This is a genomic window from Bradyrhizobium sp. 187 (genome assembly GCF_023101005.1).
Classification (GTDB): Bacteria; Pseudomonadota; Alphaproteobacteria; order Rhizobiales; family Xanthobacteraceae; genus Bradyrhizobium; species Bradyrhizobium canariense_D.
Window position 1 is genome coordinate 807,501 of record NZ_CP064693.1, and the last position, 55,984, is coordinate 863,484.

At 63.9% G+C, this 55,984-nt stretch carries 55 protein-coding genes and 3 pseudogenes (2 of these 58 only partly in view); 36 read left to right on the forward strand and 22 right to left on the reverse strand.

What is annotated here, in order from left to right:
* Window positions 1-503, forward strand: the 3' portion of a protein-coding gene (locus IVB19_RS03925) for a hypothetical protein (protein WP_018453274.1). Its footprint begins 100 nt before the window's first position; the window shows 503 of its 603 coding nt (coding positions 101-603); its start codon lies beyond the left edge, outside the window; it ends in the stop codon at window positions 501-503.
* A 564-nt stretch (window positions 504-1,067) separates the two neighbouring features.
* On the opposite strand, the gene IVB19_RS03930 is transcribed toward IVB19_RS03925, so the two are convergent.
* Window positions 1,068-2,156 (reverse strand): TRAP transporter substrate-binding protein, encoded by a 1,089-nt coding sequence (locus tag IVB19_RS03930; protein ID WP_018453275.1) that lies wholly within the window; start codon window positions 2,154-2,156, stop codon window positions 1,068-1,070.
* A 288-nt stretch (window positions 2,157-2,444) separates the two neighbouring features.
* Between IVB19_RS03930 and IVB19_RS03935 the strand changes: the two genes are divergently transcribed.
* Window positions 2,445-3,530 carry an NAD-dependent epimerase/dehydratase family protein gene (locus IVB19_RS03935; RefSeq protein WP_247490894.1) on the forward strand — a complete coding sequence of 362 codons (1,086 nt, stop codon included), beginning with the start codon at window positions 2,445-2,447 and terminating at the stop codon, window positions 3,528-3,530.
* Between the two features lie 100 nt (window positions 3,531-3,630).
* On the opposite strand, the pseudogene IVB19_RS03940 reads toward IVB19_RS03935, so the two are convergent.
* From IVB19_RS03940 to IVB19_RS03970, 7 genes and pseudogenes are all read right to left on the reverse strand, one after another.
* Window positions 3,631-3,970 (reverse strand): annotated as a pseudogene (locus tag IVB19_RS03940) (DUF6984 family protein).
* Window positions 3,971-4,034: 64 nt separating this feature from the next.
* Window positions 4,035-7,106, reverse strand: coding sequence for an ATP-binding protein (locus IVB19_RS03945; RefSeq protein WP_083926317.1), 3,072 nt, complete (start codon window positions 7,104-7,106; stop codon window positions 4,035-4,037).
* A gap of 44 nt (window positions 7,107-7,150) precedes the next feature.
* The gene (locus IVB19_RS03950; RefSeq protein WP_018453279.1) at window positions 7,151-8,464 is read right to left on the reverse strand and encodes an NAD(P)H-dependent oxidoreductase; all 1,314 of its coding nucleotides are present in this window, start codon (window positions 8,462-8,464) and stop codon (window positions 7,151-7,153) included.
* Between the two features lie 189 nt (window positions 8,465-8,653).
* Complete coding sequence (locus tag IVB19_RS03955) at window positions 8,654-9,454, reverse strand: phytanoyl-CoA dioxygenase family protein (protein ID WP_018453280.1); 801 nt, start codon at window positions 9,452-9,454, stop codon at window positions 8,654-8,656.
* A gap of 71 nt (window positions 9,455-9,525) precedes the next feature.
* On the reverse strand, window positions 9,526-10,200 hold the full coding sequence (locus IVB19_RS03960; protein ID WP_018453281.1) for a GntR family transcriptional regulator: 675 nt from the start codon (window positions 10,198-10,200) through the stop codon (window positions 9,526-9,528).
* Between the two features lie 190 nt (window positions 10,201-10,390).
* Window positions 10,391-11,203: an alpha/beta fold hydrolase gene (locus IVB19_RS03965; RefSeq protein WP_247299307.1), complete on the reverse strand. Its 813-nt coding sequence runs from the start codon at window positions 11,201-11,203 to the stop codon at window positions 10,391-10,393.
* Between the two features lie 2 nt (window positions 11,204-11,205).
* Window positions 11,206-12,024, reverse strand: coding sequence for an alpha/beta fold hydrolase (locus IVB19_RS03970; RefSeq protein WP_247299308.1), 819 nt, complete (start codon window positions 12,022-12,024; stop codon window positions 11,206-11,208).
* Window positions 12,025-12,163: 139 nt separating this feature from the next.
* Between IVB19_RS03970 and IVB19_RS03975 the strand changes: the two genes are divergently transcribed.
* Complete coding sequence (locus IVB19_RS03975; protein WP_018453282.1) at window positions 12,164-12,706, forward strand: methylated-DNA--[protein]-cysteine S-methyltransferase; 543 nt, start codon at window positions 12,164-12,166, stop codon at window positions 12,704-12,706.
* Between the two features lie 17 nt (window positions 12,707-12,723).
* Here the strand turns inward: IVB19_RS03975 and IVB19_RS03980 are convergent, their stop codons facing one another.
* Both IVB19_RS03980 and IVB19_RS03985 read right to left on the reverse strand, forming a co-directional pair.
* Window positions 12,724-14,268 (reverse strand): acyl-CoA synthetase, encoded by a 1,545-nt coding sequence (locus IVB19_RS03980; protein WP_026232503.1) that lies wholly within the window; start codon window positions 14,266-14,268, stop codon window positions 12,724-12,726.
* A 120-nt stretch (window positions 14,269-14,388) separates the two neighbouring features.
* Window positions 14,389-15,561: an acetyl-CoA C-acetyltransferase gene (locus tag IVB19_RS03985; RefSeq protein ID WP_018453284.1), complete on the reverse strand. Its 1,173-nt coding sequence runs from the start codon at window positions 15,559-15,561 to the stop codon at window positions 14,389-14,391.
* Window positions 15,562-15,771: 210 nt separating this feature from the next.
* On the opposite strand from IVB19_RS03985, the gene IVB19_RS03990 reads away from it, so the two are divergent.
* From IVB19_RS03990 to IVB19_RS04025, 8 genes are all read left to right on the forward strand, one after another.
* Window positions 15,772-16,374 carry a TetR family transcriptional regulator gene (locus IVB19_RS03990; RefSeq protein WP_018453285.1) on the forward strand — a complete coding sequence of 201 codons (603 nt, stop codon included), beginning with the start codon at window positions 15,772-15,774 and terminating at the stop codon, window positions 16,372-16,374.
* Between the two features lie 67 nt (window positions 16,375-16,441).
* Window positions 16,442-17,200: an SDR family NAD(P)-dependent oxidoreductase gene (locus tag IVB19_RS03995; RefSeq protein ID WP_018453286.1), complete on the forward strand. Its 759-nt coding sequence runs from the start codon at window positions 16,442-16,444 to the stop codon at window positions 17,198-17,200.
* Window positions 17,201-17,400: 200 nt separating this feature from the next.
* On the forward strand, window positions 17,401-18,207 hold the full coding sequence (locus IVB19_RS04000; protein ID WP_026232504.1) for an enoyl-CoA hydratase/isomerase family protein: 807 nt from the start codon (window positions 17,401-17,403) through the stop codon (window positions 18,205-18,207).
* A gap of 43 nt (window positions 18,208-18,250) precedes the next feature.
* A complete protein-coding gene (locus tag IVB19_RS04005) occupies window positions 18,251-20,122 on the forward strand; it encodes an AMP-binding protein (protein WP_018453288.1) in 1,872 nt (623 codons plus the stop codon).
* Between the two features lie 27 nt (window positions 20,123-20,149).
* A complete protein-coding gene (locus tag IVB19_RS04010) occupies window positions 20,150-21,277 on the forward strand; it encodes an acyl-CoA dehydrogenase family protein (protein WP_018453289.1) in 1,128 nt (375 codons plus the stop codon).
* Window positions 21,278-21,292: 15 nt separating this feature from the next.
* Window positions 21,293-22,540, forward strand: coding sequence for an acyl-CoA dehydrogenase (locus IVB19_RS04015; RefSeq protein ID WP_018453290.1), 1,248 nt, complete (start codon window positions 21,293-21,295; stop codon window positions 22,538-22,540).
* Between the two features lie 136 nt (window positions 22,541-22,676).
* Window positions 22,677-23,921: an acyl-CoA dehydrogenase gene (locus IVB19_RS04020; protein ID WP_018453291.1), complete on the forward strand. Its 1,245-nt coding sequence runs from the start codon at window positions 22,677-22,679 to the stop codon at window positions 23,919-23,921.
* A 134-nt stretch (window positions 23,922-24,055) separates the two neighbouring features.
* The gene (locus IVB19_RS04025) at window positions 24,056-24,754 is read left to right on the forward strand and encodes a nitroreductase (protein ID WP_018453292.1); all 699 of its coding nucleotides are present in this window, start codon (window positions 24,056-24,058) and stop codon (window positions 24,752-24,754) included.
* Between the two features lie 105 nt (window positions 24,755-24,859).
* On the opposite strand, the gene IVB19_RS04030 is transcribed toward IVB19_RS04025, so the two are convergent.
* Complete coding sequence (locus tag IVB19_RS04030; RefSeq protein ID WP_007597240.1) at window positions 24,860-25,408, reverse strand: sigma-70 family RNA polymerase sigma factor; 549 nt, start codon at window positions 25,406-25,408, stop codon at window positions 24,860-24,862.
* A complete protein-coding gene (locus IVB19_RS04035; protein WP_026232505.1) occupies window positions 25,408-25,638 on the reverse strand; it encodes a NepR family anti-sigma factor in 231 nt (76 codons plus the stop codon). Before IVB19_RS04035 ends, IVB19_RS04030 begins: the two co-directional genes overlap by 1 nt.
* A gap of 221 nt (window positions 25,639-25,859) precedes the next feature.
* Between IVB19_RS04035 and IVB19_RS04040 the strand changes: the two genes are divergently transcribed.
* The 6 genes from IVB19_RS04040 to IVB19_RS04065 all read left to right on the forward strand — a co-directional run bounded on the left by IVB19_RS04040 (window position 25,860) and on the right by IVB19_RS04065 (window position 30,824).
* The gene (locus IVB19_RS04040) at window positions 25,860-26,666 is read left to right on the forward strand and encodes a response regulator (RefSeq protein ID WP_007597237.1); all 807 of its coding nucleotides are present in this window, start codon (window positions 25,860-25,862) and stop codon (window positions 26,664-26,666) included.
* A 162-nt stretch (window positions 26,667-26,828) separates the two neighbouring features.
* Complete coding sequence (locus IVB19_RS04045) at window positions 26,829-27,428, forward strand: nuclear transport factor 2 family protein (protein ID WP_026232506.1); 600 nt, start codon at window positions 26,829-26,831, stop codon at window positions 27,426-27,428.
* A gap of 262 nt (window positions 27,429-27,690) precedes the next feature.
* Window positions 27,691-28,104: a hypothetical protein gene (locus IVB19_RS04050; RefSeq protein ID WP_018453296.1), complete on the forward strand. Its 414-nt coding sequence runs from the start codon at window positions 27,691-27,693 to the stop codon at window positions 28,102-28,104.
* A gap of 122 nt (window positions 28,105-28,226) precedes the next feature.
* Window positions 28,227-30,104 carry a molecular chaperone HtpG gene (htpG, locus tag IVB19_RS04055; protein WP_247299309.1) on the forward strand — a complete coding sequence of 626 codons (1,878 nt, stop codon included), beginning with the start codon at window positions 28,227-28,229 and terminating at the stop codon, window positions 30,102-30,104.
* 137 nt (window positions 30,105-30,241) lie between these two features.
* Complete coding sequence (locus tag IVB19_RS04060; RefSeq protein WP_018453298.1) at window positions 30,242-30,523, forward strand: DUF3551 domain-containing protein; 282 nt, start codon at window positions 30,242-30,244, stop codon at window positions 30,521-30,523.
* Window positions 30,524-30,554: 31 nt separating this feature from the next.
* Window positions 30,555-30,824, forward strand: coding sequence for a DUF3551 domain-containing protein (locus tag IVB19_RS04065; protein ID WP_007597230.1), 270 nt, complete (start codon window positions 30,555-30,557; stop codon window positions 30,822-30,824).
* Between the two features lie 44 nt (window positions 30,825-30,868).
* Here the strand turns inward: IVB19_RS04065 and IVB19_RS04070 are convergent, their stop codons facing one another.
* Window positions 30,869-31,582 (reverse strand): SGNH/GDSL hydrolase family protein, encoded by a 714-nt coding sequence (locus tag IVB19_RS04070; RefSeq protein WP_018453299.1) that lies wholly within the window; start codon window positions 31,580-31,582, stop codon window positions 30,869-30,871.
* A gap of 253 nt (window positions 31,583-31,835) precedes the next feature.
* Between IVB19_RS04070 and IVB19_RS04075 the strand changes: the two genes are divergently transcribed.
* From IVB19_RS04075 to IVB19_RS04095, 5 genes are all read left to right on the forward strand, one after another.
* On the forward strand, window positions 31,836-33,650 hold the full coding sequence (locus IVB19_RS04075; RefSeq protein ID WP_247821043.1) for a long-chain-acyl-CoA synthetase: 1,815 nt from the start codon (window positions 31,836-31,838) through the stop codon (window positions 33,648-33,650).
* 141 nt (window positions 33,651-33,791) lie between these two features.
* On the forward strand, window positions 33,792-34,037 hold the full coding sequence (locus IVB19_RS04080) for an acyl carrier protein (protein ID WP_018453301.1): 246 nt from the start codon (window positions 33,792-33,794) through the stop codon (window positions 34,035-34,037).
* Window positions 34,024-35,406 (forward strand): class I adenylate-forming enzyme family protein, encoded by a 1,383-nt coding sequence (locus IVB19_RS04085; protein WP_018453302.1) that lies wholly within the window; start codon window positions 34,024-34,026, stop codon window positions 35,404-35,406. The genes IVB19_RS04080 and IVB19_RS04085 overlap by 14 nt, the downstream gene beginning before the upstream one ends.
* Complete coding sequence (locus IVB19_RS04090; protein WP_247299310.1) at window positions 35,399-36,121, forward strand: SDR family NAD(P)-dependent oxidoreductase; 723 nt, start codon at window positions 35,399-35,401, stop codon at window positions 36,119-36,121. Before IVB19_RS04085 ends, IVB19_RS04090 begins: the two co-directional genes overlap by 8 nt.
* Before the next feature lie 124 nt (window positions 36,122-36,245).
* The gene (locus tag IVB19_RS04095; RefSeq protein WP_026232507.1) at window positions 36,246-36,461 is read left to right on the forward strand and encodes a hypothetical protein; all 216 of its coding nucleotides are present in this window, start codon (window positions 36,246-36,248) and stop codon (window positions 36,459-36,461) included.
* Between the two features lie 4 nt (window positions 36,462-36,465).
* On the opposite strand, the pseudogene IVB19_RS04100 reads toward IVB19_RS04095, so the two are convergent.
* Window positions 36,466-36,891: pseudogene (locus IVB19_RS04100) on the reverse strand (hypothetical protein).
* Between the two features lie 166 nt (window positions 36,892-37,057).
* On the opposite strand from IVB19_RS04100, the gene IVB19_RS04105 reads away from it, so the two are divergent.
* Window positions 37,058-38,197, forward strand: coding sequence for a DUF3095 domain-containing protein (locus IVB19_RS04105; protein ID WP_018453307.1), 1,140 nt, complete (start codon window positions 37,058-37,060; stop codon window positions 38,195-38,197).
* 4 nt (window positions 38,198-38,201) lie between these two features.
* Here IVB19_RS04105 and IVB19_RS04110 read toward each other — a convergent pair.
* The 3 genes and pseudogenes from IVB19_RS04110 to IVB19_RS04120 all read right to left on the reverse strand — a co-directional run.
* A pseudogene (locus tag IVB19_RS04110) lies at window positions 38,202-38,273 on the reverse strand (DUF2147 domain-containing protein); the annotation flags it as partial.
* Window positions 38,274-38,324: 51 nt separating this feature from the next.
* The gene (locus IVB19_RS04115; protein ID WP_018453308.1) at window positions 38,325-39,710 is read right to left on the reverse strand and encodes an MATE family efflux transporter; all 1,386 of its coding nucleotides are present in this window, start codon (window positions 39,708-39,710) and stop codon (window positions 38,325-38,327) included.
* Between the two features lie 82 nt (window positions 39,711-39,792).
* On the reverse strand, window positions 39,793-40,320 hold the full coding sequence (locus IVB19_RS04120; protein WP_018453309.1) for a GNAT family N-acetyltransferase: 528 nt from the start codon (window positions 40,318-40,320) through the stop codon (window positions 39,793-39,795).
* Window positions 40,321-40,558: 238 nt separating this feature from the next.
* On the opposite strand from IVB19_RS04120, the gene IVB19_RS04125 reads away from it, so the two are divergent.
* From IVB19_RS04125 to IVB19_RS04170, 10 genes are all read left to right on the forward strand, one after another.
* Complete coding sequence (locus IVB19_RS04125; RefSeq protein WP_007597204.1) at window positions 40,559-41,155, forward strand: superoxide dismutase; 597 nt, start codon at window positions 40,559-40,561, stop codon at window positions 41,153-41,155.
* A gap of 227 nt (window positions 41,156-41,382) precedes the next feature.
* Entirely contained in the window at window positions 41,383-41,994 is a 612-nt protein-coding gene (locus IVB19_RS04130; RefSeq protein ID WP_018453310.1) for a permease, read from the forward strand.
* Window positions 41,991-42,491: a hypothetical protein gene (locus tag IVB19_RS04135; protein ID WP_018453311.1), complete on the forward strand. Its 501-nt coding sequence runs from the start codon at window positions 41,991-41,993 to the stop codon at window positions 42,489-42,491. The genes IVB19_RS04130 and IVB19_RS04135 overlap by 4 nt, the downstream gene beginning before the upstream one ends.
* A 43-nt stretch (window positions 42,492-42,534) precedes the next feature.
* Window positions 42,535-42,771 (forward strand): hypothetical protein, encoded by a 237-nt coding sequence (locus tag IVB19_RS04140; protein ID WP_039798633.1) that lies wholly within the window; start codon window positions 42,535-42,537, stop codon window positions 42,769-42,771.
* A gap of 2 nt (window positions 42,772-42,773) precedes the next feature.
* Window positions 42,774-43,529, forward strand: coding sequence for a metal ABC transporter ATP-binding protein (locus IVB19_RS04145; protein WP_018453313.1), 756 nt, complete (start codon window positions 42,774-42,776; stop codon window positions 43,527-43,529).
* 6 nt (window positions 43,530-43,535) lie between these two features.
* Window positions 43,536-44,405, forward strand: coding sequence for a metal ABC transporter permease (locus tag IVB19_RS04150; protein ID WP_007597190.1), 870 nt, complete (start codon window positions 43,536-43,538; stop codon window positions 44,403-44,405).
* Window positions 44,406-44,410: 5 nt separating this feature from the next.
* Entirely contained in the window at window positions 44,411-45,274 is an 864-nt protein-coding gene (locus tag IVB19_RS04155; protein ID WP_018453314.1) for a metal ABC transporter substrate-binding protein, read from the forward strand.
* Window positions 45,275-45,328: 54 nt separating this feature from the next.
* Window positions 45,329-46,372 (forward strand): CobW family GTP-binding protein, encoded by a 1,044-nt coding sequence (locus IVB19_RS04160; RefSeq protein WP_026232508.1) that lies wholly within the window; start codon window positions 45,329-45,331, stop codon window positions 46,370-46,372.
* Entirely contained in the window at window positions 46,372-47,391 is a 1,020-nt protein-coding gene (locus IVB19_RS04165; protein ID WP_018453316.1) for a WD40 repeat domain-containing protein, read from the forward strand. The genes IVB19_RS04160 and IVB19_RS04165 overlap by 1 nt, the downstream gene beginning before the upstream one ends.
* A gap of 122 nt (window positions 47,392-47,513) precedes the next feature.
* Window positions 47,514-47,849, forward strand: a complete 336-nt coding sequence (locus IVB19_RS04170) for a hypothetical protein (protein ID WP_026232509.1) — start codon at window positions 47,514-47,516, stop codon at window positions 47,847-47,849.
* Between the two features lie 213 nt (window positions 47,850-48,062).
* Here IVB19_RS04170 and IVB19_RS04175 read toward each other — a convergent pair whose 3' ends face one another.
* The 5 genes from IVB19_RS04175 to IVB19_RS04195 form a co-directional block, all read right to left on the reverse strand.
* Window positions 48,063-49,505: a homospermidine synthase gene (locus tag IVB19_RS04175; protein ID WP_018453318.1), complete on the reverse strand. Its 1,443-nt coding sequence runs from the start codon at window positions 49,503-49,505 to the stop codon at window positions 48,063-48,065.
* Between the two features lie 48 nt (window positions 49,506-49,553).
* Entirely contained in the window at window positions 49,554-49,943 is a 390-nt protein-coding gene (locus tag IVB19_RS04180) for a RidA family protein (RefSeq protein ID WP_018453319.1), read from the reverse strand.
* A gap of 144 nt (window positions 49,944-50,087) precedes the next feature.
* The gene (locus IVB19_RS04185) at window positions 50,088-50,675 is read right to left on the reverse strand and encodes a GNAT family N-acetyltransferase (protein WP_026232510.1); all 588 of its coding nucleotides are present in this window, start codon (window positions 50,673-50,675) and stop codon (window positions 50,088-50,090) included.
* Between the two features lie 132 nt (window positions 50,676-50,807).
* On the reverse strand, window positions 50,808-51,950 hold the full coding sequence (locus tag IVB19_RS04190; protein ID WP_018453321.1) for a type III PLP-dependent enzyme: 1,143 nt from the start codon (window positions 51,948-51,950) through the stop codon (window positions 50,808-50,810).
* Window positions 51,951-52,622: 672 nt separating this feature from the next.
* Window positions 52,623-52,877, reverse strand: a complete 255-nt coding sequence (locus IVB19_RS04195) for a hypothetical protein (protein ID WP_018453322.1) — start codon at window positions 52,875-52,877, stop codon at window positions 52,623-52,625.
* A 135-nt stretch (window positions 52,878-53,012) separates the two neighbouring features.
* Between IVB19_RS04195 and IVB19_RS04200 the strand changes: the two genes are divergently transcribed.
* The 3 genes in view from IVB19_RS04200 to IVB19_RS04210 are tightly spaced (each overlapping or abutting the next) and all read left to right on the forward strand, a layout consistent with a single transcriptional unit that may run on beyond the window.
* A complete protein-coding gene (locus tag IVB19_RS04200; RefSeq protein WP_018453323.1) occupies window positions 53,013-55,094 on the forward strand; it encodes a M3 family metallopeptidase in 2,082 nt (693 codons plus the stop codon).
* Window positions 55,094-55,732, forward strand: a complete 639-nt coding sequence (locus IVB19_RS04205) for a DUF1007 family protein (protein WP_247299312.1) — start codon at window positions 55,094-55,096, stop codon at window positions 55,730-55,732. Before IVB19_RS04200 ends, IVB19_RS04205 begins: the two co-directional genes overlap by 1 nt.
* A protein-coding gene (locus tag IVB19_RS04210) for a nickel/cobalt transporter (RefSeq protein ID WP_018453325.1) crosses the window boundary here: on the forward strand, window positions 55,729-55,984 show its start. The gene runs 845 nt beyond the window's last position; the window shows 256 of its 1,101 coding nt (coding positions 1-256); the start codon lies at window positions 55,729-55,731; its stop codon lies beyond the right edge, outside the window. Before IVB19_RS04205 ends, IVB19_RS04210 begins: the two co-directional genes overlap by 4 nt.

Sequence of the window (55,984 nt, forward strand, 5' to 3'; positions counted from 1 at the left end):
AGCAGCAACCGGCGCCGGCACAGCAGGCGGCGCCCGCACAGGCCCAGGCACAGGAATCTGCGCTGAAGCAGATCGCGCTGACCGACAAGCAACTCGACGGCGTGCTCGCCGCGCAGAAGGACATGGATGCGATCACGGAAAAATTGCCCGAGAATACCGCGCCCGACCAGAAGGTGATCGGCCAGCTCGACGCCGTCGCCAAGAAGAACGGCTTTGCCAGCTACGATGATTACAACAACGTCGTCGACAACATCAGCCTGGTGCTCGGCGGCTTCGATCCCGCGACCAAGAAATATGTCGGCACCGAAGCCGTGATCAAGGCGCAGATCGCGCAGGTCCAGGCCGACAAGAAGATGCCGGCCAAGGACAAGAAGGAAGCGCTCGACGAGCTCAACGAAGCGCTGAAGACGCCGGCGCCGCAGATCGAGAACAAGGCCAACATCGACCTCGTCGGCAAGTACTATGACAAGCTGGTCGCCGCGCTGGGTGACGATCAGAACTGAACCTCTACTCTCACCGCTGTCATGCCTCGACTTGACCGGGGCATCCAGTACGCCGCGGCGGATGCGATGAGAGCGAGCTCTATAACGAGGGCCTCTGGATACTGGATCGCCGGGTCAAGCCGGGCGACGACACCTTTGGTGACGCGAGCTTTCGCTTAGCCCCGCAAACATCGCCGCAACAAAAAGCCCCGGAGACATCTCCGGGGCTTTCGCCGACGTCACGCCTCGCTCAGGCGTCTTACGTCCGTGTCCGCATCCGCATCATGAAACTGTCGAAGCTCAGCTCGGCAATCTGCATCCAGGCCAGCGATTCTCTACTAAACCTCTACTCTCACCGCTGTCATGCCCCGGCTTGACCGGGGCATCCAATACGCCGCGGCGGATGCGATGAGAGCGAACTCTATAACGCGGGTCTCTGGATACTGGATCGCCCGGTCAAGCCGGGCGATGACACCTTTGGTGACGCGATCTTTCGCTTAACCCCGCCATCCGCGCCCCAACAAAAAGCCCCGGAGCCATCTCCGGCGCTTTCGTCGTTTCTGACCCCACGCGTCGCTCAGCGCCTCACGTCCGTGTCCGCATCCGCATCATGAAGCTGTCGAAGCTCAGCTCGGCCACCTGCATCCAGGCCAGCGATTCGCTGCGGAAAGCCGTCAGGCTCGCATACATCTTGCCGAAATGCGGATTGGTTTTGGCGAGATCGGCGTAGATCTCGTTGGCCGCGCCATAACAGCTCTCCAGCACTTCCTGCGGGAACGGCTTCAGGATCGCGCCGGCCACCAGCAGACGCTTCAGCGCCGGCGGATTGACGTAGTCGTATTTGCCGGTCACCCAGGTGAAGGTATCGCGCGACGCGGCATCGACCGCGGCCTGGTAGTGCTTCGGCAGCGTGTTCCATTTGTCCAGATTGATGATGTTGTGACCCTGGCCGGTGCCTTCCCACCAACCCGGATAGTAATAGTACTTCGCGACCTTCACGAAGCCGAGCTTCTCGTCGTCATAGGGCCCGACCCATTCGGCGGCATCGAGCGTGCCCTTCTCCAGCGCCGGATAGATGTCGCCCGCCGCGATCTGCTGCGGTACGCCGCCGACCTTGGCGATGATCGTGCCGGCAAAGCCGCCGACCCGGAATTTCAGCCCTTTGAGATCGTCGATCGACTTGATCTCCTTCCGGAACCAGCCACCCATCTGCGCGCCGGTGGATCCGGTCGGAATGCCGATGGCGTTGTATTCCTTCAGCAGGTTGTTGATCAGGTCCTGGCCGCCGCCCCACTGCAGCCATGAAATATGCTGGCGCGTGTTCAAGCCGAACGGCAGCGACGTGCCGAACGTGAAGGCGGGGTTCTTGCCCCAGTAATAATACAGCGCGGTGTTGCCCATCTCCACCGTTCCGTTGGCGACGGCGTCGAGCACCTGCAGGCCCGGCACGATCTCGCCGGCGGCGAATGGCTGGATCTGGAAACGATTGTCGGTGATCTCGGCAACGCGCTTGGCGAAATACTCGCAGCCGCCGTAGAGCGTATCCAGCGCCTTCGGCCAGCTCGCGGCGTATCGCCATTTGATCTCGGGCATCGACTGCGCGATCGCCGGCGCAGCGACGGCACTGGCGGCGAGGCCCAATCCGCCTGCCGTCAGGAATTTACGACGTTCCATGCGCTTCCCTCCGTTAAGTCGATGCTTCGACCAGGGACCGATCTTGGTGTCGTCTTGTCTTCGTCGACGCTCGACGTTGTCTGTTGAGACGTTGTGGCGTTTCCGAACGGCCCTTGCGGGCACTCGAAGATGGAATTCCGATCGTTGCGGTTCCGCGGCGAGGATGACCGGGCGCTTCGCCGGAATCAAGTCTCATGGGCGCCTCGCAGGTGCGAACGCCGGCCTGACGCAAGTCGGGCCTGCAAGCGATCTGCTATTCGGTCATTCAAAAACTAGGGAGGCTCGCGCATGACGGGCAAGAAAATCGTGGTCGCCGGAGCGAGCGGTCTCGTCGGCAATGCCGCGTTGCGACACTTCGGCGTCTCGGGCGGGTGCGATGTCATTGCCCTGTCCCGGCGGAAGCCGCGCGACCTCTACGGTGCCCGTCATGTACCGATCGACCTGACCAGCGCAGCGGATTGCGGGCGTGCCGCCTCGGAACTGAGCGGCGCAACGCATCTGATCTACGCCGCGCTCTACGAGGCGCCGCAGCTCGTCGACGGCTGGCGCGACCCGCAGCAAATCAAGACCAACGATTTGATGCTGCGCAATTTGATGGGTGCGCTCGAGCCTGTGGCGCCCGGCCTCAGGCACGTCGCCCTGCTGCAGGGCACCAAGGCCTATGGTGTCCACGTTCGCCCCTTGACCGTGCCGGCCCGCGAAGGCCGCTCCGAAATGTACGAGCAGCCCAACTTCTACTGGGCGCAGCAAAACTTCTTGCGCGACCTCCAAACCGGCAAGGCTTGGCATTGGAGCATCCTGCGGCCGGTGCTGATCGTCGGTCTCGCCATGGGCGGCGCCATGGACCTGATCCCGCCGCTCGGCGTCTATGCCGCGATGCTGCGCGAGCAGGGCAGGCCGCTCGACTACCCCGGCGGCGCTCCGCGGGTGGGGCAGGCCGTCGACGTCGATCTTCTCGCCCGCGCCATCGCCTGGTCGGGCGAGGCCGAGGCCGCGCGCAACGAGGCCTTCAATGTGACCAATGGCGACGTCTTTACCTGGGAGAACATCTGGCCTGCGGTCGCCGATGCACTGGAGATGAAGCCGGGCAGGCCGGTCCCGCTGTCGCTCGCGAGGGAATTCCCGAGCTGGGTCGCTCCCTGGGATGCGCTGCGGCGCAAGCACGACCTAGCATCGCCTGCGCTGGCCGAATTCGTCGGCCTCTCGTTCCAATACGCCGATTACAGCCTGCGCTATGGCCACACCGAATCCGGTCCGCCCTCGATCGTCTCGACCGTGAAGATCAACCGCGCCGGCTTCACCGAGATGATGGATACGGAAGACATGTTCCGGAAGTGGTTCAGGCAGGCAAAGCAAGAGCGACTGCTTCCCTGACCGAGAGCCAAAGCGGATACGTCCGGGATCGTTGCCCAGGTCAGACTGTGACCCGGAGCGGTCCGCTGGCCGAGCCGGTTCGAACGGCTTCAGATCTGGCTTATCTGAGCGTGTGTCGCAACCACCGTGAGGGACGGACATCACCTAGGACGGCGATCCTCTGTAGCGGCGAAAAGTCGACTTTCCACAGATCAAGTTCAAACAACTCGTCGCGCTGGCCGAGGTTCAGCGCGACCGACACCAGCACTCCATCGGCATCGTCGAATTCGCATTCGCCAATACATCGGCCGAAACGCCGATCTGCCGCGCCGACAAAGAGAAGGCTACCCATCCCACCGTCGTTCATTTCCTCGACGAGCCCAAAATGGTCCTGCAAGGGCGAATGCTGACCTAGAATAAAGGCAACCAGATCAAGCTGCGGGGGTGAGTGGGCGTGGCATCTTCTTTCTCGTAGCGGCTGGCGTGCATTGGCTCTATCACGCTGCGAATCCTTATTGATCCAAGCTAGGTTGGCTCGTTCAACAATGTCAGCAGAGAACGAGCTTTGACTAAATCTGCAGTGGCAAGTCCCTCGGAGAAACGAACGTAAAGGGGCGCTAGCAGCTCCCGTGCCTCACCGATACGCGACTGCTTCTGCATCAGGGATGCCAGAGTTGTCGCCGTCCTGAGCTCCCAGGATATTGCGCCTTGGCGGCGTGACCACTCGAGAGAGTGATTGAGGTGCGCTTCGGCCGACACGAGCGCCTCCGCGCCACCTTGATTGAGCGCCAGGATACCCTTGATGCGCAGCAGTTCAGCGACGAACCAGCGGTCCTCGTTCCTTTCCGATTGAGCCAGCGCCCTTTCGATCGTTGTATTGGCTCCGCGGTGATCGCCGATATCAGACTCACCGAGTGCGAGATTGCCCAGAAGGAATAAATAGCGGCTTTGAAAGCCGGTCGGGGGGAAGCCATTCAAGCCTTCGCGAAGCAGGGCAAGGCCCGCAGCGGTGTGGCCACCCTTCATCTCCAGAATACCCGCATAACAGCGGCCCCATACTCCCATTGCTCTGAACGTCGCTTCTCGATGAAGCATAGTTGAGATGAGCGCTTCCGCAGCATCAAAATTGCCGATCTCAAGCGCTAGAGGGCAAGCGCCGAAGGCAATCGCATAGAGAAGAGAAAAATCGTGTCCAAGTGCCGTCGCATGATCGAAGGCGTGTTTGCCGACCGCGGCTGCCTGGTCCGGAAAACCCAACAACCAAAGCGTTTGGCTGTAGTACGTTCGGGCAGCCACATGTTGATCAAACTGATATCGCAGGGCGTGCATTTGCCCTGGCGGCGCGACGTAGCCTGCCAGCATTTTTTCCAGATGTCGCCGGGCGCCGGCTTGGTCCCCTAGAATGTGCCGCGTCACTCCCAAAATCCGCTCTCCGACGAAACGATCAGCGACATCGATAGCGCCATCAGGCAGGTTGACGAATTTTTCGGCGATCTGCAGTGCACCGGGGAAATCGCCTCTTAGGTATCGCCCTATCCAGAGACCCCATAAGCTCCTCAGCTGATATTCGTTGTCGTCCAGTTCTTCAGCCAATCGGGATACACGCAACCACGCATCGTCGATGATCGCAGCGTCCCCGGTCGATTCCATATGCGCAACCGCCAAAGTGAAGAAGAGGCGGAGCTCCCGGCGCGCGTCACGACCCAGCTTTTCGTCGATTTGGAAAACCGCTTGCTCTGTCCGCTCCCGACATTCGTCTATGAGCATATGATGAATCCAGACCGGTGCGGCAGCGGCCGTGAGGTCGAGCGCTAGCAGCGAATCACCAGACTTGCCATGCGCCCAGTCGAGGGCAACGCGGATCTCATCGATCGGCCGACCATTAGTGGCAACCGATGCTTCGGTCAGATTGTTGCTTCCTGCCCCTTTCAGGGACCGAACGAGCTTGGAGGCAGACGCATTTTCGCTCTTCCGGAAACCGGACAGCTCGACCCCAATCCGCTCGAATAAAGTTAAATGATAGACAGCATGACGGCGAGCAACGAGGTTTGCATCATCGCTTCTGGCCAACTTTTCCTGCACATACCCGCGGGTGGTATCCAGCAATCGGTATAGCGGGATGGCGAGACGAGCGTTCGCTGTCAGAAGTGACTTGGCGGCAAGACTGGCAACGGACTCGATCACCTGCGAATCGTCCAAATCATCTCCGGCCGCGATCGCGAAGGCAGCCTCGATCGTAAACGGCCCAACGAAAACAGATAGTCGGCGCAGGATAATCTGCTCAAGCTCCGGCAAAAGATCGTAGCTCCAGTCGAGCGTTGCAGCCAGAGTCTGGTGTCGCGGCAACGCCGTTCGCCGGCCTCGCCAGAGCTCGAACTTGTGGTCGAGGAGCCGCAAAACGTCATGGACTCCGTAAGCGCCCACACGACCAGCTGCGAGTTCGATTGCGAGGGGGATTCCGTCGAGCTTTCGGCAGATCTCGGCCACGACCGGTGCATCGACGTCGTTGAGTATGAACTGAGGCTGACTTGCTGTAACGCGTTCGACAAAAAGCTGTACTGCAGCGTATGCCATCGCCTCTCGTGCATTGGGACCCTCAGGCGGAAACTCGAGGGGAGCTATCCAATGAACGTGCTCGCCTCTGACCCGCAAGGTTTCACGGCTTGTTGCCAAGATGTAAACTTGCGGCGTTTCCTCGAAGATGGTTTCTGCCAGCGCAGAAGCCGCCTCAATCACACGCTCGCAGCTATCGAGCACCAGCAAAACTCGGATGTCTCGCAGTGCGGCCAGAAGGCCGGGGATAGGATCGCGATCGTCAACGGCAAGTCCGAGCGCCGAGCCGATCGTACCCGCCACGAGATGCGGATCAGAAAGTGAGCCCAGGTCAATAAGGTGAACCAGATCGGCAAACTCTGTAGTGAGTTGGTGGCCGACAGATATTGCCAGAGTTGTTTTTCCGATCCCGCCCGGACCGACAATGGACACGAATCGTTCGGCCATAAGATGCGAGGAGATCGCTTGCACGGCGTCGTCCCTGCCAATCATCCTGCCAAGGCGATTCGGAAATGTTGAGCGTCGACCCGATTTTGCGATTTCAGCAACAGGCTTGAGCGTTCGTGAGACAGGCGCCACGAAGCTATACCCTTGTCCTGGCACGGTCGTGACATACGTCGCTCCGGCCTCTCCATCGCCGAGCACCTTGCGCAAGCCCGCCATATGAAATCTAAGGCTACCCTCGTCGACGGTGACGCCGGCCCAAACCCGAGCTAGCAGAGTCTTCTTGCTGACAACTTCGCCAGCATGCTCGACAAGAACTGTAAGGATGTCCAAGCTACGGGCGCCCAACTGAAGTGGTACACCCGATTTTTCGAGACGTCTCCGCTCCGGGATTAATTCAAAGGGCCCAAAAGAAAAACTTTCTTTCGCGAGCCGATCTTCATTGACGACCGAGCCCACCATCATCATGCGTCCAACTGGTTGTGCCGCGCGAGCTACCTTGCCATGGTTGCCACTGAAATCAATGGACTGGTGAAGGCGGCGGAACTCAGCAGAGCATGTTCGCCCCTCTGTCGCGCACATGTGGCGGCCAGCGGACATCGCTCAGTCCGCACCAATAAATCTCGATTTTATGAGTACAGGGCCTACTCTGCGCTAATGAACGCCGCTTCCATGGCCTTCCGCGTCCTGATCGTCTCGTTGCCCGCGTCGAACTCGACATCGCTCCAGCGCACGATCTCGCCATGGGCGACGTCGTGCTTCAGCCTCACGCGATGCGCCAGCCCGATAGGCAGCGCGCCGGCCTTGAGGCTCGCGGCCGCCGGCAACAGCTTGCCCCACACCGTGTAGCCGCCTTCGCCGTCCAACATCTCGCCGGCGCGCAGATTGCGTTTTGCCACGGCGGCGACGTCGCCGCGGAAACCATGGGGCTGCCCGGTCGGCTCGCCCCGCAGCGCGGCCGACAGCACCGAGATGTTCAGCTCGAGGCCGATCAAATGGTAGGGCTTGTACATCGCCGCGTACCGTCCGCTGCCGTCGGTCTTGAGGCCGTATTGCCTGAAGCAGTCGGCGGCGTAGTCGTTCGGCGCCTCCAGCACGACGTAGACGCCCCAGCGCAGATCGCGAAACACCGGCCTTCCATCGCGCTCGAGCGAGGAGACCACCTCCACGACGCCCGATCGCTCCAGCACGCCGCCCTTGCTGCCCGGCCGCATGATATGCGGCAGGTCGTCGACGCCGCAGGGTGGAAACAGCAGGCCCTCCGCAGGCACGTCCAGTCCGCAGGCGTTCGCAATCGCGGCCATCTCGATCGCCGATTTGGTACCGTCGAGGAACGAGTTGAACATCTGCGGATTCATCCCGGCCGATTGCGCCTCGCCCGCGGTCAACCCGTAATGCTGCCAGACGCTGTCGGGCGTCACGTCGTGATAGGCCGGCAGATATTTTGTGCCTTTGCCGGCGGCAACCACATGAAAACCGGTGGCGCGCGCCCAATCCACCATTTCCGCGGTCAGCGCCGGCTGGTCGCCATAGGCGAGCGAGTAGACCACGCCGGCCTTGCGGGCTTCCTGGGCGAGCAGCGGACCGGCAAGCACGTCGGCCTCGACATTGACCATCACGATATGCTTGCCGGCCGCGATCGCCGCGCGGGCGTGTTTGATGCCGACGGCGGGATTGCCGGTCGCCTCCACCACGACGTCCATCGCGCCGCCGGCGATGGCGCGCGCGCCATCATCGGTGAAGACGGTGGCGGCGATCCGCTCGGCGCTCCAGCCCACCGTGCGGCAGGCCTCGCGCGCGCGGTCGCGATCGATGTCGACGATGATGGGTACCTCCAGCCCCGTCGTGTGCGGCACCTGCGCCAGGAACATCGAGCCGAATTTGCCGGCGCCGATCAGCGCCACACGGACGGGCTTGCCGGCGGCAGCGCGGGCCTGGAGGAGGCGGAAGAGGTTCATGTTGTTACCCGATCAAGTATGGTGGTCCGGACGCGGTGCAGCGCCATAAGCGCGTTCACGCGCGTCTTCGACGCACTATGGCGCTACTCCGCAGAGCCGGCACCCAGAAAGAAAACTATCCGTGTGGTATGGGCCCGGCTCTGCAGCGCACCGCTTCGCGCTGCGCTGCGTCCGGGGCACGAGAGTGTCCTACTCCGCCGCCTGCCGCGGCGCACGGGCGAGCCGCACCAGTGCGTCGTCCTCCACCGTCTTGATCGGCGCAAAATCGCGATGCGCGATGTACTCCGGCCGCGTCGGGGTACGGATGTAATTCGAAACCGCGTTCAGCGTCAGGTACACGATCTTGCGCGGATAGGGCGTGATGTTGCCGGCCGAGCCGTGCACGAGATTGCCGTGGAACATCAGCATGCCGCCGGGCTTTCCCGTCGGCGCAACGATGCCGCCCTGCTTGACCAGCCGCGTCACGGTCTCCTCGTCCAGCGTCCACAGCGGATAGGAGGTCGTCGCGAGGTCATGCGAGGCCTTGAGGTCGCCGGCGTTCTGGCTCTGCGGTACCAGCATCAGCGGGCCGTTGATCGGCATCACCTCGTCCAGGAAGATCGCGATGTTCATCGCGCGCGGCTCGGGCATGCCGTCGTCGCGCTTCCAGGTGCCGTAATCCTGGTGCCATTGCCAGACATCGCCGGTGAAGGCGGATTTCGCGTTGATCTTGAACTGGTGCATGTAGACCTGCTCGCCGAACAGCTGCTCGACCGGGCCGATCATGCGCGGATGAGCACCCAGAATGCCGAACGCCTCGTTGTAGAGATGCGCGGCAAAGGCGGTGCGTGGCGCGCCGCTCTTCTCGCGCCAGACTTCCGGCCGGTTCGTGTCATAGATGCCGACCGCCTCGCGCGCGAGGAGATCGACCTCCTCCGGACTGAACAGTTCGGGCAGGAACAGCCAGCCCTCGTGGTGGAAGAACTCCAATTGCTCCTGGGACAGTTTCACGGCGCGTCCTCCTGTTTTGATTTGTTGTCGCTCGTCTTGGCCGGCCATCCACGTCTTGGCAGTGGCGGTCGCTACGCCGCCGCCTCTTCCGTCGCCCTCAATCTCTCCTCAGTCATCCGTCCCGCCGTCTGCGCGTGCGCAAGCGCCGCACGTTCGGCCGCCTTCGCATCTCCTGCGAGAATATGTCCGGCAATGTCGGCATGCTCGGCCCAGGCGCTGCCGCGATAATCGAGCTCCGACAGCACCGTCGCCATCGAGCGGCGCATATGGGGCCATTGCGGCGTAATCGTCTCCTCGATCACGGGATTGCCGGCGAGCCGATAGATCGCGCGATGAAACGCGACGTCGAGCGCGATCAGCTCGGCGAGCGTGGTCTTGCCATCGATCCCGCGTCCGGCGGCGAGCGCCGCCTCCAGCCGCGCGCGTCCCGCCGCATCGCCTGCGCGCTCCGCTGCCAGCCGCGCCGCCAAGGCATCGATTGCGCCGCGCACCTCGTAGAGCTGGCGGATGCGTGCGGGATCGAGCTGGGTGACTTCAAAGCCGCGCCGGCCGCTCTCGGCGACAAGTCCCTGCCGGTGCAACAGGTGCAGCGCATGCGACACCGGCTGGCGCGATACGCCGAGCCTGTCGGCGAGCTCGTTCTGCCGGATGCGCTGGCCGGGCTGCAGCGTGCGGTCGGAGATCGCCTCCAGGATCCGCGCATAGACCTGGTCGATCAAGTTCGGAAGCGGGTCGAGAGGGATCACGCCGGCAGCTCCGAGACCATGAGAGGGAATACGGAATTCCGTATTCAAGGATACGGCGAGGGGATAAGGGCGTCAAGCTCGCGGCCAAGGGGGCGTCCAGCCTCATTTCGCGCCACCTAAGTCATTGATATTGCTGGGCTCAGCTACTGTGCATGGGGTTGTTTTTGAGGAAAAAAGAGTGTGAGGCCACTTACTCCGCCAAAAACGCGTCCACCGCCTCGCCGAACTCCAGGGGCGCCTGCTCGAACATCCAGTGGCCGGCATTGGGGATCACGGCTGTCTTCGCCCCGGTGATGTGCTCGGCCAGCACACGCCACATCACCGACAGGCTCCCTGTCGTCGCCCCGCCGCCGATCAGGAGTGTCGGGGTCGTGATCGCCTGCGCGTCCGCGAGCGTGTAGGGCCTGCGCTGCTCGTTGATCTGGCCGAGGAAGGTGATCGCGTTGTCGCGCAATTGCTGCTTCGCCGCCGCCGGCACGCGCCGCCACGAGCCGTCGCCTTCGATGCCTTCGTAGAAGTTCTGCAGCGCGCCCTCGATGTCGCCGGCGCGGATCATCTCGACCGAGCGCGCCGTGCGCGCCGCCAGCGGCGGGTGCGCGGGCGTGCCTGCGGGCACCGGCAGGCTCGCATCGAGATCGCCGCCGGGTTCTGCAAGCACCAGCTTTCGCAACAGATCGGGCCGCGCCTGCGCCACGCGAAAGGCGATGTGACCGCCGCGCGAATGGCCCATCAGATCGACCGGCGCGGGTTCGACCTGCTCGATGAAAGCGATCACGTCAGCGACGTGCTGGGCCATCTTGTAATCGTCGCCGACGGCATCCCAATGTTCGGGAAAGAAATGCCGCAGGCTGACCGAGATCACGCGATGCGATTTCGACAGCGGACCGAGCACGGAGTACCAGGTGCGGAAATCGCCGAGCGTGCCGTGCACGCAGACCAGCGGCGGCCCCTCGCCCACTTCGAGATAGGCCATGTCGTAACCATTGACGCGAAGTGTCTGCATGATCAGCCCGCCAGAAAATCCAGCACCAGTTCGGAGAATTTCTGCGGCGCCTGCTCGAACATCGGGTGCGTTGCGTTTGGGATGACCGCCGTCCTGGAATACGACACATGCGCCGCGAGCGCATGCAGCACTTTCGGCAGCAGGCCCTTGGTCCGCGCGCCCAGGATGAACAGCGTCGGCATCCTGATGGACTCCGCGTCGGCCCTCGAGAACGGCGGGCGGTTGTCGCGGACCTGGCCGATCAGCGTGAAGGCGTTGTCACGCAGATTCTGCTTCACCAGGGCCGGCAGCCGCGGCCAGGTGCCGGGCCCTTCCAGCGTGTCGACGAAGACTGCAAGGCCGCCGTCGATGTCGCCGGCCGCGATCTTCTCGGCCGAGGCCGTGAACCGCGCCAGCAACGGCGAGGGGCCGCCGGCATAGTCTGGATCGAGGCTCGCGTCGAGCTCCCCGCCGGGCTCGGCCAGCACCAGCCGCCGGAGCAGGTCCGGCCGCCGCTGCGCCACGCGGAAGCAGATGTGCCCGCCGCGGGAATGGCCCATCAAATCAACCGGGCCGAGGTCGAGCTCCTCGATGAAGGCGATGACGTCGTCGACATGCTGGGCGATCGAATAGGTGTCGCCAACGCCATCCCAGCGATCGGGGAAGAAGTGCCGCAGGCTGACGGCCATCAGCCGGTGCCGCTGGGACAGCGGACCGAGCACGCAGCCCCAGACACGAAAGTCGTTGAGCGAACCATGCACGCAGACCAGCGGCGGCCGCCCTCGGTCTTCGCCCACGTCGAGATAGGGCATGTCGTATCCGTTGACGTGGAGGCTTTGCATTCTGGGCTCGCAAACAGGGAAGGCGGAACTCCTGTGCAAGATTCCCGGAAACCGGGTGGATCGCAACTATTTCCAAGTCTAGATTTGAGCTCAGTTCACATTGGGGCATGCGAGGGGAACGCAAGCCAAGGACGAAGTTATGACCGACCAGCATTTTGCCCTCTTCGACAGCAAGATCGGCCTTTGCGCCATTGCCTGGGGTCCGCGCGGCATCAACGGCACGCAACTGCCGATGGGCGGTGAGCAGAAGATCCGCACCCGCATCAGCCAGCGCCATGCCGATGCCAGCGAAGCCGCGCCGACCGCCGAAGTACAGCAGGCGATCGACCGCATCACAAAACTGCTCGCGGGCGAGCCGGATGACCTCACCGACATCCCGCTCGATCTCGATGGCGTGCCCGACTTCAACCGCGGGGTCTACGCGATCGCCCGCACCATTCCGCCGGGCAAGACCGTCACCTATGGCGACATCGCCAAGCAACTCGGCGGTGTCGAGCTGTCGCGCGACGTGGGCCAGGCGCTCGGCCGCAACCCGTGCCCGATCGTCGTGCCCTGCCATCGCGTGCTGGCGGCCGGCAACAAGCCCGGCGGCTTCTCCGCGAATGGCGGCGTGGTGACGAAGCTGAAGATGCTGGAGATCGAAGGCGCGCTGGTGAACCACACGCCGAGCTTGTTTGATTGAGGCGATGACGCCGCTGGCTAGATCTTCGCCGCCGCCATCGGCCAATATTTGTCGCGCAAATGCCGCTTCACCAGCTTCCCAGTGGGCGTGCGCGGCAGCTCGGCTTCGAAATCGATCGAGCGCGGGCATTTGATCGTCGAGAGGCGGCTCCTGCAATAGGCGATCAGGTCGGCCTCGAGCTCCTTGCCGGCGCGCTTGGGATCGTGCGGCTGCACCACCGCCTTGACCTCTTCGCCCATCTCCTCGTTCGGCACACCGAACACGGCGACGTCGGCGACCTCGGGGTGGGTGATGAGCACGTCCTCGGTCTCCTGCGGGTAAATGTTCACGCCGCCCGAGATGATCATGTAGGACTTGCGGTCGGTGAGAAAGAGAAAGCCATCCCTGTCGAGATAGCCGACGTCGCCGAGCGTCGACCAGCCTTTTGCGTTATAGGCCTTCTTCGTCTTCTCGGGATCGTTGTGATAGGCGAAAACCGGCGCATCGGCGAAATAGACCGTGCCGATCTCGCCCGTCGGCAGCTCCTCATCGTTCTCGTCCAGAATCTTGATCTTGCCGACCACGGCGCGGCCGACGCTGCCGCGGTGCTCCAGCCATTCTTTCGAGTTGCAGACGGTGACGCCGTTGCCTTCGGAGCCCGCGTAATATTCGATCAGGATCGGCCCCCACCATTCGATCATCTTGGCCTTGACCTCGACCGGGCAGGGGGCGGCGGCGTGGATCGCGCCCTTCAGTGTCGAGACTTCGTAGCGGTTACGGACCTCGTTCGGCAGCTTCAGCATGCGCACGAACATGGTCGGCACCAGCTGCGCCTGGGTCACCTTGTACTTTTCGACCAGTTTCAGGAAATCTTCGGCGTCAAAGTGCTCCATGATGATGGAGGTGCCGCCGAGCAGGACAGCCATCATGTTGAAGCGCAAGGGAGCGGCGTGATAGAGCGGTGCCGGTGAGAGATAAATAGTCTCGGCGTTCATGCCGCACATGCTGGCGCAGAGCACGCGCAGAAACGCGTTCGGCTCGTCGATCGGCTTGCCCTCGAAAGCCTTCTTGATACCCTTGGGCCGGCCCGTGGTGCCCGACGAATACAGCATGTCATAGCCGGCAACCTCGTCGGCAATCGGGGTTGTCGGCTGTGCGGCGGCTTCCTTGTCGTAGGAGCGGAAGCCGGCTTGCGGCTCGTCCATCATGTAGAAGACCGGCTCGCCGGGCGCACCCTTGATCAGCGTCTTGATCTGGTCGGCACATTTCGGTGTCGTGATCACGACCTTGGCGCCGCAATCGGCGATGATGTAGTCGATCTCGTCCTGCTTTAAATAGCGGCTGATCGCGGTGTAATAGAGCCCGCTGCGTTGCGCAGCCCAGCAGATCTCCATAAAGGCGAGGCGGTTCTCCATCAGCAGCGCGATGTGGTCGCCGGCCTTCAGCCCGAGCGAGCGGAACAGGTGCGCGCCCTGGTTCGAGAGCTCGTCGAGCTCGCGATAGGTAATCGCCTTGCCGGTCCCGGCCATTTGATAGGCGATCTTGTCGGGTGTGGCGCGGGCGTGGATGGAGGGGTGTGTCATGTCTCTGTTTACGCGGCTGGGAGTAACGTTCCCCGGATATCCGGGGTCCATTGTGAGGCATGGGTCCCGGCTCTGCGCCGCAGCGTTTCACGCTGCAGCGCGTCCGGGACACGAGAGGGCTTACAGCCGCTCCACGATCGTCACATTCGCCATGCCGCCGCCTTCGCACATGGTCTGCAGGCCATAGCGTTTGCCGCGCTGATGCAAGGCATGCACCAGCGTCGTCATCAGCTTGGTGCCGGAGCCGCCGAGCGGATGGCCGAGCGCGATGGCGCCGCCATTGACATTGAGACGTTCCGAATCGGCGCCGGTGGTCTTCAGCCACGCGGTCGGCACCGAGGCAAAGGCCTCGTTGACCTCGAACAGGTCGATGTCGTCGATCGCCATGCCGGCCTTCTCCAGCGCGCGCTTGGTGGCGTGCAGCGGTGCGTCGAGCATGATCACGGGATCGCCACCCATCATGGTCATGTGGTGGACGCGCGCCAGCGGCTTCACGCCGAGCTGCTTCAGGCCACGCTCGTTCACCACCATCACGCCGGAAGCGCCGTCGCAGATCTGGCTGGCGCTGGCCGCGGAGAGCTTGCCATTCTCGGCGATCAGCTTGACGCCCTTGATGCCGTCGAGTGTGGCGTCGAAGCGGATGCCCTCGTCGATGTGGTGGGTGTCCTTGGAGCCGTCGGCGCGGGTGATCTCAAGCGGCACGATCTCCGTCTTGAAACGGCCGGCCTGCGTCGCCGCGATCGCGCGCTGATGACTGTTGTAGGAGTACTCGTCGAGCTCATCCTTGGAGAGGCCGTACTTCTCGGCCATCATCTCGGCGCCGGTGAACTGGCTGAACACGATGTTGGGATAACGCTGCTCGATACCCGGGCTCTTGTAATTGCCAAAGCCGTTCTTGGCGGGAAGCTGCGACGACAGGCCCATCGGCACGCGCGTCATCGATTCCACGCCGGCGGCGATCACCACGTCCATCGCGCCCGACATAACGGCCTGCGCAGCAAAATGCAGCGCCTGCTGCGACGAGCCGCATTGGCGGTCGATCGAGGTGCCCGGCACGCTCTCCGGCAGTTTCGAGGCCATGATGGCGTTGCGCGCCACGTTGTTGGACTGCTCGCCGACCTGCATGACGCAGCCCATGATCACATCCTCGACCAGCGCGGGATCGACCTTGGTGCGGTCGACCAACTCGTCCAGCACCTTCGCGGCGAGATCGGCCGGATGCCATCCGGCGAGGCGGCCCCCCTTGCGCCCACCGGCGGTACGCGCAGCGGCGACGATATAAGCCTCGGCCATGTCGGTTTCTCCCTGGATTATTTTGAACGGTTGGTTGTCGGGGCGGGATTTAAGGGGCGACCGGTTGTTTAGTCAATCGATCAATTAACTCTTGTGGGGAGGCGCTGCTTGGGCTTATCTGCGGCCGCTCTTCCGCCAAAATCAGGGATCTCCGTGACTACCAGCGTACCGAACAGGCTCCCCAGCGGAAAGAATTCCACGGCAGAGAAATTGCTCGTGGCCGCGAGCGAGCTGATGATCGAACGCTCCTCGATCGAGATTTCCCTGAGCGACATCGCCCAGAAGTCCGGCGCCAACGCCGCGCTGGTCAAATATCACTTCGGCAACAAGGACGGCCTGCTGCTGGCGCTGCTCGAGCGCGACGCAGGAACGGAACTGTCCAACCTGGAATATCTGCTGGCGCAGCCGATCACGCCGACCGCGAAGCTGAAGCTGCACATCGGCGGCATCATCCGCGCCTATCACCGGTTTCCCTACATGAACCGGTTGATTCACTATCTGCTGCACGAGAGCGTCGCGGGCTCCGCGGACGAAGTCTCGAAATTCTTCGTCGCACCGCTGCTGGATTTCCATCGCCGCCTGCTCGCCGAAGGTGTCAGTCAGGGCGAATTCCGCGCCACCGATCCCGTGCTGTTCTACACCAGCCTGATCGGCGCCTGCGATCATTTGTTCTTCGGCCGGCACGCGATGTCACGCGCGACCGGCGTCGGCCCGGTCACCGACGACGTCTGCCGGCAATATATCAAGCACATGGAAACGCTGATCTGCGGCGGCATTCTCACGAATATCGAGGAAGCCGCCGCGGCCGGATGATCCGGCCAGAACGCAGAAGTCTAGAGAAGAAACGCCCAAGGAAAAGGTTCGAGGAAAGGTACAAGCGATGCAGTTGAAAGACGTAGCCGTTCTCATCACCGGCGGCGGGTCGGGCCTTGGTGCCGCGACCGCCCGCGCCATGGCCGCCAAGGGCGCCAAGATCGGCGTGATCGACCAGAGCAAGGAAAACGCCGAGAAGGTCGCCGCCGAAGTGAAGGGCATCGCGCTTCATGCCGACGTCACCAGCGAGGAGCAGATCAAGGCGGCGATCGCCAATGCGGAAGCCGCGCACGGCGTCGCGCGCGTGCTGATGAACTGCGCCGGCATCGGCGGCTCGCAGCGCATCGTCGGCCGCGATGGAGTCTACCCGCTGGAAAAGTTCGCGCGCATCATCAACGTCAATTTGATCGGCACGTTCAACTGCCTGCGTCTGTTCGCCGAGCGCTTGGTCACGATCGAGCCGGTCGGTGAAGAGCGCGGCGTCATCGTCAACACTGCTTCGGTCGCGGCTTACGAAGGCCAGATCGGCCAGATCGCCTATGCAGCGTCGAAGGGCGGCGTCGTCGGTCTCACGCTGCCGGCCGCGCGCGACCTCGCGAGCCAGAAGATCCGCGTCAACACCATCGCCCCCGGGCTATTCCTGACGCCGCTGCTGATGGGCTTGAACGAAGAGGCCCGCAAGAGCCTCGGTGCCCAGGTGCCGCATCCCGCGCGTCTCGGCGACGCCAATGAATACGGGTCGCTGGCCGTGCACATCGTCGAGAACCCAATGCTCAATGGCGAAACCATTCGCCTCGACGGCGCGATCCGCATGGCGCCGCGGTAGAGCTCTTTTTCCTTCTCCCCTTGTGGGAGAAGGTGGCGCGCTCCTGAGCGCGCCGGATGAGGGGTTCTCTCCACGATCTCACCTGTGGAGGCAGACCCCTCACCCGAGCGAATGCGCGGCGCGTGACGTACATGCCCTCTCCCACAAGGGAGAGGGCGCAGTAATCGGCACCATCGTTGCGGATGAAGGAAGTCGCGCGCATGTCCCAACCGCTGCTGATCGAGCACAATGACGGCGTCGACACCGTGACGCTCAATCGTCCTGAACACCTCAACGCGCTCGATCCTGCGTTGATCGACGCGCTCAACGTCTACTTCCAAGGCCTTCAGCGCAACCGCGACACGCGCGTCGTGGTGTTGAAGGGCGCCGGCAAGAATTTCTGTGCGGGCCTCGACCTCAAGGCGGCGATGGCGCGCCGTGCCGGCCAGCAGGAGCCGCCTGATGTCACCGAGTCGCTGGATTCGCAGCGGCGCATCGCCGACATCGTGATGCTGATGCGGCGCTGTCCGCAGCCGATCCTCGCGCTGGTACAGGGCGCGGCGGCCGGCGGCGGCTTTGCGCTGGCGCTCGCCTCCGACATCCGCATTGCGACGAGATCGGCGCGGATGAACTGCGCCTTCATCAAGCTCGGCCTTGGCGGCTGCGACATTGGCACCAGTTATTTTCTTCCACGCCTTGTCGGTGTCACCGTGGCATCGGAGCTGATCCTCACGGGACGCTTCATCGGCGCCGAGCGGGCGCTCGCGGTCGGGCTGGTCTCCGAGGTCGTCGACGAGGACAAGCTCGATGAGGCCGCCGAACCCTATGTCGACGCGATGATCACGGCCTCGCCCGTGGGCCTACGCCTGTCCAAAGAATGTCTCAACATGAGCGTCGATGCCGGATCGCTGGAAGCCGTAATCGCGATGGAGGATCGCAACCAGGTCCTGTGCAGCCGCTCCGAGGAATTTTCGGAAGGCATCAGGGCCTTCCTTGAGAAGCGAAAGCCTGTCTATATCAGGCGCTGACAATAAAGATCCGTAAAGGACGAGAAATTCCGGGAGACGCACTATGAGTGGAAGCGCGGCGGCGGTGATGACGAAACCCGCCTTTCGCAAGGTCAAGTGGCTTGGGCGCGACATCGACGTCGAGCGCCGCGACGACGGCACGGTGGTGCTGAAGTCGCGCATCCCGCTGCAGACCTACGAGAAGCATATTCCGGCTTCGCTGGCAAAATGGGCGAAGGAAGCGCCAGAGCGGATCTGGCTTGCCCAGCGCGGTGGCCCGAACCGCGAATGGCGCAAATTGTCCTATGGCGAAGCCAAGCGCATCGTGGATGCGCTGACGCAAGGCCTGCTTAACCTTGCGCTCGACGGCCGCCCGGTCACAATCCTCTCCGGCAATTCGATCGAGCACGCGCTGATGACGCAGGCCGCGATGCAGGCGCGCGTGCCGGCCGCGCCGGTCTCGCCGGCCTACTCCTTGATGAGCCATGATCACGTCAAGCTGAAATACCTGTTCGACCTGATCAAGCCCGGCGTGGTGATGGTGCAGGACGGCCCGACCTTCGAGAAGGCGCTGAAAGCGCTCGATCTCACCGGCGTCACCATCGTTCACGTCTTGCGGCCCTGCGATGGCATCGAGAGCGTCAGTTTTGCCGAGCTCGCGGCGACAGCTGTGACTGCCGATGTCGAAGCGTCGATCGCGAAGATCACGCCTGAGACCGTCGGCAAACTGCTGTTCACGTCAGGCTCGACCGGCATGCCCAAGGCCGTCATCAACACGCAAGCGATGATGTGCGCCAATGCGGCCATGATGATGCAGGTGCGGCCACGCGATCCCGGCGGTCCGATCTCGACCATGCTGGACTGGATGCCCTGGAACCACACCATGGGCGGCAATGCGGCGTTCCACCCGATCCTGGTCGATGGCGGCACGCTCTATATCGATGACGGCCGTCCGATGCCGGGGCAGTTCGAGGAGACTCTCCGGAATCTGCGCGAGATCTCGCCGACCTATTACGCCAACGTCCCCGCCGGCTATGCCGCGCTCGCCGCCGCCATGGAGAAGGACGAGGCGCTGTGCCGCTCCTTCTTCAAGAATCTCTCGATCATGGCCTATGGCGGCGCGCGGCTGCCTGATGACCTCTACGACCGCATGCAGGCTCTCGCCGTGAAGACCACCGGCGAGCGCATCGTGTTCTACACCGGCTGGGGCTCGACCGAGACCGCGCCGACATCGACCGGTACCTATTGGGACACCGAGCGCGTCGGCCTGATCGGCCTGCCGTTCCCCGGCGTCGAGTTGAAGATGGTGCCGTTCGGCTCGAAATACGAGCTGCGTCTGCGCGGCGTCAACGTCACGCCGGGCTATTTCGGCCAGCCTGACCTGACGAAGAAGATGTTCGACGAGGAAGGTTTTTATTGCATCGGCGACGCCGGAATCTTCGTCGACGACACCGATCCGGTGAAGGGCATCATCTTTGCCGGCCGGGTGGTCGAAGATTTCAAGCTGACCACCGGCACCTTCGTCCATGTCGGCTCGCTGCGCACCGATGCGATCGCCGCCGCGACGCCCGTCGTGCATGATGCCCTGGTCGCGGGGCAGGATCGCGCCTTCATCGGCTTGCTGGCCTGGCCGAACCTGCATGCCTGCCGTCAACTCGTCGGCAAGCCTGATCTCAGCTTCGAGGATGCAGTGACGCATCCCGAGGTGATCGCTTGCTTCAGGCGCGGGCTGGAAGCTCACAACCGGGAGTGCGAAGGCGCCAGCAGCCGCATCATCGCGCGCGCCATGCTGATGGCGGAACCGCCTTCGATCGACGGCAACGAGCTCACCGACAAGGGCTACATCAACCAGCGCGCCGGCCTGGAACGTCGTGCCGCGCTGGTGGGGCGGCTCTATGCTGACAAGCCTGACCAGGACGTCATCATTCTCAAGTAATCGACATCAGCAACACGGATACGCGCCATGAATTTCGATTTCTCCGACGACCAGAAGCAGCTCCGCGATCAGGCGCGCAAATTCCTCACCGAGAAGTGCCCACCCAAGGCAGTGCGCGCAGTCCTCGACGGCAAGGTGCCGTACGACAAGGAGCTGTGGAAAGGCCTCGCCGAGATGGGTTTTCTCGGCGTCGCCATTCCCGAGGATTTTGGTGGCGCCGGCGCCGGTCATCTCGAACTTTGCGTGATCGCCGAAGAGATGGGCCGGGCGAACGCACCGGTGCCGTTCTCCTCGACTGTTTACCTGGCTGCCGAAGCGCTGCTGATCGCGGGCAGTGACGCGCAGAAGAAAAAATGGTTGCCGGCCATTGCCTCGGGCGAGGCGATCGGCACGCTGGCGCTGTTCGAGGGCAAGGGCAATCCGTCACCGAAGAACGTCAAGCTCACGGCTGCGAATGGCGTGCTCAACGGGGTCAAGAAGCCGGTCGCCGATGGTACGATCGCCGACTTCGCGGTGGTGGCGGCACGCACGGGATCGAGCGGACGCGACGGCGACATCTCCTTGTTCATTGTCGATCTCAGGGCCGGCGGAGTCGAGGTGAAAAGCCTGACCAATCTCGATCCGACCCGCGGGCAGGCGGAGATCACTTTCAGGGATTGCAAGGCCGAGCCCCTGGGCGCGGCCGGCGAAGGCTGGAGCATCTTGACTCAAGTGCTCGATCGCGCTGCGGTGCTCTGCGCATTCGAGCAGGTGGGCGGCTCCGACCGCGCGCTGGAGATGGGCCGCGACTACGCGCTCGACCGCATCGCCTTCGGGCGACAGATCGGCTCGTTCCAGGCCGTCAAGCACATGCTGGCGGACATGTACGTGTCGGCAACGCTGGCGCGTTCCAACAGCTATTACGGCGCCTGGGCGCTCTCGACCAACGCCGCGGAGCTGCCGGAAGCCGCCGCCGCGGCCCGCATCAGCGCGACGCAGGCGTTCCAGCACTGCGCCAAGAACAACATCCAGGTTCACGGCGGCATGGGTTTCACCTGGGAGTTCGACTGCCACATGTACTACCGCCGCGCCAACGCGATGGCGCTCGGGCTCGGCAGCCTGTCCTATTGGGAAGACCAGTTGATCGACCGCATGCGCAAGAAGAACGCGGCGTAGGCGAAAGGCAACGTCATGAACTTCGACGACACTCTGCAAGAAGCCGAATTTCGCGCCACGGCTCGCGCCTGGATCGCGGCAAATGCGCCCAAGCAGTACGAGGAGGAGCTTCGCAAGTCCTCGCTCGGCCGCACGCAATTGAAGAACGCCAACATTCTGGAAGTGGCAAAGGCCTGGCAGAAGAAGAAGGCAGATGCCGGCTGGGCCTGCCTGCATTGGCCGAAGGAGTATGGTGGCCGCGGTTCGTCGCCGATCGAACGTGTGATCTGGCAGCAGGAAGAAGGGCCGTTCGGCCAGCTATCCCGCATGTTCATCATCGGCCACGGCATGTGCGGGCCGACCATGATGGCGTTCGCGCGCGAGGAGCATAAGCGCGCCTATTTGCCGCCACTCGCCTCCGGCGAAAAGGTCTGGTGCCAGCTGTTCTCCGAGCCCGCCGGCGGCTCCGACGTTGCGGGCCTACGCACGCGCGCCGAGAAGGATGGCGATGACTGGGTGATCAACGGCCAGAAGATCTGGACGTCGGGCGCGCACTATTCCGATTACGGCATTCTGCTCACCCGCACCGATCCGACCGTGCCCAAGCACAAGGGCCTTACCATGTTCTTCCTGGACATGAAGAGCCCTGGCGTCGAGGTGCGGCCGATCAAGCAGGCGAGCGGCGCTTCCGACTTCAACGAAGTCTATTTCACCAACGTCCGCATTCCCGATCACCAGCGCCTCGGCGAGGTCGGTGACGGCTGGAACGTCTCGCTGACCACGCTGATGAACGAGCGCAGCGCGATCGGCGCGGCCGTCTCGACCGGCTTCCCCGAGCTGTTCGAATATTGCTCCAGCCTGATGCTGGACGATGGCCCGGCAATCGAGGACCGCGCGGTGCGCGCGAAGCTGGCGAGCTGGGCGGCGAAAGCGAGCGGACTGAAATACACCAGCATGCGCGCGATCTCGGCGCTGTCGAAGGGCGAGCGTCCGGGACCGGAGAACTCCATTGGCAAGCTGGTCGCGGGCTCCATGATCCAGGATGTCGCGACCTATGCGCTGGATCTGCAAGGCGCTGCCGGTGTGATCAGCGGTGCCGAAGATTCCGAACTCGCCGGCCGCTTCCAGGCGATGCTGCTGCGCGCGCCGGGAACCCGTGTCGAAGGCGGCACTGACGAGATCATGCGCAACATCATCGCCGAGCGGGTGCTGGGCCTGCCCGGCGACATCCGTGTCGACAAGGACGTGCCGTTCAACAGGATCCTGACGAAGGGAAGAGGCTGATGATCCTCATCCTGAGGAGCCGCGGAGCGCGGCGTCTCGAAGGATGCAGGCCCAACGGGGGCCTCGTGGGTCGAGACGGCGCTGCGCGCCACTCACCATGAGGGACTAAGACAGAGCAAGAACGAAGAGGTCCGCCATGAATTTCGACGACACCCCGCAGGAAGCCGCCTTCCGCGAGACCGCGCGCAAATGGGTTGAGGCCAACGCGCCGAAGGAGTTTTTGGCTGAGCTGTCAAAATCCTCGCTCGGCCGCATCCGGCTGGCCAACCACGACATCGTCGATGTCGGCAAGGCCTGGCAGAAGAAGAAGGCCGAAGGCAATTGGGCCTGCCTGCATTGGCCCAAGGAATATGGCGGCCGCGGTGCGACGCCGATCGAGCGCGTGATCTGGCAGCAGGAGGAAGGCGTCTATGGCAAGCTGACGCAGCCGTTCCAGATCGGCGAGGGCATGTGCGGGCCAACCGTGATGGCTTTTGGCAGCGAGGAGGCCAAGCGGCGCCATTTGCCGAAGCTGGCCGCGGGCGAGGAGATCTGGTGCCAGCTGTTCTCCGAGCCATCAGCGGGCTCTGACGTCGCGGGCTTGCGCACGCGCGCGGAGAAGAAGGGCGACAATTGGGTCGTCAACGGCCAGAAGATCTGGACCTCGGGTGCGCACTATTCCGACTACGGACTTTTGATCGCGCGCACCGATCCCAATGTGCCCAAGCACAAAGGTCTCACCATGTTCTTCCTGGACATGAAGAGCCCCGGCGTCGAGGTGCGCCCGATCAAGCAGGCCAACGGCATGCAGGAGTTCAACGAGGTCTATTTCACCGACGTCGTCATTCCCGACAGCCAGCGTCTTGGCGCCATCGGCGAGGGCTGGAGCGTGTCGCTGACCACGCTGATGAACGAGCGCATGTCGATCGGCTCGCGGCTTGCGACCGGCGTCCCGGAGATGTTCGAGTTCTGCTCCAACCTGATGCTGGAGGATGGCCTCGCCATCGACGATCCCGCCGTGCGCTCAAAACTCGCGAGCTGGGCGGTGAAGTCGAGCGGGCTGAAATACACCAGCTACCGCGCGATCTCGGCGCTGTCCAAGGGCGAGCGGCCGGGACCGGAAAATTCGATCGGCAAGCTCGTCTCCGGCATGATGCTACAGGACATCGCAACCTATGCCATGGACCTCCAGGGCGCGGCCGGCGTTCTCACCGGCACGGACGAGGAGACCGTGCAGGGCCAGTTCCAGCAGATGCTGCTGTCCTCGCCTTCGATGCGCATCGCGGGCGGCACCGACGAGATCTTGCGCAACATCATCGCCGAGCGCGTGCTGGGATTGCCGGGCGACATCCGCGTGGACAAGGACGTGCCGTACAACAAGATTCCGACCAAGGGGCGTTGACATCTCGTGTCCCGGACGCGCGAAGCGCGAGCCGGGACCCAAGAGCCATAATAGACAGGCCACAATGGGCCCCGCCTCAGCGCCGCATCACTTCGTGCTGCGTCGCGTCCGGGGCACGAAAGCGAGCTTAAGCAATGGACGCTGCAGTCAATCATAACAACCGCATCGGCGTGCTCGAAGAGCTGCTCAACGAGCGCTACTCGGTGCGCGCCTTCCTGGCCAAGGAAGTCGATCGCGCGACGATCGAGCACGTGCTGACCACCGCCCAGCGCACGGCGTCCTGGTGCAACAGCCAGCCCTGGCAGGTCGTCATCGCCAGCGGCGAGGCCAAGGAGCGTTTCCGCAAGCTGATCTACAAGGAGGCTTCGGGCGGGCTCGGGGACGACTATGATTTCACGCCGCCGCGCGAATATCTCGGCGCTTATCTCGAACGCCGCCGCGAGAGCGGTTTTCAGCTCTACAACACGCTCGGCATCGCGCGCGGAGACAAGATGGCCTATGCCAAGCAGGCGCTGGAGAACTACAATTTCTTCGGCGCGCCGCATGTGGCCATCATCCATACCGACGAGCCGCTCGGCATCTACGGTGCGATCGATTGCGGCGCCTATGTCTCGAACTTCATGCTGGTCGCGCAGGCGCTCGGGCTCGGCACAATTCCGCAGGCGGCGCTCGCGCGCCACTCCGGCCTGATCCGCCGCCATTTCAATTTGCCTGATGATCGCCGCATCGTTTGCGGTATCTCGTTCGGCTATGCCGACAATGCCCACAAGGTCAACAGCTACCGGACGTCGCGTGCGAGCCTGGCCGAGACCGTGACCTTCGTGGACGAGTGATCGAGGCGATGCACGCTTCGTATTGGACGTGATCCCGTTCGCGCGAAAAGACGGCCGCGGATGCGGCCGCCTTCATCGCGGTCTCAGTTCGATTGACGCCGGCCGTCAGCCGCCGCTGCCGCCGATCACGGCGCGAATGGTCTCGTCGGGCCCGAAATCCTCGGCGCCGTCGACATAGAGCAGCGCCGCGAGCTTGGAGCGCGCACGGTTGACGCGGCTCTTGATCGTGCCGACTGCGCAGCCGCAGATCGAAGCCGCGTCCTCATAGGAGAAGCCGGAGGCGCCGACGAGGATCAGCGCTTCACGCTGGTCCTGCGGAAGCTTGTCGAGCGCCGTGCGGAATTCCTCGAACTCAAGATGGGCGTTCTGCGAGGGCTGCGTCTTCAGCGTCTTAGCATAATTGCCTTCGGCATCCTCGACTTCCCGCCGCCGCTTGCGATAGTCGGAGCGGAACAGGTTGCGCAGGATCGTGAACAGCCATGCCGGCAGATTGGAGCCGGGCTGGAACGAGTCGATGTTGGCGAGCGCCCGCAACAGCGTCTCCTGGACCAAATCGTCGGCGCGGTCCGCATTGCCGCTGAGCGAGATGGCAAACGCGCGCAGACTGGGCACGGCCGCCAGGATGTCGTTACGCAGGGAATCCGTGAGAGGCATCAATCCCTCCCATTGTTGTCGTTAGAGCCGCCACCATTTTCCACTTGGGGGGTCGCTCCCGGCGCATCAAGTTTCTTGATCAGTTCCGCGAACCGGTCCGGAACCCCCTGCCGCACCACGTCGTCGTACATGGCGCGCAGCTGGTGCCCGATCCGGGACTGGATCTCCGGAGTGAGCCCTCCCTTGCCGGGGGTCGTGCTTTTGCTGGCTTGAGACTTGAGATCTTTCATGACCTGTTCCACGTTTCCCCGAGTTAAGTAGCTGTAAAATCGAGAAGTTCTCTCAACCGGGAGCCGTTCCCTGGATAGGCTCAATGCGAGCTGCGAGAAAAAGTTCCGCCCCCATGCGGAACTTTTCTTGGTCTGAGGCGTAATCAGCCCAGCAGGGGAACCCGGGCCCCCCGCCTAACGCCTGCACGTCAAGGTCGGCCCGAAGATGATATGGAGTGGGGATGTCCCGTTCACAGCTCGTTGCTGAACACTTGCCGTTGTTGCGCCGGTACGCACGCGCCCTGACGGGCAGCCAGTCCTCCGGTGACGCCTATGTCGCAGCCATGTTGGAAGCCATGCTGGGAGATCCGTCGGTGCTCGACGAGAGCCACGGGCCGCGCGCCGGCCTGTTCCGGCTGTTCACCCAAATCTGGAATTCCGTTTCCGTCAACGACGATTCCGAGGTGACGAACCTGCCGATGCCGCCGGAGCGGCGGCTGTCCAACATCACGCCCTTGCCGCGGCAAGCCTTCCTGCTGCTCTCGCTCGAGGGATTTTCGGAAGAAGAGGTCGGCTACATTCTCGGCACCGACGTCGGTGAGACGCGCCGGCTTGCGGATGCCGCAGGGCGTGAGATGGCAGCCGAGATCGCCACTGACGTGCTGATCATCGAGGATGAGACCTTCATCGCCATGGATCTCGAGAGCCTGGTGAAGAACCTCGGCCACAATGTCGTCGGCGTCGCCCGCACCCACGCCGATGCGGTCGCGCTGGCAAAGAACAAGCGACCGGGCCTGATCCTCGCCGACATCCAGCTCGCCGACGGCTCGTCGGGCCTCGACGCCGTCAACGAGCTGCTCCGCACCTTCGAAGTGCCGGTGGTGTTCATCACCGCATACCCCGAGCGCTTCCTCACCGGCGAGCGACCGGAGCCGGCCTTCCTGATCTCGAAACCGTTCCAGCCGGCGATGGTGTCGGCGGTGGCGAGCCAGGCGCTGTTCTTCCAGCGCAACTCCCGCAACCGCGCGCCGAAGGTACCGGCGGCGTAACGAAGGCGCCAGCGCCCGGCATTTTGACGAAATCCGATCCGGCGTGCCGCAAGGTGCGCCGGATTTTTGTTGATCCGGTTGTCACGCTTGACGGCCATCGAATTCGCCGCTCATACCTCGCGCAGCGGCCGTTGCAGCCGCGGTGCCATCGGAGACGTGTTCATGGACCAGCAACTCCTCGATCGCCTCGCCATCCGCGACCTCGTCGAGAACTGGGCGGTGTGGCGCGATGCCGGCGATTGGGAGCGTTTTGCCACCGTCTGGCACGAGGAAGGCTGGATGTCCGCCACCTGGTTTCAGGGGCCGGCGCGGGATTTCATGCGGGTCAGCCAGGAGGGGTTCGCCAAGGGCGTGCGCATCCTGCATTTCCTCGGTGGCTGCAGCATCGATCTCGAGGGGGCGCGCGCCATCGCGCAGACCAAGATGACCATCTCGCAGCGCGCACCGGTGCACGACGTGCCCTGCGACGTCGTCTGCACCGGGCGCTTCTACGATTTCCTGGAGAAGCGGCAGGGAAAATGGGGCATCGTCCGCCGCCAGCCGATCTACGAGAAGGACCGGATCGACCCGGTTGATCCCTCCGCGACGCTTCAGCTCGACCAGAAAGCCCTTGCCGCGCTGCCCGAAGGCTACCGCCACCTCGCCTACATGCAGGAGCTGATCGGCTACAAGGTCAAGCGCGACATGCCAGGCCTCACCGGGCCCGAGGTTGAGAAGCTCTATGCGGAGGGGCGGGAGTGGCTTGCGGGGAAGGCGAACTGAACGCCAGACAAAAGTAAGGCGCGACTGGCATCACCACAGTCGCGCCCTACGTCGCCGGCTTATGGGGCAGGGGGGAATAGCCGGCTGTTGATACGACTCCCGTCCCTGAAAGTCGTTCCAGGGGGTTGCAAAATTTTTCGTGGGGCCATCCTTTTCGCACCCTGCCTTTTCGCACACGGCTAAGTGATCTTAACGCCTGAGAACTCTGGGTCCTCTCCTCGCGTTGTTCCCGCGATCGCCATGGGGCGAGGGACCGACAGCCATGTCACAGATTCAAAAGGTATTTTTAGGCGCCGTCGCGATCGCCGCGACGCTTGGCGCCGTCCAGGTCGGCGCCGTGCAGCTGGCCTCCGGCCATGATCCGGCCGACCGCTGGCAGGCGGTCGCTGACAAGCCGGGCCATAACGTCAATCGCTCCAGCAAAGCGGACCGGCTGGCCGACATCAAGCAGGCTGAGGTTCCGACCCGCACCGTGTCGATGCGGCTGAACGATCTGGCCGACACGTCGGTGCTGCTGCGGGTCCCCGCGGTGATCGAGACCGGCAACGCCAAGCCGCCGGTGTTGCTCCCGGACCAGAAGCAGAGCCGCAAAAAGCCGACGATCGCCTGCGAGCCGATGGTCAGCTCCCTGACCGAGGTCGCAAAGCTGCTCCAACCCGGCCGCTGTGTGACTTGATCGGCTTTGGCCACGGACAAGTCGCCCTCCGCCCGGAGGGCGATTGCTGACGTCTACTTGATCCCCTGCCCCCTCGCGTTATATCCCGGGTTTCTTCCTCTTTGGATTGACCGGGTAAACGCATGACGACGTCAGACACGGCTGTGCATACGCAGCCCTTCCAGGCCGAGGTTTCCGAGCTTCTGCACCTGATGGTGCATTCCGTCTATTCCGAGACCGATATCTTCCTGCGCGAGCTCGTCTCCAATGCCTCTGACGCCTGCGACAAGCTGCGCTATGAGGCCATCGCGAATCCGGCGCTGCTGGGCGAAGGCGACGCGCTCAAGATCCGGATCATTCCGAACAAGACGGCCGGAACGCTTGCGATCGCCGACAATGGCATTGGCATGGAGCGGCAGGAGCTGATCGACCACCTCGGCACCATCGCCCGCTCGGGCACCAAGGCCTTCGTATCGAAGCTCAAGGAGGCCAAGGATGGTCTCGGCCTGATCGGCCAGTTCGGCGTCGGCTTCTATTCCGCCTTCATGGTAGCCGACAAGATCGTCGTGGTGAGCCGCCGCGCCGGCGAGAGCGACGTCTGGACCTGGACGTCCTCGGGCGGCTCGGGCTTCGAGATCGCGCGTGCCAGCGAGGAGGATGCGGGCCGCGTGCAGCGCGGCACCGAGATCGTCCTGCATCTCAAGGACGATGCGAAGAAATATCTCGAAGCTTACGAGATCGAACGTATCGTCGGCGCTTATTCCGACAACATCCTCTTCCCCATCGAGCTCGTGCCTGAAGGGGGCGAACCGCGTCAGATCAATTCTGCGAGCGCGCTGTGGCAGCGCTCGAAATCCGAGCTCACGCCGGAAGACTACAAGAAGGCCTATCAGCAGATCGCCTCCGCCTTCGACGATCCCGCGATGACGCTGCATTATCGCGCGGAGGGACGTTACTCCTACGCCGTGCTGCTGTTCGCGCCCTCGACGAAGCCGTTCGACCTGTTCGAACCGAACCGCAAGGGGCGCGTCAAGCTCTATGTCCGCCGCGTGTTCATCACTGACGATGCCGATCTGCTGCCGGGCTATCTCCGCTTCATCCGCGGCGTCGTCGACAGCGAGGATCTCCCGCTCAACATTTCCCGCGAGATGCTTCAGAACAATCCGCAGCTCGCGCAGATCCGCAAGGCCGTGGCGACCCGCGTGCTGTCCGAGCTCGAAAGCCTGGCGGAGAAGGATCCGGAGAACTTCGCGAAGATCTGGGAGGCCTTCGGCGCGGTGCTGAAGGAAGGCATCTACGAGGATTTCGAACGCCGAGAAAAGCTGCTCGCGCTGTCGCGTTTCACCACGACCTCGGGCGAGAAGCGCTCGCTCAAGGACGTCGTCGCCGGTTTCAAGCCGAACCAGACCGAGATCTATTATCTCGTCGGCGACAGCATCGACCGGCTGAAGTCGAACCCCCGGCTCGAGGCGGCGACTGCGCGCGGCATCGAAGTTCTGCTGCTGTCCGATCCCGTCGACGCCTTCTGGACCTCGATGCCCTCGGAGTTTGACGGCAAGCCGCTGAAGTCGCTGAGCCAAGGCGATCTCAATCTCGACCTGATCCCGCGCGTCGACGAAGCCGACGAGGCGAAAAAGGACGAGCCGCCCGCCGACGAGGCCGCCACCATCGCGGTGATCAAGGCCGCGCTCGGCGAGCGCGTCAGCGACGTCAAGGCCTCGACGCGTCTTACCAGCTCCGCGTCCTGCCTCGTCGCCGACAGCCAGGGCCCGAGCCGCGAGCTCGAGCGCATCCTGTCTCAGCAGAACCGTGGCATGCGCACCAAGCCGATCCTTGAGATCAACCTGCGCCATCCGCTGGTGACGGCGATCACGAAGGCTCAGGCCGGCTCCAAGATGGTTGACGATCTCAGCCTGCTCCTGCTCGAACAGGCGCAGATCCTAGACGGCGAGCTGCCGGAGGACCCTGCGGCGTTTGCGGCAAGGTTGAACCGGCTGGTGTTGCAAGGGCTCGGCGCGTAGCGGGCGCAGTGCACCGCACTCACCTTGCCGTCATCTGCGCGCAGGAACGGTCGCCTCTGCCATGGTGTTATGCCATACGAGGTGGCCGGCATCCGGGCCGCCGACATGGCCGACATGACAGATTCGAGGATTTCTCCATGCGTTTGCCGATCCTGACCCTGACCGCAATTGCCACGCTGTTCGTGGCGGCAGATGCCAGCGCCCAGACCTACGATCCGCGTTACCCGGTGTGCATGCACGTCTATACGCCCGGTAGTTTTGGCGGGGGCGGTGGCGATTATTTCGATTGCTCCTTCACCTCGCTGCCGCAGTGCCGCGCCACGGCCTCGGGCCGCTCGGCAAGCTGCGACGTCAATCCCTACTATGCGTTCGACCAACCCCCGCCGCCGCCGCGCCGGCGCCACAAGAACGTGCACTAGCGATCCGCAACGGCCTTCAGGGGGAATTTTCATGCATCGCTTGTTCGGCCTGATCATGACCGTCGGTGCCCTGCTCACGGCCGCGCCGTCGCATGCACAGACCTTCGATCCGCGCTATCCCGTCTGCATGCACGTCTATTCCGGTGCAAACGGCGGTGGCGGGGAGTGGTACGATTGCTCCTTCACCTCAGTGCCGCAGTGCCGAGCTACGGCTTCCGGCCGCTCCGCCAGCTGCGATCTCAATCCGTATTATCCGTTCAACGCACCGCCGCAGCGCTTGCGCCATCAGCGAGGCGGCTAGGGCTCACCGCCCGTTCGGCCGTCAATCAGACGGAGTATGCAGGGCTAGCTGCCGTGGGGCGCCTCGTTGGCCGCGGTGACGATCGCGTCGGTCAACTGCCAGGTCATCTTGTCCGTGGTCCAGTCGCTTGCGTGCAGCCTGCTGTCGTCGCCCGGGTCGACCATGCGGTCGAACGAAATTCTTGCAACGTCGTGCCAGCCCTTCATCAGCGCGAAGCGGCGAAAGACGTTGACCCGCTTTGCATGCGCGATCTCGCTGATCGCTGCGACCATCGCGTTCGCCTTGTCGGCCTTGGCCGGCGTCAGCACCGCCGGCACATATTGCAGATCCATTAGGATGACGTCGATCCCTCCGTCCACAAGCAGCTGATCGACGCCGTCAGCGATGGCCCTCCTGGTTTCGTCGAAGGTCGGTGGATTCTGATCGGCCGATTGCCACACCGCATTGGTGCCGACCTGCCAGATCACGAGATCCGGCTTCTGGTCGAAGACGTCGTGCTTGAACCGCAAAAGCTCCTTGGGAGCCTCTTCGCCGCCGACGCCCCGGTTGATGACATCGATCCCGGGCTTCGGAAATATGCTCCGAAGGTCCGCCAGCAATCGTTGCGGATAGGGCGCGATGCCTCCTTCGCCCGCCGTGGTCGACGAGCCGATCGCGACCACCTTGACCTGTCCGCGCCTCAGGCCATTGGCAAAATTGGTCAGCGGCTGCTCGAACGGCGCGGCCTGGACGGGAAATTCAGACGAGCCGAGAGCCACAGGTCGTCTCCCTTTCGCAACCGGGACAATGCAGGGTCAAAAAGACTAACCCGTTTGCCCGGAGCCGCCTAGCCTCACGCCCCGACAACTGGCTTTGCTATTGCAAGAACTGCCAGGCGGCGCACCTCGATCGCCTCCGGTTTGGTAAAGGATCACTAGAGTTAATCGTGCACTAACCCGGTTTTACCTTGTCTCTTAACATCTGGGCAGGGCGTGCGAGCTAAGCTGCCGGAAACCCGCAGACACGTAAAGAATGAACGGCATGACAACCGGCGTCATCCAGCAACCGAAAGCCGCGCGCGCACCTTCGGCTTCGAAAATCTGGCTGAAGGCGATCGAGCTCACCGCACGGATCGAGACGTTGCCGGGCCGGCTGTTCGCCGATGTCGTCGACGATTGGGCGCAGCGCCAGCCAGATCGCGTTGCGCTGACCACCGATGACGCGAGCCTCGACTATGAGGGACTTTCGAAACGCATCAATCGTTATGCGCGCTGGGCGCGCTCGGCCGGTGTGGCCAAGGGCGGCACTGTCGCGCTGATCATGCCGAACGGCATCGATTATGTCGCGGCCTGGCTCGGCATCAGCCGCGTCGGCGGCGTGGTCGCGCTGATCAACACCAAGCTCGTCGGGCACTCGCTCGCGCATTGCGTCGGAGTCGCAAAGCCCGCTCACATCATTGTTGCGCATGAGCTTGCAGCGGAGCTGTCCGGCGCGTTGCCGCACTTGAAGACGGAAGCAAAGGTCTGGACCCACGGCGATGCCCGCAGCGAGCGTCCGATCGATGTCGCGCTCGACGCCCTCGATGACCGGCCGCTTTCGCCGGACGAGCGTGGTGACGTCACCATCGACGACCGGGCCCTGCTGATCTACACGTCCGGGACGACCGGCCTGCCGAAAGCCGCAAGCATCAGCCACCGCCGCATCCTCAATTGGGGCTTTTGGTTCGCCGGCCTCACCGGCGCGACGCCGCAGGACCGGCTCTACGATTGCCTGCCGCTGTTCCACTCGGTTGGCGGCATCGTGGCACCATGCAGCATGCTCGCTGCCGGGGGCTCGGTTGTGATCGCAGATAAATTCTCAGCCTCGAATTTCTGGCCCGACATCGTGCGCCACGACTGTACGCTGTTCCAGTATATCGGCGAGCTCTGCCGCTATCTGCTCAAGGCGCCGCCGTCGGAATACGAGAACCGGCATCGCCTGCGGCTCGTCTGCGGCAACGGCCTACGCGGTGACATCTGGGACGATTTTCAGGCGCGTTTCGCCATTCCGCGCATCCTCGAATTCTACGCGGCGACGGAAGGCAATTTCTCGCTGTTCAACGTCGAGGGCCAGCCCGGCGCGATCGGCCGCGTTCCGCCGTTGCTTGCGCATCGTTTCCCTGCCGGTCTCGTCAAGCTCGAGCCCGATAACGGCGCCCCGCTGCGCAATGCGGAGGGGTTTTGTATCCCCTGCGCGCGCGGCGAGGCCGGCGAAGCCATAGGCCGCATCGGCACGGCGGATGAGGGCGGCGGCCGCTTCGAGGGCTACACCGAGGCGAGCGAGACCGAGAAGAAGATCCTGCGCGATGTCTTTGCCAAGGGCGATTCCTGGTTCCGCACCGGCGACCTGATGCGGCTCGACGAGAAGGGCTTCTTCCACTTCGTCGACCGCATCGGCGACACCTTTCGCTGGAAGGGCGAGAACGTCGCGACTTCGGAGGTCAACGACGCCATGCGGGGTTTCACTGGCGTGATCGACGCCACCACCTACGGCGTCGGCATTCCCGGCACCGACGGCCGCGCCGGCATGAGTGCGATCGTGGTGAACGAAGGCTTCGCCGTCGAGGCACTGCCCGCCCATCTCGCACAGCGCCTGCCCGCCTATGCTCATCCCGTCTTCATACGCATCTCGCGCGAGCTCGATGCGACCGAGACGTTCAAGCAGAAGAAGGGCGAGCTCGCGCGCGAGGGATTTGATCCCGGCGCGGTCTCCGATCCGCTGTTCATGCTGGACCCGAAGACCGGCGCCTATGTCGCGCTGGACGCGGAGACGTATGCGCAAATCAACCAGGGTACGATCCGGCTCTAGCCGCGCGAAAATCCGCCAGATAGGTCCAATTTTATCCGAATTGTCCAAGAAGCCATTTACTTCTGTCGGGTAAACAAACGGGCAAGGGAGGCGGTCATCAAGAACCGCCGCAACACGAACGACAACAGAAGCGAGCCAGCCATGTCGGTACGGTCTAAGGTCATTGAAGCGATCCAGCAGATCGCCAAAGAGCAGCACGTCGCGCTTCCCGCACTCTCGGACGAGCTGTCCCTGCACGAGACGGGCTTCGACTCGCTCGCCTTCGCCATCCTGGTGGCGCGCCTCGAGGACGAGACCGGCGTCGACCCTTTCACCATTTCCGAGGACGCAGCGTTCCCCGCCACCGTGGGCGATTTCGTGCGGGCCTACGAAAATGTCCCCGCGTGAGATCTTTGCGCTCCGCGACCATCTCGGCGCGGAGCTGACCGGCCGCACGCTGTCGGACGCGCACGATGTCGTGTCGTTGACGGATATCCTGTCGCAGACGGTCCTGGGTGGCCGCCTGGGCGAGCTGTCCGGCCGCGCGGTGCTGCTGAAATTGTCCGACCAGCTCCGATCGGGTCTTGCCATGATCGAGCTCGACGGTATTGCCCGCCGCATGCTGCTGTGCCCGCCGGATCTCAACCCGGCGCATCTCGACGCGCTGATGGCGAATGCCGGGATCGATGCCGTTGTCACCGACGAGCCCGATCGCTGGGCCGAGACTGGCGTGCCGCTGGTCGTCACCGCACAACTGCCGCTTCAAGCCACAGCGCCGGCCAGGACCGAACGCGCCACGGAATGGCTGATGCTCACCTCGGGCACGTCGGGCGTGCCGAAAATCGTCGGCCATACGCTGGAAGCACTCACCGGCGCCATCGTCGCCGAAGGCCCGGCGCGCGGACCCGCGCCGGTATGGGCGACGTTCTACGACATCCGCCGCTATGGCGGCCTGCAGATATTCCTCCGCGCCGTCCTCTCGGGCGGCTCGATGGTGCTGTCCGATCCGCATGAGGCGCTCGCCGATCACGTCACGCGGCTGAACGCGCGGGGCGTCTCCCACATCTCCGGCACGCCCTCGCACTGGCGCAAGCTGTTGATGAGCGGCTCGGCCGCGCAGTTCGCGCCGCGCTATGTCCGCCTCTCCGGCGAGATCGCCGACCAGGCGGTGCTGGACGGCCTGAAAGCGGCGTTCCCGAATTCCTCCGTCGGCCATGCCTATGCGTCAACCGAGGCCGGCGTCGGCTTTGCCGTCAATGACGGGCTGGAAGGCTTTCCGGCGGACTACCTCGGCAACCGCAACGGCGTCGAAATGAAGGTCGTCGACGGCTCGCTACGTATCCGTTCGACGCGCACGGCGCACGCCTATATCGGCCGCGACGCGGCTGCGCTCACCGATGCAGACGGGTATGTCGATAGCGGCGATATCGTCGAATTGCGCGGCGACCGCTACTATTTCGTTGGCCGCCGCGGCGGCATCATCAATATCGGTGGGCTGAAGGTTCACCCCGAAGAGATCGAGGCGGTGATCAACCGTCATCTCGATGTGCGGATGTCGCGGGCGAAGTCACGCAAGAGCCCGATCACCGGCGGCATCGTCGTCGCCGACGTGATCCTCGCCGACGGCACCGATCCGGCGCGCGCGAAAGAGATCCGCGACCAGATTCTGGATCAGTGCCGCGCTCAGCTCGCCTCCCACAAGGTGCCGGCGGTGATCCGCTTCGTCGAGGCGCTCGACGTCACCCCGGCCGGCAAACTGGCGCGCACCGATGCATAATGTTCTCGTCACCGGCGGTAGCCGCGGTATCGGCCTTGCGATCGGCCAGCGGCTTGTTAATGGCGGCTACAACGTGATCGCGGCGGCGCGGCGCGAGAGCGACGAGCTCAAGGCGGCGATTGCCGGGTCGGAGGGGCGCCTGCATTTTCGCGCTTGCGACCTCGCCGTGATCGACGCGATCCCCGCCTACGCAAAACTCGTGCGCGATGAATTCGGCCCGATCTACGGCCTCGTCAACAATGCCGGCCTCGGCACCGAAGGCTTGCTCGCGACCATGCACAATTCCGAGATCGAGGCGCTGGTGCAGCTCAACGTGCTGTCGCCGATCATTCTCACCAAATATGTCGCGCGCCAGATGATGGCCGACGGCGCCGGCCGCATCATCAACATCTCCTCGATTATCGCGACGACCGGCTATAATGGCCTCTCGGTTTACGGTGCGACCAAGGCCGCCGCCACCGGCTTCACCCGTTCGCTCGCGCGCGAGGTCGGCAAGCTCGGCATCACCGTGAACGCGATCGCGCCCGGTTTCATCGACACCGAGCTGACGCACAACCTGTCTGACGACAGCCGCAAGCGCATCGCCGGCCGCAGCGCGCTGCGCCGCCTGCCGGAGACCGACGACGTCGCGCGGATGGTGGAGTATTTGCTGGGAGAGGGCGGTCGCAATGTGACGGGTACCGTGTTTACGGTCGACGCGGGCAACACGGCGTAGGTGGAACTCATCGCCACAATTGCATTGATCCGGCGCAATGACATCGTCCGGATTTGGTCGTAAGATCCCGCGCAATCGATTGGGTTACGTCAATCGATCTGCCCTAATCGATAGGGAGCAGTCCATGACCGCTTCGAGCCCGGACAAGGCGTCGGTAAAGCCATCTTGCGCAGAGCAAAGCGACGTTCACTGCGAGCCCGTTCACTGCGAGCCGATGTCTCACCAAAATTCCGGTGACCACGGTTACGAAATGTATCCGCAGAAATTCGTGCGTCTTGTCGGCTGCCATGACGTTCCCGCCTCCGCGCTACGCAAGCGCGTGGGCGAGAAGCTGCACTAGACATTCAGGTCCGATGCTTCGGCAGGTCAATCCGTTCGTGTGAGAACTCCGGCGGGCCCTCGGTCAGGCGGCGGATCCGGCGCTCGCGTTCGTCTTCAGACAGCGCAGGATCGAGCAGTCCCTCGAGTTCACGCACCGCAAGCTCTTCGATCCTGGTGGCATCCGAAGCGAGCGGGTGCCCTGGCGGGAGTGCCGGGGGCGCGACCTTCAGGCCGAGCTCGACCAGCTTACCGATGGCTTCCGAGCGCTACAGGTGATGGGTTTCGGCCCAGCTATCCACGGCCGCGGTCAGGCTTTCCGGCGTCTTCACCGCGCTGATCGGATCACGCCCAGTGCGCCGGCTTGCCGGAGCGATGGAGTCCTTCCTGTCGAAGTCGGACACGTCGATGTTCCCGCGCAACCATGTCAGATCATCGAGACTAGACGCCATTTACGGTCAACCGTTTAATGACCTTCTGTGGCATTGCAGTGCGCCCTCATCTTGTTGTCCGGGTCCATTTCGGCCAATGGTTGCAAGGGCGCGCGCCTGGCGAACCGAATCGATTCTTCTACGTATGTCCCTTTGGACGTGCGTCCCAACCATCCGGCATCATCCGATGACATCAGCGTTCTATAGCGGCATTCCGGTCTTTCGCGGCTTCACCAGTCTGATGGACCCCGCTCTGTATTCGCCGCTGCCCGACGACTGGAGCGTCGGCGTTGCCGACATCGTGGATTCGACCAAGGCCATCGCGGCGCAGCGCTACAAGGCGGTGAACATGGCCGGTGCCGCCGTGATCGCAGCCGTGACGAATGCATTGGAGGGACGCGAATTTCCCTTCGTGTTCGGCGGCGACGGCGCGAGTTTTGCGGTCGCGCCTAATGATCTCGAACTGGCCCGCGAGGCTTTGGCTGCGACCGCGACCTGGGTGCGGGAAGATCTCGACTTGCGGATGCGCGTCGCGCTGGTGCCGGTGAGCGCCATTCGCGCGCATGGCCTAGACGTGCGCGTCGCGCGCTTCGGACCGTCGGCCAATTTGTCCTATGCGATGTTTTCTGGCGGCGGGCTCGCCTGGGCGGACGCAGCGATGAAGCGCGGCGAGTTTGCGATCACCGAAGCGCCCGCGGGGACGCAGCCCGATCTCTCCGGCCTGTCCTGCCGCTTCGAGGTGATTCCGGCTGCGCGCGGCCTGATCCTGTCCGTGCTGGTCATGCCGGCCCAAGGCGCCGATCCCTCGGCATTCCGCAACGTGATCGAGGACATCATCCATCTCGTCGAGCGCAGCCCGGATGCCGGTCGTCCCGTGCCGCCACAAGGGCCGCCGCTGACATGGCCGCCGCAAGGGCTGGAATATGAGGCGCGCACCAAGCGCGGAGGTCCGTTGCTCGCACGCCGCGCCAGCGTGCTGGCCTACACCCTTTTCGTCTATCTGATCATGCGCTTCGATCTCAAGGTCGGCGGCTTCGTGCCGAAGCTCTATACACGGCAGGTCGTGGAGAACTCCGACTTCCGAAAATATGACGACGGCCTGCGCATGATCCTCGACTGTACGCCGGAGCTCGAACGCGCCCTCAGCGATCGCCTCGCGATTGCCGCGCGCGACGGCATCGTGCGTTACGGCCTCTATCAGCAGGACGCTGCGATGATGACCTGCTTCACCCCGTCGGCGTTGCGCAGCGATCACGTCCATTTTATCGACGGCGCGCGGGGCGGCTACGCCTCGGCGGCGACGGCGCTGAAGGCGATGACGGCGTGAAGCGCTAGCGCCCCGCCCGCGTCCAGGTTTCGCCGCCGCAGAGCGCGCCGACGCAGCCTTCGACCCGCAGCGAATCCGGATGGAATCACATTCCCGCGTTTATTTGCCTGCGTGCAATGACCTGCGCTTATTTGACCCAGCGCACGAAGGCGACCGAGGCCGCGGTCGACAGCCCGAATACCGCCATGGCGCCGCCGACCAGCGCGAACAGGGTCCAGGCCGGAGCCTGCACCATCATGAGGCCGCCGCCGCCGATCGCGACGATCAGAAGCCGTGCGGTGGAGGCGAGCACGGCACCGCCGACCCGCGCCGCGCCTTGCGAGGAGAAATACAGCGACACGCCCACGCCGAAGAACACGAAGGTTGGGCCTGCCCAGTGGAAGTAGCTGTGCGCGGCGGCGGCAACGCCGGGATCCCTGGTGAAGAGCGAAACCCACAGGGATGGATCGAGCGCGATGATGAGGCCGATCAGGCCGACGGTAAGTCCCGAGGCCCCGGCCGCGGTCCAGGCCACGCGCCGCGCGCGCTTCACCTGTCCGGCGCCCATCGCCATGCCGACCATCGGCACCGATGCGATGCCGAAGGCGAAGGTGATCGGGATCAGCAAGAATTCCAGTCGCGAGCCGATGCCGTAACCGGCGAGCATCTCGGTGCCGAAGGTCGCCAGGATCTTGGTGAAGATCAAAATGGTGAGCACGGTCTGGAGCGGCGACAGGCAGGCGACCGCGCCGACCTTGAGGATGTCGAAGAACAACGCGCGATCGAAATGGAAGGCGCCGAAATCCAGCGGCAGCCGGCTGCGGCCGGACCAGAGGTACCAGAGGAAGAAGATCGCAGCGCAGGTGAATGCGATCAACTGACCGGCGGCCACTCCGGGCATGCCGAATTGCGGCACGCCGAACAGGCCGAGCCCCAGCGTGCCGCCGAGCGCGATCTGGAGCACGCTCGTCCCGATCAGCGCCATCGAGGGCAGACGCATGTCGCCGGTGCCGCGGATCACCGACGCCAACGTGTTGACGAGCCAGATCGCGACCGCGCCGGAGAACAGCATTTGCGAATAGCCGCTGGCTTCCTCGAGCACACGCTCGCGCCCGCCCAGCAGCGCGAAGAACGAGCGGCCGAAGACGAGCATCGTCACCGTGAAGAAAAGCCCGCCGCAGAGGCCGATGATGGCGGCATGCAGCGCCAGCGTCGCCGCACGGTTCCGGTCGCCTGCGCCGAGCGCGCGGCTGATCGCAGACGAGACGCCGCCGCCCATCGCGCCTGCGCTCATCATCTGCGTCAGCATGGCGAATGGGAACACCAGCGCGATCGCGGCGAGCGGAATGGTGCCGAGCCGGCCGATATAGGAGGTCTCGGCGACCGCGACCAGCGTGCTGCCCACCATCGCGATCATGTTGGGGATCGCGAGCCGCAGCAGCGTCGGCAGGATCGGGGCCGTCAGCAAGCCGGCGATGGGGGAGGCGACCGGGGCAGGCAGCGGCACGGCGTCTATCGAGGCGTCGATCGTCATGTGTCACCGCGCGGAATATTGGATGATGATCGACATATTATATGGCGGGCAGCCCCGGCACCAGCCGCGCCTCACGCAGGGCTCACCAGGGCAGGCCGCAGAGGTCGATAGTGCCGAGTGTCGGCGCGCTGACGATGTTGCAGACATAGGGCGCCATGTGAGTGAAGCGGATCCGCCCCTCCGGCTGCTCGCAATAGACCTCGCCCTTGAAGGGGAGCCAGCTGCGGGCTTCGTAGAACGCGACATTGTGCGGCTCGCAGAACAGCAGCGCGAAGCGGACCGCCTCGTTGGCGCGCATGGTATGCACCGCGGCATCGATCGCCATGGTCGCATAGCCGCGGCCGCGCCGATCCTCCCGCGTGCAGACGCCGCCGATGCCGCCGATGTGAACCTTCTGCCCATTCCAAGTGACGGTGCGGAAGTAGATGCCGACGTGGCAGACGAGACCATCCTCGGGCGTCTCGATGAGGACGCGCAGGTCGGCATTGGCCCATTTGACGTGAGCCCAGGGCTGCTTCGCGACGATATCAGGTCCGAAGACCGCCTGGTGCAGTGGCTCCGCCATCCGCCAGGAGGCGTCGCCGTTCAAAATGTCGATCTCGATGCTCATCGCTCTCACCTTCGCATCTCCGCGCCGTCGGTGCGTTTCGTTCTGCCATAAGCACCTCAAAGGCAATGATATTTTATGGCCTGGTTGAAACGCCCTACATCCTTGCGACGATTTTATGCAATCCGGCCAAGCCGCCGCACCATGCCTTTTGGAAAATTCACGGTATTTAACAGCCGCGGAACCTTCTATAAGGGGTGACCGTTAAGTCTCGTTCCCCCATCAGTCGCGGACAACACCCATGACCTTTACGCTGCCCCCACTCCCCTACGCCTATGACGCCCTCGGACAATTCATGTCGAAGGAAACGCTCGAATTCCACCACGACAAGCATCATCAGGCCTATGTCACCAACGGCAACAACGCGCTCAAGGGCACCGAATGGGAAGGCAAGTCCCTTGAGGAGATCGTCAAGGGCTCGTTCGGCAAGAACCCCGCGGTGTTCAACAATGCCGGCCAGCACTACAACCACATCCATTTCTGGAGCTGGATGAAGCCCAATGGCGGCGGCACCAAGCTGCCGGGCAAGATCGAGAAGAAGATCAACGAGGACCTCGGCGGCTTCGAGAAGTTCAAGACGGACTTCCAGGCGGCCGGCGTCGGCCAGTTCGGCTCCGGCTGGTGCTGGCTCCAGGTCAAGAACGGCAAGCTCGAGATTTCCAAGACCCCGAACGGCGAGAATCCGCTGGTGCACGGCGCCACCCCGATCCTCGGCTGCGACGTCTGGGAGCACTCCTACTACATCGACTACCGCAACCGCCGTCCCGACTATCTGAAGGCGTTTGTCGAGAACCTCGTGAACTGGGAATACGTCGAGTCGCTGTTCGACAAGGCCTGAGTTCGACGAGGCCTGGGCTTCACGCATTCCGGGGCCGGCTTTGCCGCTCCGGAATGACGGAATTGAAAGGCGGTCGAGGCGCGGCCGCCTTTTTGTTGTGCGGAATTCGCACTTCGCCTCGCATGGCCCTGCGCGAGGTGCGCATCGCTCCCGTCATCGTACTGTTTGCATCGCATCTGCGGCGCCCTTAAGCAGGACGGGCATCGCCCTCGAGCCGAACGCGCCCGTTGTCAGATCCTTCCTCGAAAGACCCGGCATCCGCCGAGGACGCGGAATCCGAGCCGCGGCCGGGTCGCGTGCGCAAGCCGATCGGCTGGTCGACCATCATCATCGCAGCCCTTGTGGCGGTGAGCGCAGGTCTGGTCTGGCGGCGTGATGGCACCGACGGTGTTCTCGAGATACTGACCCACGATCTCTCGCTGTTCGGCGGCATCCTGCCCCGCGTGCTGGCCGGCTGCCTGCTCGGTGCGTTCATCTCCGAGATCCTGCCGCACGAAAAAGTCTCGCGCGCGCTCGGGCCGAAATCGGGCCTGAAAGGCCTTCTGATCGGCACCGCCTTCGGCGCGATCCTGCCCGGCGGTCCCTTCACCGCCTATCCCGTGGCGAGTGCGCTGCTGGCGGTCGGCGCCGATTTCGGTGCCACCATCGCCATGGTCGTGAGTTGGACCTTGATCGGCTATGGCCGGGCGGTCGCCTGGGAAATCCCGATTATGGGCACCGACTTCACGCTGTGGCGCATCGTCATCTCGCTGCCGTTGCCGGTGCTCGCAGGCGCGCTCGGCCGCTTCGTCTATGTCCGGCTTTATCCGAAGCCGGCCATGAAGGACGACGAGACATGAGCGCCGCGCTCCTGATCGACATCCTGTTGTGGGGTTCGGTGTTCGGCGTCGGCCTGATCGCCTTTCGCCGCGGCCCACCAGTGTTCAAGGCCTCGCTGCGCGAAGGCTCGATGGACTTCATCAACATCGTGCCGCGGATCGCGCTGGGGGTGATCGGCTCCGGCTACATCGCCGCTATCATCCCACAGGAGGTGATCAGCGGCTGGCTCGGCCCGGACAGCGGCTGGCTCGGGGTCGCGACTGCCGTGGTCGCCGGGGCCGCGACGCCCGGTGGCCCGGTGATCGGGTTCTCGATCGGGACGGTGGCCCTGAAATCGGGTGGTGGGGTGCCGCAGGTGGTCGCCTATGTCGTCGCTTGGGCGCTATTTGCCTTCCAACGGGTGATTTTGTGGGAAATTCCGTTCATGCCGGCCCGTTTCGTCTGGTTCCGCTGCGCGGTTTCGGTGCCGTTCCCGTTCGTCGCCGCCGCCATCGCCATGCTGATCGGCAAACCCTGAGCCCGGCATGGACAGCTGTAATGTTATAATATAACATCCAGGAATGGTTCCCGCCGCGTCCCAAGCCCATCATAGCGATCATGCTCATAGCCATTCCCATGACGACGGGCATTCGCATGGACACGATCACACCCACGCACATGTCCACGGTGCGGCCTCTCCGCATCCGGCTCAGGCGGCGCACTGGTCGATCCTGCGCATGACGATGGCCGCCCGTCTCGCGGCCGCGCTCGCGGTCTGCGCCGTGCTTTGGGGCGTGGTCTTCCTGGCGATGAGGTGACCATGGCGGCGCTGCATTTCCACAACGTTACGCTCGGCTATGACCGCCATCCGGCCGTGCACCACCTCAATGGGGAGGTCGCGCCGGGCGCGCTGCTGGCCGTGATCGGCCCGAACGGCGCCGGCAAGTCGACGCTGCTGCGGGGCATCGTCGGCATCCTCAGGCCGCTCGACGGCAGCATCCATCTCGGCGGGCTCGACAGCCGCGATATCGCCTATCTGCCGCAGAGTGCGGAGATCGACCGCAGCTTCCCGATCTCGGTGCTGGACTTCGTCGCCACCGGGCTGTGGCGTGGGACCGGCCTGTTCGGCGGCATCGGCAAGGCGGCGCGCGAAAAGATCCTCCGCGCGATCGCTTCCGTTGGCCTCAACGGTTTCGAAAACCGCCCAATCGGCACGCTCTCGGGCGGCCAGATGCAGCGCGTGCTGTTCGCGCGCGTACTGCTCCAGGACGCGCGGCTGATCGTGCTGGACGAGCCCTTCAACGCCATCGACAGCAAGACCACGGCTGATCTGCTGACGCTGGTGAAGCACTGGCATGGCGAGGGCCGCACAGTGCTCGCCGCACTGCACGACATGGAGATGGTGCGCACCCATTTCAGCGAGACGCTGGTGCTGGCGCGCGGTCCCGTGGTGTGGGGGCCGACGGCGGAGGTGCTGACGCCGGAAAACCTGCTGGTCGCAATGCGGATGTGCGAAGCCTTCGACGACAGCGCCGCCACCTGCTCGGCCGATGATGCCCGCTCACGGGCGGCTTGATATCCGATGCTCTATGACGCGTTGATCGGCCCGTTCACCGAATTCGAGTTCATGCGACGTGCGCTCGCGGCCGTTATCGCGCTGTCGCTCGCGGGTGCGCCGATCGGCGTGTTCCTGATGTTGCGGCGGATGAGCCTGGTCGGCGACGCCATGGCACATGCAATCCTCCCCGGCGCCGCTGTCGGTTTCCTGCTCTCCGGCCTCAATCTGTTCGCGATGACGGCCGGAGGCCTGATCGCAGGTTTTGCCGTCGCAATCCTCGCAGGCCTCGTCGCGCGCTCGACCGGGTTGAAGGAGGATGCCTCGCTCGCGACCTTCTATCTGGCCTCGCTGGCGCTCGGCGTCACCATCGTCTCGATCAAGGGCACCAATATCGACCTGCTGCACGTGCTGTTCGGCAATATTCTCGCGATGGACGACCAGACGCTGCTGGTCGTCGCATTCAACGCCACGGTCACGCTGCTGGTGCTCGCCGTGATCTACCGTCCGCTGGTGATCGAAAGCGTCGATCCGCTGTTTTTGCGCACCGTCAGCCGGGCCGGCGGGCCTGCGCATCTCGCTTTCCTCGCGCTGGTCGTGATCAACCTCGTCAACGGCTTTCAGGCGCTCGGCACGCTGCTCGCGGTCGGCCTGATGATCCTGCCGGCCGGCATCGCGCGGTTCTGGTCGCGCGATCTCACCGTCATGATCTGCATCGCGGTCGTCGCTGCCGCCGTGTCCGGCTATGCAGGTCTCGTGCTGTCGTTCCAGACCCGTGTGCCGTCGGGTCCTGCGATCATTCTGGTGGCAAGCGCGCTCTACACCGTCTCCGTCCTGTTCGGCCGGGTCGGCGGCGTCGTTAGGCAGCTGTTTCCCGGCCGGCATTTGGAAGCGTGATAGCGATGCGGCGCATCCTGCTTTGTGTGCTTATGCTGATCGCCTCGCCGCTGCACGCCGCTGAGCAACTGAAAGTCGTCGCGAGCTTCTCGATCCTGGCCGACTTCGTCCGTAATGTCGGCGGCGACCGGATCAATCTGACGACGTTGGTCGGGGCCGACAGCGACGTCCATGTCTACGCGCCCGCGCCAAGCGATGCGAAGCGGATCGCGGACGCAAAGCTGGTCATCGTCAACGGGCTTGGTCTCGAGGGCTGGCTGCCACGGCTCGTGCAGTCCTCGGGCAGCAAGGCGCAGGTGGTTATCGTGAGCGCCGGCATCGCGCCGCTCAAGCTCGGCTCGGCCGCAGATCCGCATGGCTGGCAGTCGGTCCCCAACGCCAAAATCTACGTCACCGACATCGCCAATGCGCTGGCCGCGGTCGACCCTGACGATGCGGAGTTCTTCCGCGCCCGGGCCAAGGCCTATTTGGAAAAGCTCGAAACGCTCGACCGCGAGGTCCGCGCAGCCGTGGCCAAGATCCCGCAGGAGCGTCGCAAGGTGATTTCGACCCATGACGCTTTCGGCTATTTCGCCGCCGAATACGGCGTCCAGTTCATCGCGCCGCTCGGCGTCTCCACGGAAACCGAGCCCAGCGCGCGGGACATCGCCACCATCATCGGCCAGATCAAGGCCCAAAAAATCCCAGCCGTGTTCCTGGAAAATATCAGCGACGACCGGCTGATCCGGCGGATCGCGGCGGAGACCGGCTCAAAAGTCGGCGGGACCCTGATTTCGGACGGTTTGACCGGCGAAAAGGGGCCTGCACCCACTTACATTGATATGGTCAGGCACAATATAAAGGCCCTGACCAGTGCGCTTGACCACTAGGGCAGGGGCCACCCCGCCTCGCGTCGCGCGAAAAGCCCGAAGTCCGGAGTTGTTATGTCTGAAGCGACCGCCCCAAAAATTCCCGTGACCGTCCTGACCGGCTATCTCGGTGCGGGCAAGACCACGCTGTTGAACCGCATCCTGTCGGAAAACCACGGCAAGAAATACGCCGTCATCGTCAACGAATTCGGCGAGATCGGCATCGACAACGACCTCATCATCGGTGCCGATGAGGAAGTGTTCGAAATGAACAACGGCTGCATCTGCTGCACCGTGCGCGGCGATCTCGTGCGCATCATGGAAGGCCTGATGAAGCGCAAGGGCAAGTTCGACGCCATCATCGTCGAGACCACCGGTCTTGCCGATCCGGCCCCCGTCGCCCAGACCTTCTTCGTCGACGAGGACGTGCAGAAGAGCGCGCGCCTCGATGCGGTGGTCACGGTTGCGGACGCCAAATGGCTATCCGACCGCCTCAAGGATGCACCTGAGGCCAAGAACCAGATCGCCTTTGCCGACGTCATCGTGCTGAACAAGATCGATCTCGTTTCCAAGGGAGAACTTGCCGAGGTCGAGGCCCGCATCCGCGCCATCAATCCCTATGCGAAACTGCATCGCACCGAGCGCTGCTCGGTGGCTTTGGCGGACGTGCTCGACCGCGGCGCTTTCGACCTCGACCGCATCCTCGACATCGAGCCGGACTTCCTGAATGCCGAGGATCATGACCACGACCATGATCATCACCATCACGACCATCATCACAATCATGATCACAGCCACGGCCTGAAGCACTATCACGACGAGGACATGCAGTCGCTGTCACTCAAGACCGACAAGCCGCTCGATCCGAACGTGTTCATGCCCTGGCTTCAGAACCTGGTGCAGGTGGAGGGCGGCAAGATCCTGCGCTCCAAGGGCATCCTTGCTTTCCACGACGATGATGACCGCTACGTCTTTCAGGGTGTCCACATGATGCTGGAGGGCAACCACCAGCGCAAATGGAAGGACGGCGAGCCGCGCGAGAGCCGCCTCGTCTTCATCGGTCGCGAATTGCCGCAAGACCTCATTCGCCAGGGTTTTGAGAGCTGCATCGTCTCGTGATGAAAGAGTTTACGCCACCCGCCGATTCCGCCTCGATCGTCTCCGTCACCGAGCGCGTCAAACCGCTCGCGCTCGGCATGGTCGTGACCTCCGTGCATTTCCTTGGCAACCGCGCCGCCTTCGTCGGCGGCGAGGAGAATGTCGCGCTCGTGGATAGCCAGGGTGAGATCAGCAAGATCGCCGTGCACAGCGGCGGCATTCTCTCGGCCGCCTCCGACGGCAAGCGCCTCGTGATGGGCGGCGACGATGGAAAAGTCGTGTCGCTCGAGGCCAAAGGCGAAGTGACGCTGCTTGCGACCGACCCGAAACGGCGCTGGATCGATGCGGTGGCGCTGCATCCGGACGGTGCCTACGCCTGGTCGGCTGGCAAGACTGCTTTCTTCAAGAGCGGCAAGAGCGAGGAGAAGTCGCTCGAGGTGCCCTCGACCGTCGGCGGCCTCGCGTTTGCGCCGAAGGGCCAGCGTCTCGCGATCGCCCATTACAACGGCGCGACGCTGTGGTTTCCCAACATGGCGGGGTCGGCCGAATTCCTGCCTTGGGCCGGCTCGCATCTCGGCGTCACCTTCAGCCCGGACAACAAATTCCTGGTCACCACGATGCACGAATCGGCGCTGCACGGCTGGCGGCTTGCCGACAACAGGCACATGCGCATGACCGGCTATCCCAGCCGCGTCCGCTCGATGTCGTGGAGCGCGGGCGGCAAGGCGCTGGCGACCTCGGGCGCCGACACGGTGATCCTGTGGCCGTTCGCTAGCAAGGATGGCCCGATGGGCAAGGAGCCAGCGATGCTCGCGCCGCTGCAGGCGCGCGTGTCGGTCGTCGCCTGCCACCCCAGGAACGACATCTTCGCCGCCGGCTACAGCGACGGCACCGTGCTGATGGTCCGTCTGGAGGACGGCGCCGAGATCCTCGTCCGCCGCAACGGCACGCCCGCAGTCGCCGCGCTCGCCTGGAACGCGAAGGGGACGCTGTTGGCGTTCGCCGACGAAAATGGTGATGGCGGCCTGCTCGAGCTTTAATCTGTCATCGTTCCGACCGTGGATGGGGCCATGTGGCGCGCAGCCGTCGAGTTCCGGCCGCCACGGGCGGGAACCGCAGAGCGGCAATTTCGTTGATCCCGCAGACAAAGGCGGTGATCGACATGCCCGGCCAATATGACAAGCGCAGACTGAAGCTCGACTTGATGGTCGCCTGCTCGCTGTTCGCGGCAGGCGTCGTGGTGTCAGGCATGTCGCTGGCGCAAATCCGCGCCGAGACCCGGATGCAGACAGCCCAAGCGACGCAACCCCTTCAGGGCACGCCGTCCGACGATCAGAATAAGCCCGCGGAAGCCAAGCCCGGCGGCGACCGGCCGACCACGCCCGCCCCAGAGCCCGCGCGGCCCGAACCGCAGACGCAGGGCGCTGCCGGCGCGGCGAAACCAGCATTGCCGCCAGCCCCAGCCGAGAAGATCGCGCCGCCGATCGAGAGGAAGTAGGTTCTGCATCTACGCGGGTGCTGTCATCGTCCGCGAAGGCGGACGATCCAGTATTCCAGAGGCTGTGCGTGGATACGGAGATGCTGCGGCGTACTGGATGCCCCGCCTGCCGCTTACGCTAAAGCTTCGGCGCGCCTGGACCTCAACCTCGGCTAAGCCTTGGCGTAGCCGGGTCGCGGGGCATGACAGCAGTGGCCGTGGCGCGACGCCGCCTCACCGCACCAGAACATTCCGGAACTGCCAGGGATCGCTCGTGTCGATGTCCTCCGGGAACAGTCCCGGACGATCCGTCAGCGGCGTCCAGTCGGTATAAAAACCCTTCACCGGGCCGAGATACGGCAGCTGAATTTCCAGCAGACGATCGAAATCCATCTCGTCGGCTTCGACGATGCCCTCGTTCGGGTTTTCTAGCGCCCACACCATGCCGCCGAGCACGGCGGAGGTCACTTGCAGACCGGTGGCGTTCTGATAGGGCGCGAGCTTGCGGGTCTCTTCGATCGAGAGCTGCGAGCCGTACCAGTAGGCATTGTTGTCATGGCCGAACAGCAGCACGCCGAGTTCGTCGATGCCGTCGACGATTTCGTTCTCGTCGAGGATGTGGTGCTTTTCCTGCATCTTCGCGGCGCGGCCGAACATTTCATGCAGCGACAGCACGGCATCGTCAGCCGGATGATAGGCGTAGTGGCAGGTCGGCCGATAGACCGCCGTGCCCGATGCGTCGCGCACGGTGAAATAGTCGGCAATCGAGATCGACTCGTTGTGGGTGACGAGGAAGCCATATTGCGCGCCGCGGGTCGGGCACCAGGTGCGCACGCGCGTGTTGGCGCCGGGCTGCATCAGATAGATGGCAGCGCCGCAGCCGGCTTCGTGAGTCCGCGCATTCTCGGGCATCCATTTTTCGTGGGTGCCCCAGCCGAGCTCGGAGGGCTGCACGCCTTCCGACAGGAAACCTTCCACCGACCAGGTGTTGACGAAGACATCGGGCTCTTTCGGCTTCTTGGAGCGCTGGGTGTCGCGTTCGGCGATATGGATGCCCTTGATACCGGCCTGTCGCATCAAGTCCGCCCATTCGGCTTTGGTCTTCGGCTTGGGGGCATTGAGCTTCAGATCGGCGGCGACGTTGAGCAACGCCTGCTTGACGAAAAACGAGACCATGCCGGGATTGGCGCCACAGCAGGAGACGGCCGTCGTCGACCCCGCGGGGCGCGCCTTCTTGGCGGCCAGCGTCGCTTCGCGAAGGGCGTAGTTGGAGCGCGCCTCCGGGCCCTTCGACGAATCGAAATAGAAGCCGAGCCAGGGCTCGTTGACGGTGTCGATATAGAGAGCGCCGAGCTCGTTGCAGAGCTCCATGATGTCGGTGGAGCCGGTGTCGACCGAGAGATTGACGCAAAAGCCCTGGCCGCCGCCTTCGGTGAGCAGCGGGGTCAGCAACTCGCGGTAATTGTCCTTGGTCACACCCTTCTGGATGAAGCGCACATTGTGCTTCTCGCAATGCGCCTTGCGACCCTCGTCCTTGGGATCGATCACGGTGATGCGCGATTTGTCGTAATCGAGATGCCGCTCGATCAGCGGCAGCGTGCCTTTGCCGATGGAGCCGAAGCCGACCATGACGATGGGGCCAGTGATCTTCGCGTAGATCTGCGAGGCGGGGCTCATAGGATGGTTTCTCCGGAACGTGCTGGCGAGCAAATGGTGAGGGATGGCTCAGGTGCTGCGGCGCTTGGCAGTGGCTTCGATCTCGACTTTCATCTCGGGCTTGTAGAGCGCCGAGACGACGAGAAGCGTGGCGGCCGGGCGGATCTCGCCGAGGACTTCGCCGCAGACCGCGAAATGCGCGTCTGCGTTCTTGGCGTCGGTGAGGTAATAGGTGACGCGGACAATGTCGGCCATCTCGAAGCCGCCCTCCTTCAGGGCAGCTTCGATGGTCTTGAAGCAGTTGCGTGACTGGCTCGTGACATCGGCCGGCATCGTCATGGTGGTGTAGTCGTAGCCGGTGGTACCCGCGACGAAGGCGAACTCGCCGTCGATCACGGCGCGGCTGTAGCCGGCGGTCTTCTCGAACGGGGAGCCGGTGGAAATCAGGCGGCGGGACATGGTCGTAGGCCTCGACTGAAGAGGAATTTCGTGGGGTTTACGCAATTTGCCGGCCTGCGCAACCCCAAAGGAATGGAGCTTAACGCAGGCACAGCCGGGCGTTGCCGCTTAACGCGGCTAGGTCGTCGCCATCATGGCGATCCCTTAAGCCGCGCGCGCCTGGAGGGCGCGAACTACCCTCCGTTTGGGCAGGGCCGCACCAGTCGGGACGATCATCCCGGCGGCGCCGTCCAGCGCGCCTGTCGTGAATTCGATCGCCAGCAGGCGGTCGCGCTCGAACGGACCGGGCAGCGACAGCTCGCCGGTGTTGGCGGCCGAGAAGCCGAAGCGGGCGTAATAGGGGGCATCGCCGAGCAGGATCACGGCGGCATGCCCGCGCGCCCGGGCGGCAGCCAGCGCTTGTTGCATCAGCGCGGCGCCGATCCCGAGCTCGCGGCAGGCAGGGTCCACCGCCAGCGGTCCGAGGACCAGAGCGGGCCTGCCTCCGGCGCTGACGTGCCACAGCCGCACGGTTCCCACGAGCTTCCCCTCGCGCATCGCGGCCAGCGCAAGGCCGGCAGCGGGGGCGCGTCCGTCACGCAGGCGCTGACAGGTACGGCCATGGCGGTTCTCGCCAAAGGACGCATCGAGCAGCGCTTCACGCATCGCAACGTCGACAGCACGCTCCGCACGGATCGCGAACGGAGCGGCTTTCGAAGTGGGGTCAATTTGTGTCTTCCGAAGAGCAGTCATGGCGCGTCAGTCCCCGCTTGAAACTGACGTGCGCAAAGCACGCCGGTTCAAGGCGTCGTCAGAAATCGAAATGTCAGGGAGGGAGCCGGCAAGCCGGTTCCCGGGTTCGTCAGGCCTCAGACGCGAGGCGGATCAGATGTGGTAGGTTTTCAGCGGCGGGATGCCGTTGAAAGCCACCGCCGAGTAGGTCGACGTATAGGCCCCGGTGCCTTCGATCAGCAGCTTGTCGCCGATCTCGAGCGTCACCGGAAGCGGATACGGGTTCTTCTCGTACAGCACGTCGGCGCTGTCACAGGTCGGGCCCGCGAGCACGCACGGCGTCATGTCCGCGCCGTCATGCGGGGTGCGGATGGCGTAACGGATCGACTCGTCCATGGTCTCGGCGAGACCGCCGAACTTGCCGATGTCCAGATAGACCCAGCGCACCTCGTCCTCGTCGCTCTTCTTCGAGATGAGCACGACTTCGGACTCGATGATGCCGGCGTTGCCCACCATGCCGCGGCCCGGCTCGATGATGGTCTCCGGAATCTGGTTGCCGAAGTGCTTGCGCAGCGCGCGGAAGATCGAGCGCCCGTAGGTCACCACCGGCGGTACGTCCTTCAGGTACTTGGTCGGGAAACCGCCGCCCATGTTGACCATGGTCAGGTTGATGCCGCGCTCGGCGCAGTCGCGGAACACCTGCGAGGCCATTGCCAGCGCACGGTCCCACGCCTTCACCTTGCGCTGCTGCGAGCCGACATGGAAGGAGATGCCGCACGGCTCCAGGCCCAGACGCTTGGCAACGTCGAGCACGTCGACGGCCATCTCCGGGTCGCAGCCGAACTTGCGCGACAGCGGCCATTCGGCGCCGGCGCAGTCATAGAGGATGCGGCAGAACACCTTTGCGCCGGGCGCGGCACGGGCGACCTTCTCGACTTCGGCGGCGCAATCGACCGCGAACAGCCGAATGCCGAGCGCGAAGGCGCGCGCGATGTCGCGCTCCTTCTTGATCGTGTTGCCGAAGGAGATGCGGTCGGGCGTCGCACCGGCGGCCAGCGCCATCTCGATCTCGGCGACCGTCGCGGTGTCGAAGCAGGAGCCCATGGAGGCGAGCAAAGCCAGCACTTCCGGCGCCGGGTTCGCCTTGACGGCATAGAACACGCGGCTGTCGGGCAGCGCCTTGGCAAAGGTCTGGTAATTGTCGCGCACGACTTCGAGGTCGACGACGAGGCACGGCTCGGTGTCGAGGCCCTCGCTGCGGCGGTTGCGCAGGAATTCCTGGATACGGTCGGTCATAGCACTCTCCCAAACGGCCCAGCGACGGGGATCCGTTCAAAAAATGACGTCGGATAAGAGCGCTCCGGCCAGATCGCGCGATGGAGGCGCGACGAGCCAAAGACTCACATCAGACTGTGCTGCCGTGGATTGGTTGGGAATGTTCCCGCCCGCACACCTGGCAATGAAGGACAAGCCTTTTCAGTAGCCCGCGCCGGCGTTGGACTGCCGGTAGAGACCAAAAAAGCCCGATCCGTCGTTGCTTTAAGTCGCGTCCCCCGTTGAGAGCGGGGTGCGCCGGTTCGCCTCCGGCTGCCAGTCACGGTTGCAAAGAGCAAAGTCACCTTCGACAAGGCATCTCTTTGAGAGAGATGCTGGACGCTCCGGGTTTGCTTTCGTCTTCCGGCGATGAGCCTTCCGACTTCCACACTTCCGAAGAGCCCCTCGGCTTCTTCACCCCTTGGCGGCTGTCCGGCCTCTTGTCCGGATACCTACCGACTGACACACGACCACAGGCACGTGCGAAATTGGGCAATCCGCACATAAGTGTTTTGACTCTGCTTCGCAAGAGATTTTTTAGGCTGCGAACAGAATTGCCTAACATCTGCTTGCGCAGTGTTGCGCGCGCGACGCGAAAGATGAACGCGCGTTAAGTTTTCTGCGCGGCGCGCGTCACTCGCGAGCGTCCGCGCTTCAGCCGCGCTTCGTGAACGGCTCGACGCGTTGAGCGGCGCGGATGAAGGCCGTCATCACGAGCACGCCGAGCGCAAACAGCGTGGCCTGAAGGATGTGCGTGCCTTGCTCGCCCAGCCCGAACAGGATCGCGAGCGCCCAGCCGCCGGCAAACGCCGCGCCGAACACCTCGGCGCCGATCAGGATGGCGGCGCTGACGACGGTGATGACGCTCGGCCAGACGATCCGACGGGAAGACGAGGAGGTCGCGTTCATGAGCTCAGGGGTCCTAGGCTTGGAGGGCCGCAATCTCACCGAAAAGGCAGCCGGGAGCAAGGGCAAACGGCCCAAAAAAGCCCTATCGCGTGCTATAGCTGGCCGCAACAATCGAGCCACAAATCGGGACTTGTAATGTCAGAACCCCGCCAAACTACGGACTCCGAGACCAACCCGCTGCTGAAGGCGTGGGTGACGCCGTTTGCGACCCCGCCCTTCGACGAAATCAAGCCGGAGCACTTCCTCCCGGCCTTCGAGCAGGCCTTCGCCGACCACTCCGCCGAGATCGCAGCGATCACCAACGACCCGACCGCGCCCGACTTCGCCAACACCATCACGGCGCTGGAGCGCTCGGGCAAGCTGCTCAGCAAGGTCGCGTCGGTCTTCTACGACCTCGTCTCGGCGCATTCCAACCCGGCCATTCTGGAGATCGACAAGGAGGTTTCCTTGCGGATGGCGCGGCACTGGAATCCGATCATGATGAACGCCGTGCTGTTTGGCCGCATTGCCCAGCTACACGAGAACCGCGCCAATCTCGGTCTGACACCGGAACAGCTCCGCCTGCTCGAGCGCACCTACACCCGCTTCCACCGCTCCGGCGCCGGCCTCTCCGAAGAGGCCAAGACGCGGATGGCGGAGATCAACGAGAGACTCGCCCAGCTCGGCACCAGCTTCAGTCATCATCTGCTCGGCGACGAGCAGGAATGGTTCATGGAGCTCGGCGAAGCCGACCGCCAGGGCCTGCCGGAGAGTTTTGTCGCCAGCGCCAAGGCTGCGGCGGAAGAACGCGGCATGGCCGGCAAGGCCATCGTCACCCTGTCGCGCTCCTCGGTCGAACAGTTCCTGAAGAGCTCGGCCCGGCGTGACCTGCGCGAGAAGGTCTACAAGGCCTTCACCGCGCGGGGCGACAACGGCAATGCCAACGACAACAACGCGACCATCGTCGAGGTCCTGAAGCTGCGCGAGGAGAGCGCCAATCTCCTGGGTTATCCGACCTTCGCGGCCTACCGGCTCGAGGATTCCATGGCCAAGACGCCGGAAGCGGTGCGCGGCCTTCTGGAGCGGGTCTGGAAGCCGGCCCGGGCGCGGGCGCTCGCCGACCGCGACGACATGCAGGCGCTGATCACGGAGGAGGGCGGCAATTTCAAGCTCGCCCCCTGGGACTGGCGCTTCTATGCCGAAAAGCTGCGCCTTCAGCGCGCCAATTTCGACGACGCCGCGATCAAGCCGTATCTCGCGCTCGATCACATGATCGCCGCCGCCTTCGACTGTGCCACGCGCCTGTTCGGCGTCACTTTCGAGGAGCGCAAGAACGTGCCGGTCTGGCATCCGGACGTCCGGGTCTGGGAGATGAAGGGGCGGGACGGCAAGCACAAGGCGCTGTTCTATGGCGATTACTTCGCCCGGCCGTCGAAGCGCTCCGGCGCCTGGATGACCTCGCTGCGCGACCAGCAGAAGCTCGACGGCGAGGTCGCGCCGCTGATCCTCAACATCTGCAACTTCTCCAAGGGCGCGGACGGGGAACCCTCGCTGCTGTCGCCCGACGATGCCCGCACCCTGTTCCACGAGTTCGGCCATGGCCTGCACGGCATGCTCTCCAACGTGACCTATCCGTCGCTGTCGGGCACCTCCGTGTTCACCGACTTCGTCGAATTGCCCTCCCAGCTGTACGAGCATTGGCAGGAGCGGCCCGAGGTGCTGCAAAAGTTTGCCCGCCACTACCAGACCGGCGAGCCGCTGCCGGACGATCTGCTGCAACGGTTCCTGGCCGCGCGAAAATTCAACCAGGGTTTCGCCACGGTCGAGTTCGTCTCCTCGGCGCTGATCGATCTCGAATTCCACACCCAGCCGGCCTCCGCCGCGCAGGACGTCCGCGCCTTCGAGAGACGCGAGCTGGAGAAGATCGGCATGCCCGAGGAGATCTCGCTGCGTCACCGTCCGACGCAATTCGGTCACATCTTCACCGGCGATCATTATGCCGCCGGCTATTACAGCTACATGTGGTCGGAGGTGATGGACGCCGACGCCTTCGGCGCATTCGAGGAAGCCGGCGACATCTTCGATCCCGCCGTCGCAAAACGCCTGCACGACGACATCTACTCGAGCGGCGGATCGGTCGATCCGGAAGCCGCCTATGAGGCCTTCCGCGGCCGCCCGCCGGAGCCCGATGCGCTGCTGCGTCGCCGAGGTCTGCTTGACGCCCCGAAGGCGGCCTGATGGGCGTGCGCGCCCTGCTCGGGCTGCTGCTCGCCGCTGGCCTCACCTTTGTGGCCGGGGCGGCGCAGGCGCACCCGCATGTCTGGATCACCGCGACCAGCGAGTTGCTCTATGCCGCGGACGGCACCATCACCGGCGTGCGCCACGCCTGGACGTTTGACGACATGTTCTCGGCCTATGCCGTGCAGGGGCTCGAGAGCAAGACCAAGGGCGTCTATACCCGCGAGGAGCTCGGACCGCTGGCGCAGACCAATGTCGAGTCGCTGAAGGAATATGCCTACTTCACCTTCGCGCGAGCCGACGGCAAGAAGGAGCGATTCCAGGAGCCGGTCGACTACTTCCTCGACTACAAGGATACGGTCCTGACCCTGCACTTCACGCTGCCGCTGAAGAATCCGGTCAGGTCCAAGCAATTGATGCTCGAAGTGTTCGACCGCTCCTTCTTCATTGACTTCCAGATGGCCAAGGACAACCCGATCAAGCTGGTCGGCGCGCCCGCCGGCTGCCAGATGAAACTTGAGCGGCCGAGCGACGGCACCGCGAGTGCGCAGAAGCTCAACGAGCAGACCTTCATGAACGGCGAGAACTCCAATTTCGGCATGATGTTCGCCAACAAGATCACGGTGGATTGCCCTTGAAGTCGAAACTCTCCCCGCTCGCACGTGGGCTGCTCACCTGTGCCGCCGTTCTGCTGGTTGCGGGCGTGGCCGACGCGGCCCTCCACGAACTCGTCGCGCAGAACCCGTTTGGCGCACCAAGACCCGCGCGGGCGGCTGAGCCTGAGGCCAGTGGCCTCATCGGCTGGCTCTTGGCAAAACAATCGGAATTTTATCGCCAGATGTCGGCGACCATTCGCGCCGCCAAGTCCGACGGCTCGGCGGTGTGGACGC

Bases quoted from the DNA above. Each gene is read 5' to 3' on its own strand.
- IVB19_RS03930 (WP_018453275.1), bottom strand. From the start codon at position 2,156: ATGGAACGTCGTAAATTCCTGACGGCAGGCGGATTGGGCCTCGCCGCC.
- IVB19_RS03935 (WP_247490894.1), top strand. From the start codon at position 2,445: ATGACGGGCAAGAAAATCGTGGTCGCCGGAGCGAGCGGTCTCGTCGGC.
- IVB19_RS03945 (WP_083926317.1), bottom strand. From the start codon at position 7,106: ATGTCCGCTGGCCGCCACATGTGCGCGACAGAGGGGCGAACATGCTCT.
- IVB19_RS03950 (WP_018453279.1), bottom strand. From the start codon at position 8,464: ATGAACCTCTTCCGCCTCCTCCAGGCCCGCGCTGCCGCCGGCAAGCCC.
- IVB19_RS03965 (WP_247299307.1), bottom strand. From the start codon at position 11,203: ATGCAGACACTTCGCGTCAATGGTTACGACATGGCCTATCTCGAAGTG.
- IVB19_RS03970 (WP_247299308.1), bottom strand. From the start codon at position 12,024: ATGCAAAGCCTCCACGTCAACGGATACGACATGCCCTATCTCGACGTG.
- IVB19_RS03975 (WP_018453282.1), top strand. From the start codon at position 12,164: ATGACCGACCAGCATTTTGCCCTCTTCGACAGCAAGATCGGCCTTTGC.
- IVB19_RS03980 (WP_026232503.1), bottom strand. From the start codon at position 14,268: ATGACACACCCCTCCATCCACGCCCGCGCCACACCCGACAAGATCGCC.
- IVB19_RS03985 (WP_018453284.1), bottom strand. From the start codon at position 15,561: ATGGCCGAGGCTTATATCGTCGCCGCTGCGCGTACCGCCGGTGGGCGC.
- IVB19_RS03995 (WP_018453286.1), top strand. From the start codon at position 16,442: ATGCAGTTGAAAGACGTAGCCGTTCTCATCACCGGCGGCGGGTCGGGC.
- IVB19_RS04000 (WP_026232504.1), top strand. From the start codon at position 17,401: ATGTCCCAACCGCTGCTGATCGAGCACAATGACGGCGTCGACACCGTG.
- IVB19_RS04005 (WP_018453288.1), top strand. From the start codon at position 18,251: ATGAGTGGAAGCGCGGCGGCGGTGATGACGAAACCCGCCTTTCGCAAG.
- IVB19_RS04010 (WP_018453289.1), top strand. From the start codon at position 20,150: ATGAATTTCGATTTCTCCGACGACCAGAAGCAGCTCCGCGATCAGGCG.
- IVB19_RS04015 (WP_018453290.1), top strand. From the start codon at position 21,293: ATGAACTTCGACGACACTCTGCAAGAAGCCGAATTTCGCGCCACGGCT.
- IVB19_RS04020 (WP_018453291.1), top strand. From the start codon at position 22,677: ATGAATTTCGACGACACCCCGCAGGAAGCCGCCTTCCGCGAGACCGCG.
- IVB19_RS04025 (WP_018453292.1), top strand. From the start codon at position 24,056: ATGGACGCTGCAGTCAATCATAACAACCGCATCGGCGTGCTCGAAGAG.
- IVB19_RS04030 (WP_007597240.1), bottom strand. From the start codon at position 25,408: ATGCCTCTCACGGATTCCCTGCGTAACGACATCCTGGCGGCCGTGCCC.
- IVB19_RS04035 (WP_026232505.1), bottom strand. From the start codon at position 25,638: ATGAAAGATCTCAAGTCTCAAGCCAGCAAAAGCACGACCCCCGGCAAG.
- IVB19_RS04040 (WP_007597237.1), top strand. From the start codon at position 25,860: ATGTCCCGTTCACAGCTCGTTGCTGAACACTTGCCGTTGTTGCGCCGG.
- IVB19_RS04045 (WP_026232506.1), top strand. From the start codon at position 26,829: ATGGACCAGCAACTCCTCGATCGCCTCGCCATCCGCGACCTCGTCGAG.
- IVB19_RS04050 (WP_018453296.1), top strand. From the start codon at position 27,691: ATGTCACAGATTCAAAAGGTATTTTTAGGCGCCGTCGCGATCGCCGCG.
- htpG (WP_247299309.1), top strand. From the start codon at position 28,227: ATGACGACGTCAGACACGGCTGTGCATACGCAGCCCTTCCAGGCCGAG.
- IVB19_RS04060 (WP_018453298.1), top strand. From the start codon at position 30,242: ATGCGTTTGCCGATCCTGACCCTGACCGCAATTGCCACGCTGTTCGTG.
- IVB19_RS04065 (WP_007597230.1), top strand. From the start codon at position 30,555: ATGCATCGCTTGTTCGGCCTGATCATGACCGTCGGTGCCCTGCTCACG.
- IVB19_RS04075 (WP_247821043.1), top strand. From the start codon at position 31,836: ATGAACGGCATGACAACCGGCGTCATCCAGCAACCGAAAGCCGCGCGC.
- IVB19_RS04080 (WP_018453301.1), top strand. From the start codon at position 33,792: ATGTCGGTACGGTCTAAGGTCATTGAAGCGATCCAGCAGATCGCCAAA.
- IVB19_RS04085 (WP_018453302.1), top strand. From the start codon at position 34,024: ATGTCCCCGCGTGAGATCTTTGCGCTCCGCGACCATCTCGGCGCGGAG.
- IVB19_RS04090 (WP_247299310.1), top strand. From the start codon at position 35,399: ATGCATAATGTTCTCGTCACCGGCGGTAGCCGCGGTATCGGCCTTGCG.
- IVB19_RS04095 (WP_026232507.1), top strand. From the start codon at position 36,246: ATGACCGCTTCGAGCCCGGACAAGGCGTCGGTAAAGCCATCTTGCGCA.
- IVB19_RS04105 (WP_018453307.1), top strand. From the start codon at position 37,058: ATGACATCAGCGTTCTATAGCGGCATTCCGGTCTTTCGCGGCTTCACC.
- IVB19_RS04115 (WP_018453308.1), bottom strand. From the start codon at position 39,710: ATGACGATCGACGCCTCGATAGACGCCGTGCCGCTGCCTGCCCCGGTC.
- IVB19_RS04120 (WP_018453309.1), bottom strand. From the start codon at position 40,320: ATGAGCATCGAGATCGACATTTTGAACGGCGACGCCTCCTGGCGGATG.
- IVB19_RS04125 (WP_007597204.1), top strand. From the start codon at position 40,559: ATGACCTTTACGCTGCCCCCACTCCCCTACGCCTATGACGCCCTCGGA.
- IVB19_RS04135 (WP_018453311.1), top strand. From the start codon at position 41,991: ATGAGCGCCGCGCTCCTGATCGACATCCTGTTGTGGGGTTCGGTGTTC.
- IVB19_RS04140 (WP_039798633.1), top strand. From the start codon at position 42,535: ATGGTTCCCGCCGCGTCCCAAGCCCATCATAGCGATCATGCTCATAGC.
- IVB19_RS04145 (WP_018453313.1), top strand. From the start codon at position 42,774: ATGGCGGCGCTGCATTTCCACAACGTTACGCTCGGCTATGACCGCCAT.
- IVB19_RS04150 (WP_007597190.1), top strand. From the start codon at position 43,536: ATGCTCTATGACGCGTTGATCGGCCCGTTCACCGAATTCGAGTTCATG.
- IVB19_RS04155 (WP_018453314.1), top strand. From the start codon at position 44,411: ATGCGGCGCATCCTGCTTTGTGTGCTTATGCTGATCGCCTCGCCGCTG.
- IVB19_RS04160 (WP_026232508.1), top strand. From the start codon at position 45,329: ATGTCTGAAGCGACCGCCCCAAAAATTCCCGTGACCGTCCTGACCGGC.
- IVB19_RS04165 (WP_018453316.1), top strand. From the start codon at position 46,372: ATGAAAGAGTTTACGCCACCCGCCGATTCCGCCTCGATCGTCTCCGTC.
- IVB19_RS04170 (WP_026232509.1), top strand. From the start codon at position 47,514: ATGCCCGGCCAATATGACAAGCGCAGACTGAAGCTCGACTTGATGGTC.
- IVB19_RS04175 (WP_018453318.1), bottom strand. From the start codon at position 49,505: ATGAGCCCCGCCTCGCAGATCTACGCGAAGATCACTGGCCCCATCGTC.
- IVB19_RS04180 (WP_018453319.1), bottom strand. From the start codon at position 49,943: ATGTCCCGCCGCCTGATTTCCACCGGCTCCCCGTTCGAGAAGACCGCC.
- IVB19_RS04185 (WP_026232510.1), bottom strand. From the start codon at position 50,675: ATGACTGCTCTTCGGAAGACACAAATTGACCCCACTTCGAAAGCCGCT.
- IVB19_RS04190 (WP_018453321.1), bottom strand. From the start codon at position 51,950: ATGACCGACCGTATCCAGGAATTCCTGCGCAACCGCCGCAGCGAGGGC.
- IVB19_RS04195 (WP_018453322.1), bottom strand. From the start codon at position 52,877: ATGAACGCGACCTCCTCGTCTTCCCGTCGGATCGTCTGGCCGAGCGTC.
- IVB19_RS04200 (WP_018453323.1), top strand. From the start codon at position 53,013: ATGTCAGAACCCCGCCAAACTACGGACTCCGAGACCAACCCGCTGCTG.
- IVB19_RS04205 (WP_247299312.1), top strand. From the start codon at position 55,094: ATGGGCGTGCGCGCCCTGCTCGGGCTGCTGCTCGCCGCTGGCCTCACC.